Source organism: Nocardiopsis coralliicola (genome assembly GCF_054779695.1).
Genome location: NZ_BAAGXT010000006.1, coordinates 55606 through 111214 on the forward strand (window position 1 = coordinate 55606; position 55609 = coordinate 111214).

Consider the following 55609-nt stretch of genomic DNA (forward strand, 5'->3'; position numbering starts at 1 on the left):
ACGGGGGACCCGGACGGGCCGGGCGCGCCGCCGTCAGGGGGTCGGCGTCTTAGGTTTGCCTTATCACGGTAACCCCGGGTCCCACCCTCCTGTCCACCCCTGCGCCCGCCGGCCGGCTCCGCGCCGCCCCCCGCTGTGCGCTGTCGGTCCTGGTGAACTGTCCCGCGGGCCGGCCTCCAGGGGGGACGGCACCGCGGCCGCGACCGCGGGCCGGGCGCGGCGCGCGGGCCCCCGGTCGCACTGGCGATTACTCAAAGTCACAAGCCTCGGCCGCGTTGCGTGATGTGAACCACCGTTGCGCTGCCGGGTTTGGTGCCAATTGCACCGTCTGCGCTGGTCAGAATGCGAATATGTGACTATTTCGATCATGTCTCGGCGCGTTTAAGGCAGTTTGAAGCGAAAAACGCTGGGCACAAGGGAGCCGTGATGCAACCCTACGTAACACTCCCGAGCAAGCCGTACCTCTCCGCTCCGGGATCGGCCACCGCCGCCAGCCTCTTCACCGGCGGTGACTGGCGCCCCGCAGCCGCGGGGGGCACCCGCGACGTCCTCGACCCCGCGGACGCGTCCGTGCTGACCGTCGTCAGCGAGGGCACCGCCGCCGACGTCGACGCCGCCGTCACCGCAGCCCGCACCGCGTTCGACCGCGGCGACTGGGCGCGCACCCCGGCCGGCGACCGCGGGGCGATCCTCGGCCGCATCGCCGACCTCCTCCAGCGCGACCGCGACGAGATCGCCCTCATGGAGTCGCTGGACACCGGCAAGACCGTGGAGGAGGGCGGTATCGACGTCGACGACGTCACCGCCGTGTTCCGCTACTACGCCGGCCTTGCCGGCGCCGACGCCGGGCGCGTCATCTCCGCTCCGGAGGGCGTGCTCAGCCGCGTCGTCTACGAGCCGGTCGGCGTCTGCGCCATGATCACGCCGTGGAACTACCCGCTGCTCCAGCTCTCCTGGAAGATGGCGCCCGCCATCGCCGCGGGCAACACGATGGTGATCAAACCGAGCGAGATCACCCCGGTCACCACGCTCAAGCTGGTCGAGCTCAGCCTGGAGGCGGGGGTGCCGGCCGACGGCACCGTCAGCGTCGTGCCCGGCACCGGGGCCGAGGTCGGCGCCCGCATGGTCGAGCACCCCGGTGTCGACCTGGTCTCGTTCACCGGCGGCCTCGCCACCGGCAAGCGGATCATGGCCGGAGCCGCAGAGACCGTCAAGAAGATCGCACTCGAACTCGGCGGGAAGAACCCCAACATCGTCTTCGCCGACGCCGACTTCGAGGCCGCCGTCGACACCGCGCTGATGGCCGCCTTCTTCCACTCCGGCCAGGTCTGCTCCGCCGGTGCGCGGCTCATCGTGCACGAGGACATCCACGACGCCTTCACCGCCGAGCTCGCCCGGCGCGCCGACGCCATCGTGATCGGCCGCGGCCAGCAGGAGGGCGTCCGCTGCGGGCCGCTCGTCTCCGCCGAGCACCGCGCCAAGGTCGAGGCGGCCGTCGCCCGCGGAATCGAGGAGGGCGCCACGGTCATCGCCGGCGGCAAGCGCCCGGACGCCCCCGAGCTGGCCGGCGGCTACTTCTACCGGCCGACCGTGTTCACCGGCTGCACCCGGGAGATGGACATCGTCCAGACCGAGGTGTTCGGCCCGGTCGTCACCGTCGAGACGTTCCGCACCGAGGAGGAGGCGATCGAGCTTGGCAACGACACCGACTACGGGCTGAGCGGCGGCGTCTGGACCTCCGACGCCGGCCGCGGCGACCGCGTCGCCGCCGCCCTCCGGCACGGCACCGTGTGGATCAACGAGTACGGCCCCTACTTCCCCGGCGCCGAATGGGGCGGCTTCAAGCGCTCCGGCGTCGGCCGCGAACTCGGCCACGCCGGCCTCGACGAGTACCGCGAGGCCAAGCACATCTACCGCAACCTCGCCCCCGCCCGGCAGGGATGGTTCGACGGCGCCTGACTCCGCCCCCCCCCCCCCCCCACGCCCGGGCGCCGCGGCGCCCGGGCGCATCATCCTGCCCCACCCCTGCCCCACCACCGCGTCCAAGGAGCGCCTATGTCCGGGACTTCCGGATCCCACCGCGAAGAGCGGTACGACTACGTGATCGTCGGCGGCGGCACGGCCGGCTCGGTCATCGCGAACCGGCTCACCGAGGACCCCTCGGTGCGCGTCTGCGTCATCGAAGGCGGCCCGTCGGACCTCGGCGAAGACCGCGTCCTGCAGCTGCGCGAGTGGCTCGGCCTGCTCGAGAGCGACCTCGACTACGGCTACACCACCACCGAGCAGCCGCGCGGCAACTCGCATATCGTCCACTCGCGGGCCCGCGTGCTCGGCGGCTGCTCGTCGCACAACACCCTGATCAGCTTCCGGCCGTTCCCGCAGGACCTCAGCGACTGGGTGGCCCTCGGCGCCGAGGGCTGGGACAACGCCACCGTGCAGTCCTACGCCGACCGGCTGAAGAACAACATCGTCCCGATCGCCGAGAAGGACCGCAACGACCTGGTCAAGGACTGGGTGACCGCGTCCGCCGAGGCCACCGGCGTGCCGGTGATCGACGACTTCAACGCCGAGACCTCGCACCGGGGCGGGTTCAGCGACGGCGTCGGGTTCCTCTCCATCGCCTACGACCCGCACACCGGCCGCCGCTCCTCGGCGTCGGTCGCCTACCTGCACCCGATCATGGGCGAGCGCGCCAACCTCGAACTCAAGCTGGAGACCTGGGTCGACCGGATCGTGTTCGACGGCGGCCGCGCGACCGGCGTGCAGGCCGCCACGGCCGGCGGCGAGCGCATCACGGTCACCGCCGAGCAGGAGGTGGTGCTCTGCGCGGGCGCGGTCGACACCCCGCGCCTGCTGCTGCTGTCCGGCGTCGGCCCGGCGGCCGACCTGGAGTCGGTCGGCATCGGCGTGCGGCACGACCTGCCCGGAGTCGGCGAGAACCTGATGGACCACCCGGAGTCCATCATCATGTGGGAGACCACCCGCGACGTCCCGGACGAGACGGTCATGCACTCCGACGGCGGGCTGTTCATCCGCCGCGACGAGAGCGACCCGCGCCCGGACCTGATGTTCCACACGTACCAGATCCCCTTCGACGACAACACGAAGCGGCTCGGCTACGACTCGCCGGGACCGAAGCGGGCGATGTGCATGACGCCGAACATCCCGCGCTCGCGCTCCCGCGGCAAGCTCTGGCTGACCAGCGCCGACCCGCAGGACAAGCCGGCCCTGGACTTCCGCTACTTCACCGACCCCGACGGCTACGACGAGCAGACCATCGTCGACGGCCTCAAGATCGCCCGGAAGATCGCCGCGACCGAGCCGTTCGCATCCTGGATCGCCCGCGAGGTGGCGCCGGGACCGGACATCACCACCGACGAGCAGCTGTCCGAGTACGGGCGCAGGGCGGCGCACACCGTCTACCACCCGGCCGGCACCTGCAAGATGGGCGCGGCGGACGACACGACCGCCGTCGTCGACCCGCAGCTGAAGGTCCGCGGCCTGTCCGGGCTCCGGATCGCCGACGCGTCCGTCTTCCCCGCCATGCCGTCCCCCAACCCGATGGTCACCGTGCTGACCATCGGCGAACGCGCGGCCGACCTGATCCGGGCCGACCGCGCCGCCGGCTGACCCCCCATCCACGTCGGCGCGCGCCGACAGCTTCGCAGGCGGCCCCGCCCCGCCGCTGCGCAGCAGCCGCCCCGGCGGCGGCGCGCACCGAGCCCTCCGAGGACATCCCTCGGCGAGCCCCTCGAACAGGGCAGACCTGGTCGTCCGGGCAGCAGGGGGCCGAGCGCCCGCACCGGCGGCGCGGCTGAGCCGCGACCGCCGGCAGAGCGCCGGACAGCAGTCCCGTCCCCCCCTGCCGCCCCGGCGGCCGAACCGAAACGACGCCCCGCACCGCGTGTGCGGGGCGGCCACTGAGGTGACTTCAACTCCATGAACGCCCCGAACGCAGGACAACAGAACAGCGGAACCCCCTCCGCCGCCGCAGCCCCCGCTGCGGACGGCTCCGCGGCCCCCGCCGCGGGCGCCCCCGCCGAACCGAAGATCTCGGTCCGCGGCCTGTGGAAGGTCTTCGGCAAGAACGCGGAATCGATCATCGGCAGCGAACACGAGCGCCAGGACCGCGACGCGGTCCGCGAGGCGACGGGCTGCACCGTCGCCGTGCGCGACGTCTCGTTCGACGTCCGCCCCGGCGAGATCTTCGTCGTCATGGGCCTGTCCGGGTCCGGCAAGTCGACGCTGATCCGCTGCCTCACCCGGCTCATCGAGCCGACCGCCGGCGCCGTCGTCCTGGACGGCCGGGACATCCGCGAGTGCGGCCCGGACGCGCTGCTCGAGCTGCGCCGCCGCACCACCGCCATGGTGTTCCAGCACTTCGGCCTGCTGCCCAACCGCAAGGTGATCGACAACGTCGCCTACGGCCTGGAGGTGCGCGGCGAGAGCAAGGCCGCCCGGCACGCCCGCGCCCGCGAGATGATCGACATGGTCGGCCTGTCCGGCTACGAGGACTCCCGCCCGGGCCAGCTCTCCGGCGGTATGCAGCAGCGCGTCGGCCTGGCGCGCGCCCTCGCCGTCGACCCCGAGGTGCTGCTGTTCGACGAGCCGTTCAGCGCGCTGGACCCGCTGATCCGCCGCGACATGCAGCAGGAGGTCCTGCGGCTGCAGAGCGAACTGCGCAAGACCTCGGTGTTCATCACCCACGACCTGTCCGAAGCGCTCAAGCTGGGCGACCGCATCGCCATCATGCGCGACGGCGAACTCGTCCAGGTCGGCACGCCCGAGGAGCTGGTGGGCAGCCCGGCCGACGCCTACGTCCGCGACTTCACCGCCGACGTCGCCCGCACCGACGTGCTCACCGTCCGCTGGCTGATGCGCGACGCGCGCGGCGGCGAGGCACTCGACGGGCCCGAGGCCGCGCCCGGCACGGTCGTGCGCGACATCGTGCCGCTGCTCGCCGAAGGCTCCGCGCCCGTGCGCGTGGTGGAGGACGGGCGGCTGCTCGGCGTGGTCGGCCGCACCGACGTGCTGCGCATCATCGCCGAAGACCAGTCCGACGACGGCAAGCTCGGCTCCGGTGCCGAGGGCCGCGCGGACACCGCGGAGGCGTGATCATGTCCGCTCCCACCACCGCACCGGCGCCGCAGGCCCCGCAGCGCGGCCCGGCTGCCGCCGCCCCGGGCAGCGCGACCGGCCCGCTGTCCTGGCTCCGCCGCACCTGGGTGCAGGCCGGCCTCGTGCTCGCCGTGCTGCTCGCCGGCTTCGCGCTGCTCCGCGGCGCGATGCCGTTCCCCGGCGGGCTCGATCTCGGGCTGAGCGCGCTGCTCGACGACGTGTACGCCTGGATCGTCGTCAACCGCAACACCAGCCCGCTGTTCCTCTACGGCTTCAACTACGTCTCGGTGGGGCTCGGCTCGGCCGTCATCCTCATCAACCAGCTCCTCACCCTGCTCACGCCGTTCGGCGTCGCGGTGCTCGGCGTGTTCGCGGCCTGGCGCGCGGCGGGCCTGCGCACGGCGGCGTTCGTGCTCGCCACGTTTGCCCTGTTCGGCCTGCTCGGGCTGTGGGCGCCGGCGATGACGACGCTGGCCCTGATCATCACCTCGGTGCTGCTGGCGCTGGCAGTGGGCATCCCGGCCGGCATCGTGGCCGGCCGCCGGCCCGGCTTCGAGCGCGCCATCCGGCCGGTGCTCGACTTCATGCAGATCATGCCGGCGTTCGCCTACCTGATGCCGATGCTGCTGCTGTTCGGCATCGGCAACCCGGCGGCGGCGGTGGCCACCACCGTCTACGCCATCCCGCCGGCGGTGCGCATCACGGCGCTGGCCATCCAACGGGTCGACGCGGGCGCCGTCGAGGCGGCCCGCTCACTGGGCTCCACCCCCCGCCAGCTGCTCCGCAAGGTCCAGCTTCCGCTGGCCAAGCGCACCATCCTGCTCGGCGTGAACCAGACCATCATGCTCGCCGTGTCGATGGTCGTCATCGCCTCGGTGATCGGCGCCGGCGGCCTCGGTGACGCCATCTACCAGGCGCTGAACAAGGTCGACGTGGGCGGCGCCTTCGAGGCGGGCCTGGCCATCGTGCTGATGGCGATCGCGCTCGACCGGGTCACCGCGGCCAGCGGCGACGCGGCCCGCGGCCCGCGGATCGCGCCGAACCTGCAGCTGCCGGTGCTGGCCGGCGGGCTCGCCGCGACCGCGGCCGCCGCCGTCGCCGCCCGGCTCGCCGGCCTGGCGCTGTGGCCCAGCACGTGGACGCTCAGCATCTCCGGGCCGATCAACGCGGCCAACGAGAGCGTGCAGGGGGTCATCGGCGACGCCACCGCGTGGATCGGCGCCCGCACCCTCGCGGTCCTGCTCGACCCGCTGCGGCTGGTGCTCACCGAGTCGCCCTGGTGGCTCGTCGTGCTCGCCGCCGCGGCGCTCGGCTGGGTGCTCGGCGGCTGGCGCACCGCCGCGGTCGGCGGCCTCGCCATCCTCGCGACCGGCCTGCTCGGCGCCTGGGAGAACAGCATGGACACGCTGTCCCAGGTGCTCGTCGCCGCGCTGGCCACGGTCGTCGCCGGCTTCGCCGTCGGCGTGCTCGCCGCGCGCAGCGACCGGTTCGCCGCCGTGCTCCGGCCGGTGCTGGACGCGATGCAGACCCTGCCGCCGTTCGTCTACCTCATCCCCGCGGTCGCGCTGTTCGGCATCGGCCGCATCCCGGCGCTGGCGGCCGCCGTCATCTACGCGCTGCCGCCGGTGATCCGGCTGGTCAACGACGGCATCCGGGGCGTCTCCCCGCAGACGGTGGAGGCCGCCCGTTCGATGGGCACCGGCCGCCTGCAGATGCTCCTCAAGGTCCAGCTCCCGCTGGCCCGGCAGTCCCTGCTCCTGGCCGTCAACCAGGGGATCATGATGGTCCTCGCCATGGTGGTCATCGGCGCCCTCGTCGGCGCCGGGGCGCTCGGCTACGGCGTTGTCTTCGGCATGGCCCAGAACCAGTTGGGCCTCGGCCTGACCTCCGGCCTCGCCATCGTCGCGCTGGGACTGTTCCTCGACCGGCTCACCCAGAGCGCCGCGCGGGCCCGATAGGAGGCAACGACCATGACCGAAGCGAGAACCCGGAGCCCGCGTACGCCCGGCCGCCTGCTGCGCCGCCTGCGCGGCGGCGCCAAGGGCGGGTGGCTGAAGGCGGGCGCCCTGGCCGCGGCCGCCACGATGGCGACCTCGTGCGCCGTCCAGGCCAACGACGTGCTGCGCGACCCCAACACGGTGCGCATCGCACTCAACGGCTGGGTCGGCTACGAGGCCAGCGCCGCCGTCCTGGAGCACCTCCTCACCGAGGAGATGGGGTACCAGGTACAGCTGGTCCAGCTGGACGAGCAGCCCTCGTGGCAGGCGCTCGACCAGGGCGCGGTGGACGCCATCGTGGAGAACTGGGGCCATGACGACCTGATGGAGATCTACGGCCCCGACGGCAACGGCACCGTCGTCGACGGCGGCCCGACCGGCAACATCGGCCACATCGGCTGGTACATGCCGGCCTACCTGGAGGAGGAGTACCCGGGCATCACCACCCCCGAGGGGCTCGCCGAGCACGCCGAGATCTTCCAGACACCGGAGAGCGGCGACGCCGGCCAGTTCCTCGCCGGCGCCCCCGGTTTCGTGACCAGCGACCAGGGGCTGATCAACCACTACGGCCTGCCGTTCGAGATCGTCTACGCCGGGTCCGAGGCAGCGCAGCTCACCGAGGTGCGGCAGCGCTACGCCGAAGGCGAGCCGGTGCTGTTCTACGCCCAGGACCCCACCTGGGTGCAGAGCGAGCTCGACCTGGTCCGGGTGGACTTCCCCGAGTGGACCGAGGGGTGCGACGCCGACCCCGAGGACATCGCCTGCGACTACGAGCGGCTGGACCTGAACAAGATCTACCGCACCGGGTTCGCCGACGAGGGCGGCGAGGCGTTCGAGCTGATCGACAACTGGAACTGGACCAACGAGGACCAGAACGAGGTCAGCACCCTCATCGCCGGCGAGGGCATGGATCGGGAAGACGCGGCCGCGCAGTGGGTCGCTGACAACCCGGACGTCTGGCGCCCCTGGATCCCGTGATGCAGAGGCGCGGCCCCGCGGGCCGGGGCGCCGTGTCCGTTCCGCGCACGCCGTGCGGAACGGGACCCTGTATGGGGCGCGTCACGGACCGTGGCCGCATAGGATAGGCAGAACCACCGCGGCGGCGGGCGCAAGCGCCCGCCGCCGCGGCGCTGTCCTGCGGCTGCGGCCCGCTGCGGCGCCTCCGGCATCGGGGACTGCGCCCCGGAGAGCCGCTGCGCCTCGAACAGCGGGAGCAGGACGAACAGCGCCGATCGACCTGCGCCGCCGCCCGGCGGCCCCGCGACGTCCCGGGAGCGAGGAGTCCCCGTGCCCCTGTCCCTGCGCCTGGCCGGCTCCGCCTGCGCGGCGCTTGCCGCCCTGCTGCTCACCGCCGCCTGCGGCGGCCGGGCCGCGGAGCCCGCCGCGCCCGCCGGCGAGGTCCGCATCGCCGTCAACGGCTGGGTGGGCTCGCAGGCCAACGCGGCGGTCGCCGCCCGCCTCCTGGAGCGCGAACTCGGCTACACGGTCGACCTCGTCACCGTCGAGGAGCAGGACGCCTGGCACGACCTGGGCGCCGGCGGCATCGACGCGATCCTGGACAACTGGGGCCGGCCCGGGCTGATGAAGCAGTACAGCGCCCAGGACCCGCCGCTCGTCGTCGACGGCGGGCCGAACGGGACCCAGGGCCGGATCGGCTGGTACGTGCCGGCCTACCTCGCCGAGGAGTACCCGGAGATCACCGCGCCCGACGGGCTGGCCGAGCACACGGACCTGTTCCGCCCGGAGCCCGGCGAGCCCGGCCGCTTCCTCGCCGCCGACCCCGGTTTCATCACCCGCGACCAGGAGCTGATCGACCGCTACGGCCTGGACCTGGAGATCGACTACGCCGGCTCCGAGGAGGCGCAGGTCGAGGAGGTGCGCGCCGCCTACGACCGGCGCGACCCGGTGCTGTTCTACTTCTACGAGCCGCAGTGGCTTTTCGCCGAGCTGGACCTGGTGCGGGTCGATTTCCCGGATGGCGGGTGCGGCGAGACCGGGGACGCCGGCGACGCGGCGTGCACCTACGCGGAGCGGCCCGTCACCAAGGTGTTCTCCACCGAGTTCGCCGAGTCCGGCAGCGCCGCGCACGCCTTCCTCGACGCGTGGCAGTGGACCAACGCCGACCAGGACCGCGTCGCCCAGATGATCAGCGGCGAAGGGCGGGCGCCCGCAGCGGCCGCCGATGCGTGGATCTCCCGCAACGCCGACGCCTGGCGCGAGTGGATGCCCGCCGGGCACTAAGACCGATGCGGCCCGCCGCTCCCCAGGCGCCGCCAGCGCGTTCTGAGCTGATCGGTCGACCAGTACCGCGCTCGCGCGGCCCCGGGTGCGGATGCCGGGGCGGTGCCCCGGGCCCACGGCGAGTGTCGTGTGTTTTGTGGCGGATTCGCCACCGAATCGATAGCGCATTCCGTGCACCTGGCCGAAGCAGTTGCGTTTTTCGCATCTAGAATGGTGCTACACGTCGGATATTTACCGCGTTGCGCGGTCCGCTGCGCCTGGTAGGCGCCGCCCCGTTCGAGCGCTCCGCGGTTTCTGCCGCACTCTGGGTCGCTCTAGGTGAGGACGTATGCGCTCTTTCCCCCGATATCCCCTCCCAGCATCCCGCCCCGCCGGCCCGCGCCGCGGACTGCGGGCGGCGTCCGCCGCTGCCGCAGCGGCGCTCCTGGCAGCCGGCTGCAGCGCCGGTGAGGAACCGGTGGAGGACTCCAAGCAGGTCACCATCGCCGTCAACCCGTGGTCCGGCTACGAGGCCAACGTCGCGGTCCTGTCCTACCTGCTGGAGAACGAACTCGGCGTCACGGTGCAGCTCGAGGAGCTCGACGTCGAGCCGACCTGGCAGGGGCTGGCGGCCGGCAACGTCGACGTCAACCTGGAGAACTGGGGCCGCGACGACCTGATGGAGATCTACGGCGACCCCGACTCGCCGGCGGTCGTCGACGGCGGGGAGACCGGCCTCTACGGCATCCACGGCTGGTTCGTGCCCAGCTACGTCGCCGAGCAGCACCCCGAAGTGATGGACCTGGACGGGCTGAAGGCCAACACCGACGTGTTCGACACGTCGGAGACGTCCGGCGGCACCGGCCGCTTCATCTCCAGCGACCCCCTGTTCCAGAGCCAGGACCAGGGCATGATCAACCACTTCGAGCTGGACCTGGAGATCGACTACGCCGGCTCGGAGGAGGCGCAGATCGACGAGGTGCGCGCCGCCTACGAGCAGGAGCAGCCGGCGCTGTTCTACTTCTACGAGCCCCAGTGGGTCTTCGAGGACCTCGACCTCACCCAGGTCGAGCTGCCGGACTACGTCGACATGTGCGACCTCGACCCCGACGACATCGGCTGCGGGTACCCCTCCTACGAGCTCACCAAGGTCTACAGCACGGACTTCGCCGAGGAGAACGGTGTCGCCTACCAGTTCCTCGACCGCTGGCAGTGGAGCAACGACGACCAGAACGAGGTCGCCAAGATGATCGCCGACGAGGGGCTCTCCTACGACGAGGCCGCCGAGAAGTGGCTCGAGGCGAACGAGGACGTCTGGCAGGAGTGGCTCCCGGCGCAGCAGTGACCGGCCGTCGTCCAGACCGGAGCAGCCTGCGGTCGAGGCGGCTCAGGGCGGCTGGAACCCTCGCCGGGCGGGGGCCTGCCCTTGTCCCCTTCGCGCTACCCGGCGGCGGTCACGCGGCGGTACGGCCTGCCGCCGACGCCATCCCGAGCCACGTGTGCGGGTTGCCCTCCCAGCACCAGCCCAGCTTCGGCGCGCGCTCGCTGATCCACAGGGCCGGCACCCGCCGGTCGCGGCTGCGTGTGCCGCCCAGCGAGAAGCACTTGTTCTTTGCCAGTGCGCCGGGGACCAGTGCGGCCAGCGCGATGCCCTCTTCAATGGTGAGCGGGGTGCGCCCGCGTGCGCGGACTTCGTCCATCGCGGCGGACGGGACCGCGCCGCAGAACTCCTCGCCGCGCTCCACCCCGGTCACCAGGTGGGCGGGGGCGTCCGGAACGTCTGCCTCCGCGGTTGAGGTGAAGCGGTCGAGCGCCCCCTCTTCGTAGTTCCGGTCGATGCGGCCGGGCCGCGGCTCGGTGCGCGCCCGAGGGGCGCGCGGCAGGCGGAGCAGCTCCATGCGCACCGCGATCGGAACGGTGCTGCGCGCCGGCACCAGCAGGAACGGCGCAGCGCCGGGCTCCACCGCACCGGCGATCGCCGCAGTGCGCGGGCGCAGCGGGGCCAGCAGCGCCGCGAAGGCGTCGTCGCCGAGGCCGGACGCGGCACCGTAGCCGAGCTCCAGCAGCAGGGCGAGCTGGCGATCGAACTCTGCGGTCCCTTCGGTGCGGCGCGCGTCGGCGGCGCTCGGGGCGGCGCCGGCCCCGATGGGCGCGGGCGGGGCGGTGTCGGTACGGGTCATGCGGCCTCCCAGAGGGCGGTCGTTGCGGACCGGACGATGCGCCAACGCGGCGCCGCGGCCCGGAACTCCCCGCGGTGGGCAGATCCAGCGCACAGCCAGCCCGGCGCCGGTGCCTGGGCGCCTCCGGAGTACCCGTCGCTGATCGGCGCCGACCGGCCGAGTGATGTCCGCGGTCCTGCGCAGAGAAGGGGCAGGCGCCGCCAGTACGGGGCGCAGCGCCGGAGCCCAGCGCGATGGAGGCGCAGGCGTTCCTGCGACGGAGCACTACGGCGGTGCCGCTGCCGGTTCAGCGCTGCCGGGCCGGCGGCTCGCCCGCGGGCGCGGGACGCATGTATGCGCCGACCAGGCGCGCGATCACCGTGGTCAGGAACAGGGATGCGGCCACGGCCTCCAGCGCCGCCAGCGAGCGGGCCCACGAGCCGACCGGGAGAACGTCGCCGAAGCCCACGGTGGCCATCGTGACATAGGAGAAATAGGTGAGCTGCTGCCAAGTAGTTCCGCCGCCGCCCGCCGTTCCGTCGGTGAAGCTCCCGGGCGCGGCCGTGTCGAGTGCCGCGTAGCCCGCCGCGAACACGCCGCCGAGCAGCACATACACCGCCATGGCGGCGAGGATCAGATCGCCGCCGTGCGCCGCGCTGTGCCGGTAGACGAAGCCGAGCAGTGACAGCGCCAGCACCACCTGAATTAGGGCGCGTTCGCCGGGTGGCTGTCCTGCTGCGCGTCGCCCTGGCACGCCCCTCGCTGCGTTCTCCTCAATCGACAGGGAAAACCCGCCCTGACTCCTTCGTCGGCCTTGCGATGGGTGCACCAGGACACCGCTCGCGACGAACGCCACCCGCCGAAAGCGCCCTCTGCCATCGCGCCGAACAGGCCGATCCGCGCCGGATCGGAGCCGGGATCGGCGGCGGTCCAGGCGCCGAAACCGAGCAGTGTTCCCGCGGCGACCGCCAACCCGCCCACGCGCACCCGCGACTCGCGCACCAGCGCTGTCCCGATCGCGACGAGCGCCGCGTAGGCCAGCAGGTACAGCCCGAACCAGAACCGCCCGTACTCGGTCACCGGGTAGCCGAACTGCAGCAGCACGACCGCCGCCAGCAGCCCGCCCAGCAGCCGTGTCCGCCCCATTGGCACCCCCGCCCCGATGCTCGCGCGCCACCCTGCCCGGCGCGCCCCGACGCGCCGGGAAGTGCGCCGCCTGAAGGCGGTACCGCCGCGCAAGGCGGGGTTCGCCCGGTACGCCGGGATGGGGCTTGTGCAGCCGCCGGCAGTGCGTTCAGCGGCCCCGCGGAATCCGGCAGCGCCGGAGGGGGACGCGAGAGCTTCCCGCCCGCCGGACAGGGTCGCCGGCTGCCCGTGGGCCGCCGCGGAGCCGCAGCCTCGGGGGAATCGGCCGGTCAGTGCTCGTGGCGGTAGCGCTGGGCGACCCAGTAGATGTTCAGGCAGGTGGCGGCGAACGCGGCGGCGAATACGAAGGTGAGAACGGCGCTCTGCGCCCAGGTCCAGGCGAGGACGGTGGCGACCAGGAGGACGGCGGCGCCGAATACAGCGAGTACCAGGCGGAAGGCGAGAGCGCTCTTCGGCCGGTCGTGGCTGCCCAGGGGCGCGGTCAGGCGGCCGCGCCGCTTCGGTCCGTGTGCGCCGTGCGCGGCGCCCGCGCTGTCGGCCATGGCTCCGGTCCCGTCTGTCGCTGGGGTGGTCTTCGGAAACGCACCCGGGCGGCTCCCAAGAGCGCAGTTCGCAGCCCGAGGTGCCGTCTCCTTCCAGTTTAGGACCGTCCGGTGCGCGGCCACCAGTGGCCGCGGCGGACGCGCGCGCCCCACCCTCCCTCCGCGGGGGAACCGAGAGGATAGGCGCGCACGGGGAGGTTCCGGTGTGGTCGGGAACTTCAGCGCGGGGGAGCCAGCCGCGCTGCAGGGCCGGGCGGGCCGCGGCGCCCTGCGTGCTGAGCCAGTCGAGCCGCGCGGACCACGAGGAGAGGCGCCATGACCCCACCCCGCGTACCAGGGCGATCCGACGGCCCCGACGGTGGCGCGGGCGGCGTCGGCGGCGGATTCGCGGACGGCCCTGCCCGCCCTCCGGGGGACGGGCAGGGCGGTACCGGTGCGTTCGGAACCCAGGGCGGGCCCGGGGGAGCGAGTCCGGTGTGGAGCGGCCCGGCCCCTGAACCGCCGCTGCCGAGCGTCGCGTCGGCGCCGGCCGGCTCGCCCTACCACCTGCTCGCCCGCAACGCCTGGAACTCCTGGTGGCGGCCGATCGCCGGCACCGTCCTGATCGGTGTGCCGGCCGTAGTCCTGATCGTCGGGCTGGCCATGGCCGCGGCGATCGCCGGCGCGGTGCGCGGGGTCGACGTGAGTGACCCGGTGGCGCTGGCCACCGAAATGCCGCTCATCACGCTCGGCACCACCCTGCTCGGGCTCGCCTTGGTGCTGCCGCTGGTGCCGTTCGCAGCCCGCTTCGTGCAGCGGCGGCCGGCCGGCAGCACCAGCTCGGTCGCCGGGCGGTTCCGCTGGCGGTGGGCGCTCCGCTGCGCCGGAGCCGCGGCGGTCGCGATCGCCGCCTGCTACGCCGCCGACGCCGGCTTGGCGGCCGCGACCGGCGGAGCGATCGACGAGGCCGTGCTCGGCGCCGGCGCGCAGCCGGCCGCGCTGTCGGTCTTCCTGCCGGCGGCCCTGCTCATCCTGGCCCTGGTGCCGTTCCAGGCCGCGGCCGAGGAGTACGTCTTCCGCGGCTGGCTGCTGCAGGCGTTCGGCGCCTACTTCCGTACGCCGTGGCCGGCCATCGTGCTCGGCTCCGTCGTGTTCATGGCGCTGCACGGGTACACGGGCTGGGGCGCCGCCTGGATCTGCCTGTGGGCGGTGTCGCTGGGCTGGATCACCGTGCGGACCGGCGGCTTGGAAGCGGCCGTGGCGATGCACGTCCTGCACAACGTGGTGGGGATGCTGATCGCGGCTGCTCTGGGCGAGGCGGGAGCAGTGCTCGACCAGGGTGCGGTCCCCGGGGAGGCCGTGGTGGGGCTCGGCGTGCAGACGGTGGTGTTTCTCGTGCTGATCGAGGCCATGGTGCGCCGCGGCGCCGTCCAGACGGTCTCCGGCCGCGCGCCGCGCCCGCGCGCGGGCTGACGACCGGCTGCTCGGGCCGAATGTGTGCTGCGGTGCGGCCCCCGGACGGGTCGTCTGTCGCCACTCCGGCGTTCTCGGAGCGGGACGCCCCCTGACGCCGCAGGGCCCCGGTCGGGTGACCGGGGCCCTGCGGCGTGTGTGCGGCGCTGCGGCCCGCGTCCGGTCAGGCGTCCAGGACGGCCGGCAGGGTCGCGGTGTGGGCGGCGCGCAGGTCGTCGGCCTCGGCGGTGAAGGAGCCGGCCGCGGAGGTGACCTCCAGGGCGGTGCCGCCGACGGTGCCGATGCGGGTGGACGGCACGCCGTGCCGCGACACAAGCTCGGCGAAGGCGGCCTCGGCGTCCGGGCGGACCGCGACGACCGCGCGCGCCGTGGACTCGCTGAACAGAGCGATGAACGGGTCGGCGAGTGCGCCCTCGGCGCCGGTCAGGTCGATCCGGCAGCCCGCGCCGGCGCGCAGCACCGACTCGGCGAGCGCGACGCCCAGGCCGCCGTCGGACAGGTCGTGCGCCATCGCGGCAACGCCGTAGGACGCGGCGTCGGCCAGCAGCGCTCCGAGGCGGGCCTCCGCACCGAGGTCGACCGCCGGCGGCAGCCCGCCCCGGTGGCCGTGCACGGTGTCGGCCCAGGCTGAGCCGCCCAGCTCGGCGCGGGTCTCGCCGAGCAGGTAGAGCGCGGCGCCGTCGTGCTCGGGGCGGAACGCGCCGTCCAGGCGGTCGTGCACGTCGTCGATGACGCCGAGGACGCCGATCACCGGGGTCGGGTCGATCGCCTCCTCGCCGGTCTGGTTGTAGAAGCTCACGTTGCCGCCGGTGACCGGTGTGCCCAGGGCCTTGCAGCCCTCGGCGAGGCCGCGGGCCGCCTCGGCGAACTGCCACATGACCGCCGGGTCCTCGGGCGAGCCGAAGTTGAGGCAGTTGGTGACCGCCAGCGGCCGGGCACCCGTCGCGGCGACGTTGCGGTACGCCTCGGCCAGCGCCGCCTGCGTTCCGGTGAACGGGTCGAGCCGGGTGTAGCGGCCGTTGCCGTCGGTGGCCAGCGCAACGCCGCGGTCGGAGTCGTCGCTGATCCGGATCATGCCGCCGTCGTCGGGCGTGCGCAGCACCGTGTTGCCCAGGACGTAGCTGTCGTACTGCTGGGTGATCCAGCGCGGGTCGCAGATCCCCGGCGCGGCGAGCACCTGCAGCAGCTGGGCGCGGAGCGCGTCTGCGCCGTCCGGCCGGGCCAGAGCGTCCGGGGTGTCGGCCTGGAGCGCGTCCAGTGCGGCGGGGCGCGCGAACGGCCGCTGGTAGACCGGGCCCTCGTCGGCGGCGGTCCGCGGCGGCAGGTCCACGATGGTCTCGCCGTGCCAGGTCATCCTGAGCCGGCCGCCGCGCTCGGCCTCCTCCGGCGTGACGTCGGTGACCTCGCCGATCACCGCCGCCTCGACGTTCCACTTCGCGCAGACCGCGAGGAACGCCTCGAGCCGCTCCGGCGCCACGACCGCCATCATGCGCTCCTGCGACTCGCTCATCAGGATCTCTTCCGGAGTGAGCGTGGAGTCGCGCAGCGGCACGCGGTCGAGTTCGATGCGCATGCCGCCGGTACCGCCGGCGGCGAGCTCGGTGGTGGCGCAGGAGACGCCGGCCGCGCCGAGGTCCTGGATGCCGACGACGAGGTCGGCGGCGAACAGCTCCAGGCTGCACTCGATCAGCAGCTTCTCCAGGAACGGGTCGCCGACCTGGACGCTGGGCCGCTTCTGCTCGCTGGTGTCGTCGAAGGTGGCGCTGGCCAGCACTGACGCGCCGCCGATCCCGTCCGGTCCGGTGGTGGCGCCGAACAGCACCACCTTGTTGCCGGGGCCGGGCGCCTGCGCCAGCTTGATGTCGTCGTGGCCCATCACGCCCACGCACAGCGCGTTCACCAGCGGGTTGCCGGCGTAGCCCGCGCCGAAGCCCACCTCGCCGCCGATGTTGGGCAGGCCCAGGCAGTTGCCGTAGAAGGAGATGCCGGAGACGACGCCGGGCAGCACGCGGCGGGTGTCCGGCGCGTCCAGCGGACCGAACCGCAGCGCGTCCATCACCGCGACGGGCCGGGCGCCCATCGTGAGGATGTCGCGGACGATGCCGCCGACGCCGGTGGCCGCGCCCTGGTGCGGCTCGACATAGGAGGGATGGTTGTGCGACTCGATCTTGAAGGTGACGGCCTTGCCCTCGCCCACGTCGACGACGCCGGCGTTCTCCCCCATGCCGACGAGCAGCGCGTCGGACTCCGGCGCGAGCTCACCGAACTGCTTCAGGTGCACCTTGGAGCTCTTGTAGGAGCAGTGCTCGCTCCACATCACCGAGTAGATCGCCAGCTCCGCCGCCGTGGGGCGGCGCCCGAGGATCGCGCGGACGCGGGCGTACTCGTCCTCGGCCATACCCAGCTCGGCATAGGGCTGCGGGGTGTCCGGGGTGGCCTGGGCGGTCGCCACGGTGTCGGCGGCGCGGGTCTGCGTGGGCTGCGACATGCTCTCTCGTGTTCCGTTCGGTGCAGGGCGGGCGTGCGGAGAAGGCTGCGGAGGCGGGTGGCGCGTGCGGCTACCGGCCGCCAGGGCAGGGGCGACCGGCGGCCCCGGCGCCGCAGGGCCGGGTGCGGCGGGGCAGGGAGCTTCCGCAGGCGGCGCTCCGCGGCACGGAAGGGTCAGGTGACACTGAAGAGGACCAGGGACGCCGGAACCGCGTCGCCGTGCGGGACGCTGCTGGCCATCACGATGGACTCGCCGTCGGTGAGGCTGTACTCGTGCTCCGGGAGCTCCTCGTCTTCGGTGCCCTCCGGAACGACCTCCTGCCAGCCGGAGTCCTCGAGGTCGCCGCGCGCGGAGGAGAGCGCCTCCTCGGCGCTGAGCTCCTCACCGCCGGCGTCGAGGCCGACGGTGCGGAAGCAGTCCGCTGCCTGGCCCGGCTGCTGCTGGCACTCCTGCCCCAGGTCGACGTAGGTCAGCGGCGCCGAGGGATCGCCGAGGACCTGGAGCGACGGCGCCTCGGCCTGAGCGGACGGCTCCTGCTGCTCCTCCGGCGAGGGCGAGTTGAGCGAGCTGATCACGCCGACGGCGCCCGTCGCGACCATGCCCACGATGATCAGCCCGACCAGCACCAGCATCGTCTTGCGCGACCGCAGCAGCCCCATCATCGGGGTCATCGGGGCGCTGCCCCCGCGAGCCCGGCGTCCGGCGCCGTGCCGAGGGCCGCAGCCAGCACCGAGGTGAAGAAGCCCAGCCCGTCCTCGGACGGTCCGGTGAGCGCCTCCACGGCGTGCTCGGGGTGCGGCATGAGGCCGACGACGTTGCGGTGCTCGCTGGTGACGCCGGCGATGTCGCGGTCCGACCCGTTGGGCGCGCCGCCCACGTAGCGGACCACGACCCGGCCCGCGGCCTCGAGCTCGTCGAGGACCCCGGCGGGCGCCGTGTAGCGGCCTTCACCGCTCTTGAGCACCGTGGTCAGCTCCTGGCCGGCCGCGTAGTCGCGGGTCCAGGCGGTGTCTGCCGACTCCACCCGGAGGCGCTGCTCAGCGGTGATGAAGTGCAGGGAGGCGTTGCGGGTCAGGGCGCCCGGCAGCAGTCCGCTCTCGCAGAGGATCTGGAAGCCGTTGCAGATTCCCAGCACGGGCAGCGCGCCGGAGCGGGCGGCGGGCGCGATCTCGCCCATGATCGGCGCGAACCGGGCGATGGCGCCGCACCGCAGGTAGTCGCCGTAGGAGAAGCCGCCGGGCAGGATCACGGCGTCGACGCCGCGGAGATCGGCGTCGCCGTGCCAGAGGGGCACCGGCTCGCCTCCCGCGATGCGGACCGCGCGCGCCGCGTCCTTGTCGTCGAGGGAACCAGGGAAGGTGACGACGCCCACACGGGCTGTCATGGGCACTCTCCGAAGAATGTGTCGGTGCGAGCGGCCGGCTGCCTGGGCGCCGGGGGAGTCGCGGCAAGGGGCTCTCCCACGCACGACACTACCCGCACCGTGCGCCGGCCGGCGCCGGAGGGCAGCGGTTGGCGGCGAGGTCAGCGGGTGTGCGGGGCGGAGGCACTGGTCCCGCGGCGGCCCGGGCTGCGCGGTCCGGCGCCCTGGGGCGTGTTCGGTGGACAGCTGCCCTTGCGCGACGAACGCCACCCACCACACTCGCCCTAGCGGCCCGCCTCGGCCGGCTCCGCGGTGCTCGCGCCGGGGTCCGCACCGGTGGGAGCGGCGGTGCCGGCCGCGTTCGGCGGGGCCCGCCGGAGCGGCGGGGCGGCGACGGAGACCGGGTCGGCGCCGGGCCGGCCGCTGCCGCGGCGGGAGGCGGCGGCAGTGGCGCCGGGTGCGGATCCGCTCGCTCCCTCGGCGCTGTCCGGCCCGTCCGGATCGGCCGGCTGCTCCGGCTCAGCGGGCAGCGGTTCGCGCAGCAGAACGCGGATCGACCCGGTCCGGCCGGGCGGCGGACCGCTGAACTCCACGTGGTCGACGAGCGCGTGCATCATCGCGACCCCGCGGCCCGACTCGGCCGATCCGTCCGGCAGCGCGGACGGGGGCTCCGGGAACCCGGTGCCCTCCTGGACGACCTCGATCGAGCACGCGCCCGCGGCGACCCGCACCTCCACGGAGTAGAACGGCGCCGTGCCGTGCTCGACGACGTTGGTGCACGCCTCGGCGGCCGCGGTGAGGAATCGGAATGCCCGGTCGCCGCCGACGCCCTGCCGGTGCAGCGCCGCCTCGACGATGCGCCGCATGATCGGCACCGAGCCGGTGTGTGCCGGAAGCGCGATGCTCACTTCGCGGTCCATGTGCACCCCCGTCCTCACCGAAGCGATGCCCGGTGCGGAGCGGGAGAAAACGGGAGCAGCCGCCCGCGCGGGGTGAGATCGTGCACGTGGCGGGGGCTGCAGCGGGCCGGATCCGGCCCGCCGGGTGTCAGGCGACGCGCAGCGTGAAGTCTTCGATGACGGGGTTGGCGAGCAGCGTCTCGGCCATCCGCCGGACCTCGGCCAGCTTCGCCTCGTCGGCTTCGCCCTCCAACTCGACCTCGAACCGCTTGCCCTGGCGGACCTGGGCGACGCCCTCGAAACCGAGGCGCTCGCAGGCGCCCACAACCGCGGTGCCCTGCGGGTCCAGGATCTCCGGCTTGAGCATGACGTCGACGATGACGCGGGCCACGTGGTCCTCCACCTCGGATAAGCACTTTTGCGGGGGCGGAGATCAGCGTACGGTACGCCCGGCGTTCTCCCTGCTGCGCGGGGGGTTCGCGGAGGCGGCCGACCGGCCGCCGCGGGCGCCGGGCGGGCCCGCCCGGACCTGACCGGAACAGGCCGCCCCGCCCGGTCGGGTGTCCTCCGGTCGGTGTGCGGGAACCCACACCGAGAGGGCGCGCCGCGTGCAGCCCCCGCTTCCCAGGGGCTCCGGCGGCACCCGGAGGGGACCGCGGGGGCGGGTGACCGGCATCACCGAGAAAGGTGTCATCATTGGGCGCTACTGTTCGCGTCTAACAGTTCGGTACCGATCGGTATCGATCACCGGTCGTCCTAAGGGGGAATCTTGACGACCATCGAACTGGAACGCACCGGAACCGGCGGCGAGCCGGAGCAGCTCGACTTCGCCGCGGCGGTGACCCCGTACGCCGATCAGCTCTACCCGACCGCGCTGCGGATGACCCGCAACGCCGCCGACGCCGAGGACCTGGTCCAGGAGACGTTCGCCAAGGCGTTCGCCAACTTCCACCAGTTCCGGGCGGGGACCAACCTCCGCGCCTGGCTGTACCGCATCCTCACCAACACGTTCATCAACGGCTACCGCAAGAAGCAGCGCGAGCCCCGCCAGGACACCACCGACGAGATCAAGGACTGGCAGCTCGCCGCGGCCGAGGCGCACACGTCGACCGGGTTCCGCTCGGCCGAGGCCGAGGTCATGGACCGGATGCCGGACACGGCGATCCGGGCCGCGCTGGCGGACCTGCCGGAGGACTTCCGGATGGTCGTGTACCTCGTCGACGTCGAGGGCTACTCCTACAAGGAGGTCGCGGCGCAAATGGACACCCCGCTGGGGACCGTGATGTCGCGGCTGCACCGCGCCCGGCGCCAGCTCCGCGAGCAGCTCGCCGACCTGGGGCGCGAGCGGCGCATCGGCACCGCGGCCTGAGACGCGCCCCGGCGCCCTGCCGCGGGGCGCCCTGACCGCGCGGCCGCCGGCCCCGAGCGGCGCGGGCCGCCCGTTCCCGCAGCGGGGGCGGAGCGCAGGCCCGCCGTCCGCGGCCCCGAGTCCACTACTCTGCGTGGTCAATCGTTTCACCATTCGTGGCCGATCCGGCCGGTCCGGGTCGGCCTCCGCTGTCTCCGGGGGCGCACCCGGGATGGTCGGTCGTCCGATTTCTTTGTTCGGACGACCTTGTTTTTTCTAGGAAGTCCTGGTAGTTGCGGTTTTCGCGCCCTCGTGGATCATGGGGCACCAGGCGAAAAGGCGGCACTGGGGCTTGCGCCGGGCATGGTGAGGTCTGTCACGATATGTGGAGGGCTGCCCGCTCGGACCCGTTACCCCGGGTGAGCGGGCGGAGGATCGGCCGATCAGCGCCCACCCGCGCGCCGTCGGCCCCGACAGACCCGAGGAGCGACAGGTGTCCGACACCACCGCGCACGACGAACCGGAGCTCGTACAGCTCCTGACCCCCGACGGGGAGCTGCGGACCCATCCCGACCACCCGTTCGAGATCACCGGTGAGGAGGCGCGCGGGCTCTACCGGGACATGGTCCTCGTCCGCCGCTTCGACGGCGAGGCCGTCGCGCTGCAGCGCCAGGGCGAGCTGGGCCTGTGGGCCTCGCTGCTCGGCCAGGAGGCCGCCCAGATCGGGTCGGCCCGCGCACTGCGCGGCAGCGACATGGCCTTCCCGTCCTACCGCGAGCACGGCGTCGCCTGGTGCCGCGGCATCCAGCCCCGCGAGCTGCTCGGCATGTTCCGCGGCGTCACCAACGGCGGCTGGGACCCGCACGAGCACGGGCTGCACCTGTACACCATCGTCATCGGCGCCCAGGCGCTGCACGCCACCGGGTACGCGATGGGCGTCCAGCGCGACGGCGCCGTCGGCGAGGACGGCGAGGCCGTCATCGCCTACTTCGGCGACGGCGCCACCAGCCAGGGCGACACCAACGAGGCGTTCAACTACGCCGCGGTCAACAACGCCCCGGTGGTGTTCTTCTGCCAGAACAACCAGTGGGCGATCTCGGAGTCGCTGGAGCGCCAGTCGCGGGTGCCGATCTACCGCCGCGCAGCGGGCTTCGGCTTCCCCGGCGTCCGGGTGGACGGCAATGACGTCTTCGCCACCCTCGCGGTCGCCCGCTCGGCGCTGAACGCCGCCCGCGAGGGCCAGGGGCCGACGCTCATCGAGGCCTTCACCTACCGGATGGGCGCCCACACCACCAACGACGACCCGTCCCGCTACCGCTCCTCCGCCGAGCTGGAGGAGTGGAAGGCCAAGGACCCGATCGCCCGCCTCCGCGCCTACCTGGAGAAGAGCGGCCTGGGCGACGCGGAGTTCTTCGCCGCCGTCGACGCGGACGCCGACGCGCTCGGCGAGCGGGTGCGCACCGAGTGCCGTGCGCTGCCCGACCCCGAGCCGCTGACGCTGTTCGATGAGGTCTACGCCGAGGAGCACGCCGAGCTCGACCGCCAGCGGGCGGAGTTCGCCGACTACCTCGCGTCCTTCGAAACCGCCGGTGCCGAAGGAGGGCGCTGACCATGACCGACCTCACGATCGGCAAGGCGATCAACGCCGGCCTGCGGCGCGCCATGGAGACCGACCCCAAGGTGCTGGTGATGGGGGAGGACGTGGGCCGCCTCGGCGGCGTCTTCCGCGTCACCGACCAGCTGCACAAGGACTTCGGCGGCGACCGCGTCATCGACACCCCGCTCGCCGAGTCCGGCATCGTCGGCACCGCGATCGGCCTGGCCATGCGCGGCTACCGGCCGGTCTGCGAGATCCAGTTCGACGGCTTCTTCTTCCCGGCCACCAACCAGACCTTCACCCAGCTCGCCAAGATGCGCCGCCGCTCCATGGGCACCCTGTCCATGCCGGTCGTGCTGCGCATCCCCTACGGCGGCGGGATCGGCGCGGTGGAGCACCACAGCGAATCGCCGGAGGCCTACTTCGCGCACACGGCCGGCCTGCGCGTCGTCACCGTGGCCACCCCGTCCGACGCCTACTGGATGGTCCAGCAGGCCATCGCGTCGGACGACCCGGTCGTCTTCCTGGAGCCGAAGCGGCGGTACTACGAGAAGGGCGCCGTGGACACCGATGCGGCGCTGGCGGACGCGGTCCCGATGGGCGCGGCCCAGGTGGCCCGCCCCGGCACCGACGTCACCCTGCTCGCCTACGGCCCGATGGTGAAGACGGCCCTGCAGGCCGCCGAAGCCGACGACGAGCACTCCATCGAGGTCGTCGACCTGCGCTCGGTCGCTCCGGTCGACTACGCCGCCATCGCCGCGTCGGTACGCCGCACCGGCCGCTGCGTGATCGCCCACGAGGCGCCGACCGCGCACGGCGTGGGCGCGGAGATCGCCGCCCGCGTCACCGAGGAGTGCTTCTACCACCTGGAATCGCCCGTCATCCGGGTCGGCGCGTTCGACACCCCCTACCCGCAGTCCCGCCTGGAGGAGCACTACCTGCCCGATCTGGACAGGATCCTCGACGGCGTCGACCGCGCGTTCACCTACTGATCGGGAAGTCGGAGTCGAGATGGCGAACACCGCAGTGCAGAGCTTCCGGCTGCCCGACGTCGGCGAAGGGCTCGTCGACGCGGAGATCCTCCAGTGGTACGTCCAGCCGGGCGACCAGGTCGAGGTCAATCAGATGATCTGCGAGATCGAGACCGCGAAGGCGGCGGTCGAGCTGCCCAGCCCCTACGCGGGCACCGTCGTGTCCCTGCTCGCCAAGGAGGGTGCGACCGTCGAGGTCGGCGCGCCCATCATCACCATCGGCGACGGGGCCGCGGCCGCGGCCAGTGCCGCCGGCGCGGCGGACTCCGCGGAGGAGGAGCGCGAGCAGCCGCTGGTCGGCTACGGGGAGAAGGCCTCCTCCACCCGCCGCCGTGCCCGCCGGCGCCCGGCCCCCGCCGAGCAGGCGGCGCCGCAGCAGCCGCAGCCGCAGACTGGCGCGCCGGCCGCTGCGGAGCCCGCTGCCGAAGCTGCGCCCGCTCCGGCCGCGGCCGCAGTGAACGGGCACGGTGCGCCGTCCGCCGCTGAGCCGGGCGGACCGGTGCTGACCAAGCCGCCGGTGCGCAAGCTCGCCAAGGACCTCGGCGTCGACCTGCGTGCCGTGGTGCCCACCGGCGACGGCGGCGTCGTCACCCGCGACGACGTGCGGCGCAGCGCCGAAGGGGCGGCGGCGCCGGCCGCGCAGGAGGCGCCGCCGGCGGCCGCGTCCGCGGCCCGCCCGGACCGGTCGGCGCTGGAGGAGCGGATCCCGGTCAAGGGGGTGCGCAAGCGCACCGCCGCGGCGATGGTGGACAGCGCGTTCACCGCGCCGCACGTCACCGAGTTCCTGCAGGTCGACGTCACCCGCACGATGAAGGCGGTGCGCCGGCTGCGCGAGCGGCCGGAGTTCGCCGACGTGAAGGTGTCGCCGCTGCTGCTCGTGGCCCGGGCGCTGCTCACCGCGGTGCGCCGGCACCCGGGGGCCAACGCGTCCTGGGACGAGCAGGCGCAGGAGATCGTGGTGAAGCACTACGTCAACCTCGGCATCGCCGCGGCGACCGAGCGCGGCCTGATCGTTCCCAACATCAAGGACGCCCACGCGCTCCCGCTGCCGGAGCTCGCGGCGGCGCTGCAGGGCCTGACCGAGGCGGCCCGGGCGGGCTCGACCGCGCCGGCGGACATGACGGGCGGCACGATCACCATCACCAACGTGGGCGTGTTCGGCGTCGACGCGGGGACGCCCATCCTCAACCCCGGCGAGGCCGCGATCCTGGCGTTCGGCCAGATCCGCGACATGCCGTGGGCCCACAAGGGCGAGCTGGCCCTGCGCAAGGTCACGACGCTGTCGCTCTCCTTCGACCACCGCCTCATCGACGGCGAGCTCGGCTCCAAGGTCCTGCGCGACATCGGCGCCATCCTCGAAGACCCCGAGGGCCTCGCCTTGGCCTGGGGCTGACCTCCCGCGGCCGCCCCGCGCAGGGCGGGGCGGCCGCGGATCCGTCGGCGCGGGATATCAGGCGTCGAAGCCGCTGGGAGAGCGGCCGCGGACGGGGGCCGAGCCGGCCCGGGGAGGGACTACAGCGCGAGCGCGGCGCGGAGACCGGCGTTCACCGTGGTCATGGTGGCGAAGCTCAGAGCGCCGATGTCCTCGGCGAGCTCATCCGGGTACAGCAGGGTGATCTCATCGCGAAGAACGCGCCCGACGAGGGGGCGGTCTGCGGGGCCGAGGGGAACGACACCGGTCCGGGGCTCTTCAAGCGTTGTCCGGCGCACCTCGAGGAAGTTGCCGAGCGATCGGTTGCGCGAGTTGTCGGAGACAATCAAGAAGGGCTTCCGGCCGATGCCGTCGAGGCCGACCCAGTAGACCCGTCCGCGGACCGGAGCCGCTCGGCAGCCTCGGGAGACATGCGGCGGCGGGCGCGCAGAGCGGCGTGCACTGCACGGTCCTCCTCGTCCTGCTCGCCGGCGATCGCGGCATACTCGGCGTCGAGCAGTTCCTCGGCCACAGCGCGGCGGCCGAGTTCAACGAGTGAGCTGAGCGTCGCGGCTTCGGACAGTTCGCCTCCGGGTGGAGCGGCCTCAGCGCGGACGAGCGCGGCGCGCTCTGGAGAGCCGGTGCGCCGGGCGGCGCGGACGAACTCGCGGAGGTCCTCGGTGATCGGGACGGCGGCGCGGTGCGGCCGCCGCTTGTGCGGTGGCGTGCCGGTGTCATTCTGCATGAGAGCCATGCCTCCGATCACGTCGCACGCCTGGTCGCCATGTGGGCATTCTGGCTCCGGCGCCGGTTAACCGGGCAGTGCGGTGCCGGCCGGGGTGAGCGTGCGCTTCTCCGCGAAGGCGACGCGGCCGGAGAGGTCCACCGTTCCGTCCGGGCCCGGGCGAGTGGCGATGACCGACGAGCGGCCCTGGCGGATGGTCAGCGGCCGGTTCAGGCGGGAGGCCAGGACCAGGGCGGCAGCGCCGGTCGCCTCATCCTCGGCGACGCCGCCCGGACGGCGGGGGAAGCCGCGGGCGCGCACCTCGCCGGCCGACTCGTCGAGCCACGCCCAGGAATAGAGCCAACCCTCACCCGGCGGCGGTGACGGCAGGGCGTCGACGGCTTCCGGAGACCGGTACTGCTCGGTGCGGCGCCCTGCCGCCCACTCCGGCCGGGCGCGCAGCCGGAGCGGGCCGTCCGGGCCCTCGTCCTCCCAGGTGGGCACAGGGCCCGCCGGCGGGTGCAGCACGGCGGCGTCCTGCCCCGCGCGGCGCAGCAGCCAGGCGGCACCCAGCAGGGGGTGGCCGGCGAAGTCCAGCCGCGTGCCGGGGGTGTGGATGTCGACGCCGCGGCCGGCCGGCGCGTCCGCGGCGGCGCCTTCCGCCGGGAGCGGCGGGTCGATGTAGATCGTCTCGCTGAACCCGAGCCGGGCCGCCAGCGCTGCGCGGTGGGACTGGTCCGGGAGTGCGGCGCCATCGGGGACGACGCCGAGGAGGTTGCCCCCGCTGCCGTCGGGCGCGGTGAACACGCGGAGGATGTAGAGGTCGAGGCTGCGGGGGATGGTTGGCGAATCCACGTCTAGATTCAACCAGCTTCGCCCGAGAGCGGGGCCCATGCGCCCCGTGCGCGTGTCCGTTCCGCTACGGGTGGTTCCGCCCGGAGCCGGAGGGTGGTAAACGACCGTAGTGCACACTTCCGTGCACGCCGCGTGCCGGACGGCGCGACAGGCTCGGCCGCCCCCTCGGAAGGAGCCCGCACGGGTGACCATCATCGACTTCCTCACCGCACGGCTGGACGAGGACGCGCGTGCGGCGCACGCCGCATCGCCCGGCACTGGGGGGCCGCCGCGCGCCCGCGCCGACGTCGCCGCGAAGAAGCGCATCGTCGCCGAGTACGCGCGCGCCCGCCAGGAGGGCCTGGCCGTGGCGGCGAGTGCCGACGGGGGGTCGCTGGGCGCCCTCTACGCGTGGCGGCGCGCGGTCGAGCACCTCGCGGCGGTCTACGCCAGCCATCCCGACTACGACGACACCTGGCGCGTGTAGGGCGTGCCGGGTGGACAGCTGTCCTGCTGCGCATCGCGACGAACGCCATCCACCCAGCACGCCCCGGGCGTTCCGGGCGGCCACCTGTCCTGCTGCGCGGCGCCCTGGCACGCCCCTAGCGGCGTTCTCCGCAGCCGAGGAGCCGAGTAGGGAAGACGGGCCCGCCCGGACTCCCCACCGGCCGCGCGGCGGGGGCACCCGGCGGCACCGCTCGCGGCGACCGCCGCCCACCTGACACGCCCTGCCCCCCCCGATTGCAGCCCCAGGGATCGGTATGGGGTCGGTCAAAAAGTGCGGGTTGTCCTTCTCTGTCGGGAAAGAGTGCCTAGCGTGTACTGAGAGTGACCGGGATCTGCGTTCCGGTGTCCATTCTCAGGAGGCCCCATGGCGCTGTACAAGACCGACCGCGGTCGGGGTGAGCGCTTCGACGATGTCTTTGCGTCCCCGCTCAGTGAGGCACCGCTGCCGAAGTACCGGATCCCGGAGCACGAGTCGTCGCCGCGGGTCGCTCGCGAACTCGTGCACGACGAGCTGTCCCTGGACGGGGACTCGTCGCAGAACCTGGCCACCTTCTGCACCACGTGGGCGGATGACGAGGCACGCCGGCTGATGGCCGAGAGCCTCGACAAGAACATGATCGACAAGGACGAGTACCCGCAGACCGCGGAGATCGAGGCGCGCTGCGTCCACATCCTCGCCGACCTGTGGAACTCGCCCGAGGAGCAGAGCACCATGGGCTGCTCCACCACCGGCTCCAGTGAAGCCGCCATGCTCGGCGGGCTCGCCATGAAATGGCGGTGGCGGGAGCGCCGCCGGGCGGAGGGCGGCGACACCTCCCGGCCCAACCTGGTGTGCGGCCCGGTCCAGGTGTGCTGGGAGAAATTCGCGCGCTACTTCGACGTCGAGCTCCGCCAGGTGCCGCTGGAGGAGGGCGCCACCGGCCTGCGCCCGCACCAGCTGCGCGACCACGTCGACGAGAACACCATCGGCGTGGTGGCCATCCTCGGCGTGACCTTCACCTGCGACTACGAGCCGGTGGCCGATCTGGCCACCGAGCTCGACGCGATCCAGCGCGACACCGGCCTCGACATCCCCATCCACGTCGACGCCGCCAGCGGCGGGTTCATCGCCCCGTTCTGCCAGCCGCACCTGGAGTGGGACTTCCGGGTCGACCGCGTCGCCTCGATCAACGCCTCCGGGCACAAGTACGGTCTCGCGCCGCTCGGCGTGGGCTGGGTGGTCTGGCGCACGGCCGAACTTCTGCCGGAGGACCTGGTCTTCCGGGTCAACTACCTCGGCGGCGACATGCCGACCTTCGCGCTCAACTTCAGCCGGCCCGGCGGCCAGATCATCACCCAGTACTACAACTTCATGCGGCTCGGCCGCGAGGGCTACCGGAAGATCCAGCAGAGCTGCCTGGACACCGCTGCGCAGCTCGGCCGGGACCTGGCCGGGATGGGACCGTTCACCCTGCTCTACGCGGGCGAGGGCGCGCTGCCTGCGGTCTCCTGGACGCTGACCGACCCCAGCGCGCCGTTCACGCTCTACGACCTGAGCGACCGCCTGCGCGTGCGCGGCTGGCAGGTCCCGGCCTACCCGCTGCCGCCCGAGCGGCAGGAGACGGTGATCCAGCGCGTGCTCATCCGGCACGGTACCGGCGCGGACAAGGCCGCGCTCCTCGCCGACGACGTCCGGCGGTCGCTGCAGGACCTCACCGAGTCCGGCGCCAAGGGGCCGGGGACGCGGATCGGGTTCCACCACTGATGGCCGCCGAACCGCGGATCCACCCGGACGCGCGGAAGCCGACCGGGCGCGGCACCATCACCGTGTGGAGCATGGCGCTGCTGATGTCCGCCGCGGTCGTCACTAGCCTCCGCGGCCTGCCCAACATGGCCAAAGAAGAGCTCACGATGTTCTGGTACATCGGGTTCGCCGTGCTGCTCTTCCTCATCCCGGCGGCGCTCGTCTCCGCCGAGCTCGGCGGCGCCTTCGGCAGGCGCAAGGGCGGCGTCTACCTCTGGATCGGCGAGGCGTTCGGCAAGCGCTGGGGCTTTCTGGCGCTCTGGCTGCAGCGGGTGCGGAACGTCGTCTGGTACCCCACCGGCCTCGCCTTCGCCGCCGCGGCCGTGGCCTTCGTGTTCGGCGACGCCGCGCTGGCCGGCAACAACGTCTTCGTCGGCCTGTTCTGCATCGCGTCCTACTGGCTCGCGACGCGGATCGCGCTCAGCGGCACCGACCTGCTCGTCAAGGTGGCCAAGTACGGCTTCGTCCTGGGCACCATCGTGCCCGGCCTGGTGCTGCTCGGCCTGGCGGTGTACTGGATCGCGTCCGGGCAGCCGATCGGCTGGGAGGCGGCCCACTCGACCCAGGTGGAAGTGCACGGGCACCCGCGCTTCTTCCCCTACATCGACGGCCTCGCCACCCTGTCGTTCCTCGCCTCCATTCTCCTGCTGTTCGCCGGCGTGGAGTCGCAGGCGGTGCACGTCAACGAGATGGACAACCCGCGCAGCGGGTTCCCGACCGCGATGCTGCTCGCCGCACTCCTGTCGGCGGGCATCTTCACCATCGGTTCGCTGGCGCTCGCCGCGATCCTCACCTACGACGAGATCAACCTGCAATCCGGCGTCTTCACCGGCCTGGAGAAGTCGCTGACCCATCTCGGCACGCCGTGGCTGGTCCCGGTGCTCGCCGTGCTGATCGGCTACGGGGCGCTGGGCGGCGCGCTCGCCTGGATCTCCGGCCCGTCCAAGGGCCTGCTGGCGACCGCGAAGGACGGCATGCTGCCGCCGCTGCTGCAGCGCACCAACAAGAAGGGCATCCAGCGCAACATCCTCATCGTCCAGGGGGTGATCGTCACGCTGATCTCGTCCGTCTACCTGTTCATGAAGGACGTCAGCGCGGCGTTCTTCCTCATCTCGGCGATGACGGTGAGCCTCTACATCATCATGTACCTGATGCTGTACGCGGCGGCGATCTACCTCCGCTACACCCGCCCTGACCTGGACCGGAAGTTCAAGGTCCCGGGCGGCATCGCCGGTATGTGGACCGTCGCGGGCATCGGGTTCGCGGCGGTGGCGTTCGCGCTGGTGCTCTCCTTCGTCCCGCCCGCGCAACTGACCTTCGGCAGCCCTGCCGCCTACGTCGCCATCGTCGCCGCGGGCATCGTCGTCTTCGGCGGCATCCCACTGCTCATCACGCGCTTCCGCCGCGCGTCGTGGGCACGCGAGGTACCCCACGTGGAAAAGGACTGAGAGCTATGCAGCCCACCACCAAGCACGGACTCGCCGAGTCGGCCCGCGACGAGTACCGCAGGCTGGCCGAAGCGGTCGCCGGCATCCCGGTGAGCCTGCGGGCCGCGCAGGCCGAGGCCGGCATGCGCGACCGCAGCGTCCGCGACGTCCTCTGGCACCTGCACGAATGGCACATGCTGGCGCTGCGCTGGCACACCGACGGGACGGCCGGCGGCGCGTCCGCGCTGCCGGCGCCCGGGCACTCCGGGGACGCGGCCGACACCGTCAGCGGCGCCATCCACGAGCGCGCCCAGGACGTGCCCTTCCAGGAGGCCGCAGGCTCGCTGGACGCGTCGCACCGCGCCCTGCTCGCGCTCATCGACCGCTACTCCGACGAGGAGCTCTTCAACCCGGCGCGCCATCCGTGGACCGGCGGTACCCCGCTGGGCTCGCACCTGGCGGCCGCCACATCGGTGCACTACGACTGGGGCCGCGCAGCCGTGCGCGCCCTGGCCCGGGAGCTGCGCGCGCATCCGCCGGCCGCTGCGCACGGCGGGGTGCCCGCCGCGCGCGGCGGCGAGGGCCCGGAGACGGGCCGCCGCGGGAGTGCCGCGGCGGTGCCGCCCGTTCAGCGGGGCAGCCGCTCCAGCGCGCTGAGGTAGCCCTCGGTGAAGGTGGGGAACTGCGGGATCTGGTCGAGCAGGCGCTCCACCGGGATCGCCTCGCGGATCGCGAGCGCCGCGGTGTGGATCCATTCGCCGGCCATGGGCGCCACCGCCCAGGCGCCGACGAGCACGCCGCGGTCGGTGTCGGCCAGCAGTCCCAGCCGGCCGGACGGGTTCGGGCCCAGCGTCCACGGACGCGCCAGCTCCGCGGTCAGATCGACCTCCGCGGACGCGGTCCGCAGCCCCGCCCGCTCCGCCTGCGCCGCGGTCAGCCCGACCGCGGCCGCCTCGGGGTCGGTGAACAGCACCCGCGGGACCGCCGTGTAGTCGGCGCGGCGGTCCCGCCCCAGCAGGTTGTCGGCGACGACCCTGCCCTGGTACTTCGCGACGTGCGTGAGCGGCGAGATGCCGTTGACGTCGCCCACCGCCCACAGGCCGGGCGCGGCCCGGCACCGGTTGTCGACCGGGATGCCGGACGGCTCCACCGGGATCCCCAGGCCCGCCAGGCCGAGGCCGGCCGCGTTCGGGATGCGGCCGGCAGCGGCGACCAGCACTTCGCCGGCGGCCGTGCTGCCGTCCTCGAACTCGACGAGCACGTCCCCCTCGGGGCCGTCTGCGGCGCGGCGGACCCGGCGCACCTGCGCTCCGGTGCGCACGTCTGCGCCGTCGGCGCGCAGCGCGGCCGCGATCGCCGCGCCGACCGGCGGCTCCTCCCGGGCGATGATGCGCTCGGAGCGCTCCACCAGCGTCACCCGCGTGCCCATCCGCGCCAGGAACTGGCCCATCTCCGCGGCCACCGCGCCACCGCCCAGCACCACGGCCGCCGACGGGATCGACTCCAGGGCGGTGAGCTCGCGGTTGGTCCACACCGGCACGTCCCCGATCCCCTCGATGTCCGGGATGCGCGCCGTGGAGCCCGTTGCGACCACGATGTCGGGGGCCGTGAGCGTGCGGCCGCCCGCCGCCACCACCCACGGGTCGCGGGCGGTCAGCTGGGCCGTGCCCTTGACGACGGCCACGCCCTGGTCGGCGTAGCCGTCGACCTGCCGGGCGTCGTCGAAGTGGCGCACCATCGTGTCCCGGTAGGCGCGCAGGCCCGCCCAGTCCAGGTCCGGCACTGAGAGCCCGGCCGCCTCCGCGGCGGCCGCCCGCACCTCAAGCGGGTGCAGCAGGGTCTTGGAGGGGATGCAGGCGTAATAGCCGCACTCGCCGCCGATGAGCTCCTGCTCCACCAGCGCGACCCGGCGGCCCGCGGCGGCCAGTTTGTCGGCCACCACCTCACCGCCCGGCCCCGCGCCGATCACCACTGCGTCGAATTCCTCCATGACCGCCCCTTTGCGAGTCGAGCCTGCGCCGTCGGCGCCGCCCTGCTCCCCCTACCCGCACGCGCCCCGGTGATCACCGGCGGAGCGGTTCCGGGCCGGGCTATGCGCCGTCCGGCGGCCCGGCTGCGCGGCGTGCCCCCGCCCTGCTGCGGCGCGCCTTCAGTGCGGGAAGCAGGGGGAGGACGAGGACGATGGCGAGCGTGATCCACAGGGCGTAGGAGTCGACGAGCATCACGATGTCGACGCCGGTCTGGCCCGAGGCGTAGCCCGCCCCCGCGACCGCGGCCACCAGGACCGCTGCGCCGGCGGCGTCGAGCAGGAGGAACGTCGTCAGGCGCATGCCGGTCCACCCCGCGGCGCCGTGCACGAGGACGCCGGGCACCCCGGGAACGTAGCTGAGCAGCACGGCGGCGCGCATGATCCACGGCGGCAGCGACTCCGCCCGCGCCGCGAACCGTTCGCCCGCCGGGCCGCGGGCGAACAGCCGGGCGAACCCGCGGCCCCAGCGGTGGCCGACCCACCAGAACAGCCAGTCGAACTTCACCTTGCCGACGACGCCGGCGGCCAGCACCAGCCAGAGCGGCAGTTCGCCGATCGCAGCGAACGCCCCGCCCGCCGCGACCGACGGGGTGCCGCCCTGCACCAGGATCAGCAGCAGCGGCTGATGCGCGATCATGTGCGGCCGGAACGGCATCAGGACCATGTAGAAGGCGGGGATCGCGAAGATCACCGCGAGCAGCACCTTGTCGGCTCGCTGCGGCGCGCCCTCCCACGGCGTGACCGCCTTCAGCGCCTCGGCCGCCTCCTGCTTCCGGGCCGCCTTCTCCGCCGCGGCGTCCCGCGCGGCGCCGTCCGGTTCGCTGCCCGCAGCCGCGGCGCCGGACGGCGCAGCCGCGCCGAGCTCGCTGCCCTCGTGCTGTGGATTCGTCATGGTGCACAGTCTCCGCCGGACGCCGGGATGCGCACAGACGCCGGTGTCACCGGGGGCGGGTGCGGTAGCACAGGGCTCGGCCCGTGACTTCTGTCAGGCCGGCTGCCGGTCACCAGGCCGGGCGCGTCTGGCCGTCGCCGCCCTCGCGGGCCCGGCGCACCGCGGCTGTCCGCCAGCGGCCACTACATTCGGGGGCACGAGGGGCGACACCGGGAGCGCGGATGGCGGAGCGGACGCGGGTGCGGTCAGACGCGGCGGGCGAGCCGCCATGGTGGCGGCGCATGCACGACCGCGCCGCAGACGCGGGCGCCCTGGCCGCCGCCGTCCTCTGGGTGCCGCTGATGGCGGTGCTGGAGGAGGTCGACAGCACCGTCATCGCCGCACCCGCCTGGGCGCCGCTGCTCGACCTCTGGCTCTGGTGGGTCAGCTGCCTGCTGGTCCTGGTGCGCCGCCGGCGGCCGGTCGCGGTGGCCGTCGTCCTCGCGCTGCTGTCGGCGGTGTCGTCGTCGGCGGCCGGGGCGATGCTCGTCGGCCTGTTCGGGGTGGCCGTGCGGTGCCGCCCCCGGGCGGCGGCCGGCGTCGGGGCCCTCGTCGTCGCGGCCGGCGCGGTCAACGCGCTGATCTGGCAGGACACCGCCTTCACGCGGGCGGGCAATATCGCCTTCGGGGTGGTGTTCGTCCTCCTCCTCGTGGCGAGCACCGTCGGCTGGGGCCTGCTGATCGCGACGCGGCGGCGCACACTGGAGCGGTTGCGGGAGCGGGCCGGCCGGGCCGAGCGGGAGGCGCAGCTGTCCGCCGAGATGGCGCGCGCCGCCGAGGCGGAGGCGGCGCTGCGCGAGGAGCGCGCACGCGTCGCCGAGCGGGAGCGGATCACCCGCGAGATGCACGACGCCCTCGGCCACCGGCTGTCACTGCTGAGCGTGCACGCCGGCGCCCTCGCCTACCGGCGGGACGCCTCTCCCGGGGAGGTGGCCGCGGCCGCCGCCGTCATCCGGGACAGCGCGCACCGCGCCCTGGAGGACCTGCGGGAGGCCATCGGCGTGCTGCGCCGCACTTCCGGAGACGACGGGGCGAGCGGCGGAACCCGGCCGCAGCCCGGCCTGTCCGCCATCCGCGGCCTAGTGGCGGAGTCGGCGGATGCCGGCATGGACGTGCACCTCACCGAAGAGGGGAGCGCCGCGGGCGCGGAAGCCCCCGGCGCAGTGGCGCGGGCGGCCTACCGGATCGTCCAGGAGTCGCTGACCAACGCCCGCAAGCACGCGCCCGGCGCCGCGGTCTCCGTCGCGCTGTCCGGCAGCCCGGGGGCGGGCCTCGGTATCGCGGTCCTCTCCGGCCCGGCCCCGGCCACCTCGCCGTCCCCCGGCTCCGGGCACGGCCTCCTCGGCCTCACCGAACGCGCGGCCTCCGCCGGCGGCAGCCTCACCCACGCCGCCACCCCGGACGGCGGCTACGCGGTCCGGGCGCACCTGCCCTGGCCGGAGGAACAGGGGTAGAAGCCCACTGGCGCTCCTCTACGAGTCCCTGCGGGACACCCGGCCGGACGGGTTCGTCGTCCGCAGGGAGATCTCGGTGGTGCTCGACGACCGGCAGCGGCCCGAGCCCGACGTGACGGTGCTGCGCGGCACCGGGGCCGATTCGCGGAGCACCTGGTATCCCGCGGACACCGTCGAGCTTGCGGTGGAGGCCGTCTCCCCGGAGTCGCAGCGCCGCGACCGCGAGCGCAAGCCGCAGCTCTACGCCGGCGCCGGGATCCCGCCCTTCTGGCGGGTCGAGCTCCGCGACGGGAAGCCGGTCGTGCACACCTACGAGCGGGACGTGGCGACCGGGCAGTACGCGCTCACCGGGATCTGCCGCGACCGGCCCGTGCTCTCCGTGCCGTTCGCCACCGACATCGGCCTCACCCGGGCCGAGGAGTTCTGAGCCGGCTGCCCGCTAGGGTTGCCGCATGGCCGATGCCGAGACTGCCGCGACCATCCGGGTGCTGCTGGTCGACGACGATCCGCTGGTGCGCGCCGGGCTGGGGCTGATGCTCGGGGGAGCGGGCGACGTGGAGGTGGCCGGCGAGGCCGGCGACGGGGCCGAGGCGGTGGCGCTGGCGCGGAGGCTGCAGCCGGACGCCGTACTCATGGACATCCGGATGCCCGGCACCGACGGCCTGGAGGCCACCGCCGCCCTGCGCGCACTCCAGGACCCGCCCGAGGTCATCATCCTCACCACGTTCGACACCGACGAGCACGTGCTGCGCGCGCTGCGGGCCGGCGCCGCGGGGTTCCTGCTCAAGGACACCCGGCCGGAGGACATCGTCGGCGCGCTCCGCCGGCTCCGCGCCGGCGAGCCCGTCCTGTCGCCGGGGGTGACGCGGCGGCTCATCGCGCACGTGGTCGACGACGGCGGCGGCGACCGGCGCCGGCGGGCGGCAGAGCGGCTGGCCGCCCTCAGCGACCGGGAGCGCGCCGTGGCCGGCGCGATCGGCCGCGGCGAGGCCAACGCCGAGATCGCGGCGGCGCTGTACATGAGCGTGCCCACGGTGAAGACCCACGTCTCCCGAATCCTCGCCAAGCTCGGTGTCGGCAACCGCGTGCAGATCGCGCTCCTCGTCAACGACGCCGGTGAGGACGGCGAAGGGCCGTCCGAAGGGTAGGGCGTGGCTGGTGGACAACTGCCGCACTGAGCGCCGCCCGGCACGCCCCCGCGGCGTTCCTCCCGGTCGAGGAGGAAGACCGGCTCTGCCCCGGCGTCGGCCGTGCGACGGGTGCGCCCGGCTGCGGGATCCGACCCGTTCAACGAAGAGGACCGGGGCAGGGGGCGGTCGGTCCTGCTGCGCGGCGGACCCGCCGTCCACCTGCCCCCGATGCGCGCCCGGGACGGGCCGGCACCACGGGAGCCGCGCGCGCATGTGTCCGATCCGTACAAGCCCGGGGCCGGGGCACCGGATGAGACTGGTCCCATGAACGAGATCGCTGAGAGGTTCCGTACCCGCTCCGCCGAGTTCGCGCGCCGCGTCGACGCAGTGCCCGAGGACCGGTGGGACGCGCCGTCGCCCTGCACGGGGTGGACTGCGCGGGATGTACTGGACCACATGCTGGACAACGTCCGCACGATGCCCCGCTACGCCGGGGTGGCCGGCCCGGAGCTGCCGGTGACCGCGGCGGACGACCCGCGGCGGGCGTGGCAGGAGGCGTCGGCCGCGATGCAGGCGATCCTGGACGACCCCGAGCTGGCCGGCACCGCCTATGACGGCTACTTCGGCCGCACCACACTGGGCGACACCGTCGACCGGTTCCTCGGCTTCGACCTGGTGGTGCACGCCTGGGACATCGCCCGCGCCACCGGCGGCGACGAAAAGCTCCCGGACGATGAGGTTCGCGCCCTGTGGGCCCAGGCGCAGGACTGGGGCGACACCATCCGGATGGAGGGCATCTGCGGGCCGGAGGTGCCGGTGCCCGACGGCGCCCCGGTCCAGGACCGCCTGCTCGCCTTCGTCGGCCGGAACCCCTGAGCCGAGCGGGTGCCGGCGCGGCCCGGGGGCTCCCGCCCTCGGGCCGCGCCTCCCTGCCGCTGCCGCCTCTGGCCGGCGAGGCGGGCGGCGGATGCGGGGGGCGCCGCGGGCCGGGAATCACGCGCGCGGCGGGCGGTGTTGGTGCGCATGGGCTGCACCTCGGCCCTGTGGGCCGGGGCACCGCTGAACAACGCTGTCCGGAACAGGAAGGCACCCGCTTTGAGCACCACTGACGACCGCGCTGCCCAGCGCCCCGCCGACGCGTCGGGGACGTTCGCCATCGGCGGCGACCTGCCGGTTAACCGCCTCGGCTACGGCGCGATGCAGCTGACCGGCGAGGGTGTCTGGGGCGAACCGTCCGACCCCGGCGAGGCGGTACGCGTGCTCCGCCGCGCCGTCGAGCTCGGCGTCACCCTCATCGACACCGCCGACTCCTACGGCCCCTTCGTGAGCGAGGAGCTGATCCGGGCGGCCCTGCACCCCTACGCGGACGACCTCGTCATCGCCACCAAGGCCGGGCTGACCCGGCGCGGCCCGTCCGACTGGCGGCCGGTGGGGCGCCCGGAGTACCTGCGCCAGCAGCTGGAGCTGAGCCTGCGCCACCTCGGCCTGGACCGCATCGACCTCTACCAGCTGCACCGCATCGACCCGCAGGTCCCGCTGGCCGACCAGATCGGCGAGCTGGCCGCGATGCGCGATGAGGGCAAGGTCGGCCACATCGGCCTGTCCCAGGTGACCGTGGCCGAGATCGAGCAGGCGCGGGCCATCGCGCCGATCGCGTCGGTGCAGAACCGGTACAACCTGGTCGACCGGGCCGACGAGGACGTGCTCGACTACTGCACCGCGGAAGGCATCGCCTTCATCCCGTGGTTCCCGGTGGCGACCGGCGAGCTGGCCCGTCCCGGCGGCCCGCTCGAGGAGACGGCGAAGCAGCACGGCGCCTCGCCGTCGCAGCTCGCTCTGGCCTGGCTGCTGCGCCGTTCACCGGTGATGCTGCCGATCCCCGGTACATCGAAGACGGCGCATGTCGAGGAGAACACCGAGGCGGCGCGCATCGAGCTGAGCGACGCGGAGTTCGACGCGCTCTCCGCGCTCTCCGGCGCCTGATCGACCGCCGCCCCCGTCCTGCCGCCCCTGTCCGGGTGCGCGGCAGGACGGAGGCGGTTCCCGGGCAGCCGGGCGCCGGCCCGGGACCGTCAGAGCAGGATGGGAGGGTGCTGCCATGACGAACGACCGCCCCATGCCGCCCCTGACCGCTGACGACCGCACCAACCTGGAGTCCTGGCTCGACTTCTACCGGGCCACCCTCATCGGCAAGTGCGACGGTGTCGGCGAGGAGCAGATCCGCGCGGCGTCGGTGCCGCCCTCACCGCTCACTCTGCAGGGCCTCGTCCAGCACATGGCCGATGTCGAGCGCAACTGGTTCCGCCGCATCCTGGCCGCCGAGGACCTCCCGCCGATCTTCCCCTCCGAGGGGCCGCACACCGGCGGATTCACCGCCTCCGGCACCTTCGCCGAAGCCCGCGCCGCGTGGGAGTCCGAGGTCGCCGCCGCCCGCGACCGCGCCGCCGCCCGAGCGCTGGACGACACCGCCCCCTTCCCGCCCGGCGGCGACGTCGCCCTGCGCTGGATCTACACCCACATGATCAGCGAGTACGCCCGCCACTGCGGCCACGCCGACCTCATCCGCGAACGTATCGACGGCACCACCGGCGTCTGACGCCGCGGGCGCACACGGCAAGGACGGCTCCGCCGGCGCTCTTCCGCTCCGTTCCGCCGCTTCAGGGCCCGTGCGCGACCAGAGCCGCGCGGTGCGCTCCTGCGGGCGGACCCCAGCCGGCCGCCGGGGCGGATGTCCGGATCCGGTCCGGCGGTGAACGAGCTCCCCGTGCCGCGGCTCTCATCTGAGGCGTCGCAGGCGCATCGGGACGAGAGGCGGGCAGTGATGGCCGGGCAGAGCAGACTCCGCTACCTCAACTGTGCAGCGGCGGAAGCAGCGGCGGCAGCGCTGATTGCAGCGGCTACCGGGTGCGCTTCCGGGGCGGGCGGACTGCAGCACAGCGCGGAACTGGATGAGCTCCTGCCGCCGGCCAGCGCCTTCCCCGACGGCCTCGCGGTCGAGGCTGTCCCCCCGGACGAGTTCACTCCGCCCGCCAGCGGACTCACCGGGGCCGAGCCGGAGATCTGCGCCGGCTTGTTGGGGGAGGTCCAGGACCAAGCCGCCCCCGAAGGAGCGGAGGCAGCCATGCAGGTCGGCGCCGACGAAGGCGGGGACCGGGTCCTGATCTACATGCTGCTCCGGGGCGGCGGGGCCGGAGCCGAACTGGACGCGGCTACCGAGTCCATGGCGGACTGCCCGTCGTTCAGTGGGCGCGCCGACGGCGTCAAAGTGGACGTGGAACTGTACCCCCTGGCCGGCGGTCAGATTCCGCGCGTGTCCGACGGCGGGTACCTGGTGGTCAGCTCGACCGAGGACTACAGCGCCGTCGGCACCACGCTCTGGGGCGCGGTGGAGGGGGTGCGCTTCATCGCGGTGGAGATCCGGATGGAGGAGTCGCGCGGGGCTGTGCCGACGTTCGACCCCGACTGCGTGGAGGAGGCCGAACCGTACGGCGCCGCGGGGACCAGTACCGAGGGCACGGCGGTGGAAGAGTGCATGCCGGCCGCCGAAGACGAGGCACCGGAGGTCCACCGCGATTTCGTGGCCGACGTGGCCGCGCTGGTCGCGGGCACGGGTGAGGCGCAGTGAGCCGGGCAGTTCGTCCTCTGCCCGGCCCGGGTGCGCGGTGTCAGACTGGCTGACCGGCCGGAGGCGGGCAGAGGTGCCGGTGTCGTGGATTCGCACGGCGCTGCGCACGGACGGGCCGTGATGGGTTTCAGGGACAGCGGACCGCTCAGGTGCCGCCGAGGCCGGTAACGCGGTTGGCAGCGCCGGTGGCGGTGTCCATGCCGACGAGGATGCTCGGGGGGACGCCGGCCAGTGCGCGGGATTCGCGGGCCAGGTGGGGCTGGTCGGAGTAGCCGGCCATTGCGGCCAGTACGGCCAGGTCGACCGTTGCGCCGGGGTGCTGCGCCAGGTGGAGGAACCGCTGCAGCCGGAGGATGCGGCGCAGCGTCGCCGGGCCGTATCCGAAGGCCGCGATGCACCGGCGGTGCAGCTGGCGCTCGCTCAGGCCGGCGGCACGGGCGAGGGCACCGACCGGCATGCCCGGTTCCGCGGTGAGCGCATCGGCGACCAGATCGGCCGAGCGTGCGGAGGGGCCGGAGCTGCTCTGCGGCGAGGCCCGGCCGACCGCCGCGGCGACCGCGTTCTGCAGCACTCCGAGCCGGGCGGTGGGAGCGGCGGCGTCCAGCCGCTCCAGCGTCTGGCGCGCCAACCGGTCCCCGACCACATCGGCCAGGTCGACGCGGCGGTTGAGGGCGCCCGGGGTGTCCAGGCCCAGCACCGCTGCGGCCCGCCCCGGCCGCAGCCGCACCCCCACCGCCGATGTCCCCGCCGGCAGCGCAAACGACCAGCCGCTCGTCTCCGGACCGCAGACCACGGCACGCCCCGTGCTCATCCACAGCACATCGACGCACCCGTCCGGCACCAGCGTGTGCTCGCCGCCCGCGTCCGCCGTCCACGCCGTGACCGCCTCCCCGGCCAACCGGGGAGCCGCGGGAGCCGGCGTGTACCAGGCCATGGGGTTCGGCTCGGTCCTACCGCAGGCCCTGTGACTGCAGCAGCGCCGTCAGATCTCCCTCGATCGGGAAGGGCACGGCAACGTCGATCCGCTTCCGATGGATCCCGGCGGGTGCATAGCGGCCGCTGGTCGCGTCGAGTTCGTAGGCGTGCACCACCGGAAGGTCCGCCTCGCACTCCACCCGCCAGAAGTGCGGGATCCCCGCCGCCGCGTACTTCTCCGGCTTTACGGCGCGGCCGCGGTGCGCCGATTCCGGAGGGACCACTTCGACGGCCAGGAGGATTTCGGACGCGATGAAAGAGGTCCGCGCGGGATCGAAGGGCGTCTGTGCGACGACCACGTCCGGCTCGGGCCGGTTGTACCGGTCCAGCGTCACCGTCATCTCCTCTTCGACGGAGAATTCCGCCGGAGCAAGCCGCTCGAGGAGGTTGCCGAGAGAACGGATGGTCCGGGTATGCCAGGACCGCTGGGCGGACATCATGAAGACGAGGGCTCCGTCAATCAGTTCGGTATGCGCAGGAGCCTCGGTGAGAGCATCCAGGTCCTCGGCGATCCATCCCTCGTCACGGGGCGGGTGCATCCAGGCCGGCAGCGCGTCGGCGGCGTCGGGCACCTCGCTCCTGCACTCAGGCTGCGCGCTCATAGCACCAGGGTAGCCCTGCGCGCCGCGGAACTGCAGGTGCATGTCCCCGAAATGCCCGCAGGCGGGCGCATGCGCTAGCGGCGCGGTCCGGTGTCCGCGTCCGGGGCGCCAGCGCGGCGCCGGGAGCTCGGAGCCGCGGCGGGCCGGGCGTCCGGGTTGGCCATGAGGGCGATGCCGTAGGCGGCGAGGAGGGCGCAGAGCACGGCGATGCCGGTGCCGGTCCAGCCGGCCGCGTAGGTCTCGCCCATGAAGGCGACGCCGATGAGCGAGGCGGTGAGCGGGTTGGCGAGCGCGGTGGCGCCGAGCGGAGCGCCGATCTCCATGCCCTGGTAGGCCGCCTGGGCGAGAAGCACGCCGAGGAGCGCGAGGAGCACGGTGCCCAGGACCGCGGGGTGGGCCGCGGTCGACAGGACGCGGGCCAGCAGGCCCGGGGCCGCGCCGGCGGCACCGGCGGCGCCCGCGGCGGCGACGGCGGTCTTCGCCGCGGCCGACGCTGCGCCGAAGCAGATGCCCGCTCCGACCGCGATCAGGCAGCTGCGCGCGGTCCGGCCGCGCACCCGGCCCGCCACCCAGGCCGCGGTGCCGGCCGCGGCCGCGGCGCCCAGGATCACCAGCGCCGACTCGCCGCGCCCCATCGGGGTGCTGGAGCCGCCGGTCACCGCGACCCAGAGCAGCACCCCGAGCGCCGTCACGGTGACCACGGCACCGCACCACTCACGCGGCCGCACCCGGCGCCCGGCCAGCCGCGCCGAGGCGGGAAGCCCGAACACCAGCACCAGCACGCCGATCGGCTGCACCACGGTCAGCGGCGCCAGCGCCAGCGCACCCACCTGGAACACCGCGCGCCCGGCGTTCAGCAGCACCGACCACCACCACAGCGGGTGCAGCAGCAGAGCCCCCAGCTGCCGCCCGCGGGTCAGCGGCTGGGGGAGGGCCACCGCGAGCCGCCGCTGCGTGACCGCGGCGGCGCTGTAGCACACGGTGGACACCAGGCCCAGAAGCGCTCCGACCCAGATGCCCGCATCGATGGCGACGTCCATGGGGCCACTCTCCCTGACCCCGTGCGGCCCTGTCGTCGCTCGGAGAGCGGTACTCGTCCTACGTCGAGGGGAGTAGGCGGGCGGTACCCGCAGCGCAGTCGCACCGCCGTCCGGACGGCGGCGCGGCTCAGGAGGATTCCGCGGCCTCCTTCAGCATCGCCAGGCCGGCATTCCAGCCCTCGGCGTTCTCGGCGATCACGCGCTTGCGGTCGTCCGCGGTGCCGGTGAGGGCCTCGAAGCCGGTCTCGACGATGCGGACGCGGGTGCCGCTGTCCGCCGGCTCCACGTGGAACTCGACCAGGGTGGCGCCGCCCGGCGCAGGGTCGGTGTCCGGAGCCAGCGCGAAGAGCAGCGCCAGCAGGCGGCCGGGGACGGCCCGGTCGACGACGGCGCGGAACCTGCCGTGCTCCTTCCAGGTGAACTCCGCACGGCCCCCCTCCACCGGATCCATCCGGGCGCCGTCGAACGCCCACCACTGCTGCAGGCCCTCCGGTTCGGTCATCAGCTCCCACACCCGTTCCGCAGGCGCGGCCACGTCGGTCTCGCAGTGCAGCATGTTCTGGCTCATCGGGGCCTCCCAGTGCGTCGGAATGCTGTCCCGGTGCCGTGCACGATAGGGGCGCCGTCCGACACCTTCCTGTCCGGAAGGGATACCCGCAATGGCTGCCGCGCCCACCGGTTCTGCCGCCGTGACCAGGGCAGACCGTCCGCTGGCCGCCCCTCTGCCGTGGGCAGATCTCCCCCGGGCAGAAACCGTGGCCGCGGCCCCCGCCGGGCCCGCAGGGTGGAAGTGCCGGGGCGGGCCGCACGGGTCCGGCCGGCGGAAGGGGGATCCCATGCCAGCAACGCCCGCGAAATCCGCGACCGGCCCCCGCGCCGAAGCGGTGGCCGAGGCGCCGTCGCCCGGCCTGGAGGACCAGGTCGCCACCCGGCTGCTGCACGGCCGCACAGTCGTGCTCGGCGCCGAAGTCGACGACGCGATCGCCAACCGGATCTGCGGGCAGCTCCTGCTGCTCGCCGAGGAGGACCACAAGCGCGACATCACGCTGCTCATCAACAGCCCGGGCGGATCGATCAGCGCCGGGCTGGCTATCTACGACACGATGCGCTTCATCCCCAACGACGTCGCCACCCTCGTCATGGGCGCGGCCTACAGCATGGGCCAGTTCCTGCTGTGCACGGGGACGCCCGGCAAGCGCTACAGCCTGCCGCACGCGCGCATCATGATGCACCAGCCCTCCGGCGGGTTCGCCGGGACGGCCGCCGACATCGCCATCCAGGCGGAGAACCTCGCACACACGAAGCAGACCATGCAGCGGCTGATCGCCCAGCACACCGGCCAGAGCGTGGAGACCATCGCCGCGGACCAGAGCCGCGACCGGTGGTTCACCGCCGAGGAGGCGAAGGGGTACGGCTTCGTCGACGCCGTCGTCGAGAGCGTCGCCGAGGTCGGCGGCGACACCGCCCGCCGGTTCGGATTCCTCTCCGAGCGCGGCGCCGGCATGGGGCGCGCCGTCCCGAAGCCGGATGGAAAGGGCACCGCGAAGGGTTCCGCACAGCAGCAGGAGGAGGGCGCATGAGCTCCTACACGATCCCCACCGTCGTCGAGCGCCGCCCGGACGGCGAGCGCGCCTTCGACGTCTACTCCCGGCTGCTGTCGGAGCGGATCATCTTCGTCGGGACGGAGATCGACGCCGGAGTCGCCAACGTGGTCATGGCGCAGCTGCTCCACCTCGACTACGAGAACCCCGACCGCGACATCAGCCTGTACATCAACTCGCCGGGCGGCGAGAACACCGCGCTCACCGCGATCTACGACACCATGAACTTCGTGCGCTCCGACATCTCCACCGTCTGCATGGGCCAGGCGGCGTCCGCGGCCGCGGTGCTCCTCGCGGCGGGCGCCCCGGGCAAGCGGATGGCGCTGCCGCACTCCCGGGTGCTGCTCCACCAGCCGTCGGCGGAGGGCCGGGGCGAAGCCGCCGACCTGGAGATCCACGCCGCCGAGGTGCTGCGGATCCGCGCCCAGATCGAGGGGATCCTGGCCCGCCACACCGGCCAGAGCACGGAGCGGCTGCGCGCCGACACCGACCGGGACCTCATCCTCACCGCGGAGGAGGCGAAGGAGTACGGCATCGTCGACGGCCTGGTCGACGCCCGCAGCCTCACCCGCGCCGCCTGAACACCGCGCCGGCGCCGCCCCGCCGGGATCCGGCGGGGCGGCGCCCTGGCAGGGGCCGCCGTTCCCAGCCCGCAAGCACCGCGGCCGGCGGAGCGGGATTCCCGGCAGGCGCAGGGGCGGTCAGGCGGCCAGCAGGAGCGCGGTGGGCCCGCCGGGCAGCGATGCGGTGCGGCCCGGCGACGCGGGCAGCACCTCGGCCGCCGCGAGGTCCATGTGCACCCCGCCGACCAGGTCGATCATGCTCAGGCCGAGCGCGCGGCGGATCGCGGCCAGCACCTCCGAGGAGGGCTCCTTGCGGCCGCGCTCCACCTCCGACAGGTACGGCAGCGAGACCTGGGCGGCGTCCGCGACCTCTTTCAGCGTGCGGCCCTGTCCCTGCCGGGTGCGGCGCAGCAGCGCGCCGATCACGTCGCGCAGCAGCGGCCCGTCGTCCTGCGCCTCGCCGTCAGGCGCCCCGGCAGAGGCAGCGGGCGCGGTGCGCGCTGCCGGAGGGCCGGCGGGACCGTCCATGCCGAACCCGAACGCCGGCGCGGCGGGTTCCTCCCGCGCGGCCGGCGGCTCGGGAACGGCGTGCAGTCTGCTCTCCGCCATGGGTGCCTCCGCGGTCGGCTGCTCAGGTCCTCCTTCGGACGATAGCCGCGCCGCCCGGCCGCCGGCCATGCCCCGGGGCCCGTTCTGCGGCGGGCAGAACAGCAGCGGGTGCGGGCGTCCACAGCCTGTGGACGGACTTCCGGGAATTCCCGATCTGCGCCGATCCCGCCTGCGCCGGTCACCCGCGGCCGGCGAGCGGTACCCGGTAGAGGACGTGCCGGCGCAGCGGATGCCCCTCCGGCAGGCGCGGATGGTCGAAGCCGCCGCCGGAGTCGTGCACCATGCCGATGCGCTCCATGACGGCCCGAGAGCGGCGGTTGGCGGGAACCGTGAACGAGACGACCTCCTCCAGCCCGTACGGCGTGCCCGGCCCGAGGTGCGCGGCGGCGAAGCCGAGCACCGCCGACGCGGCCTCGGTGGCGTACCCGCGGCCCCAGGCGCTGCGCGCGAGCCGCCACAGGATCTCCACGCCCGGCGCGAAGTGCGCCTCGAACCGTAGCGGCGCAAGCCCGACGGCCCCGGCGAACACGCCGCCGGGCCCCTCCACGGCCCACACGCCCCACCCGCGCTCGTCCAGCCCCGCCTGCCACCGGTCGACCGCCGCGTCGCTCTGCTCCCGCGACAGCGCCGCCGGGAAGTGCCGCATCACCTCCGGGTCGGCACCCAGCTCCGCAAACGGCTCCCGGTCGCTCTCCTTCCAGCCCCGCAGGACCAGCCGCTCGGTCGGAAGCTCGTGCATGGGGACTCCTCTGCCGCGGATGGGGGAGCGGCCAGGTTATCGACGCACCGCCGCCCGAGGGGGCGGTGGCCTTCCACGCGGTCGACGCCGCAGGCCTGCACGCTCAGCTGAAGGCGCACTTCGGCGCGCCGGACCCCTCGCCAGCGGCCGAGCCGGCCACGACCGGCCCGCAGGTAGCCCCGTCCGCGGCACCGGCCCCGACACGATCGGGGCGGTCTGCGCCTCCTACGGGCGGATGGTGCCCGGCGCACCGCCGCCGGAAGGGCCGGCGCGGTGCTCGCGGAGGCGCCGGAGGAGCACCTCGCGCTGCTGTACGCGCCGCCGGGGCCGGATCGGGGCCGGTGACCGGCGGCAGCGCAAAGGGCCGCCTGCGGAGGAGTCCCTCCGCAGGCGGCCCTTCCTGTTCTCCGGCTGCTCCGGCCGGCGGTTCAGGCCGGGGCGCGGTCGCGGGCCGGGGCCACGGTGAGCCGGTCGGCGTCGCGGTCGACGTCGACGACCACGGTGTCGCCCCCCTGCAACCGGCCCGAGAGCAGTTCCTTGGCGAGCGGATCACCGATCGCGGACTGGACCAGGCGGCGGAGCGGGCGGGCGCCGTAGGCCGGGTCGTAGCCGGTCAGCGCCAGCCACTTGCGGGCGTCGGAGGTCACCTCCAGGGTGAGCCTGCGGTCGGCGAGGCGGGTGCCCAGATGGTCGACCTGCAGGTCGACGATCCCGGTCAGGTCCTCGCTGGACAGCGGGTCGAACATGATCAGGTCGTCCAGCCGGTTCAGGAACTCCGGCTTGAACGTGCTCTGCACGACCTGCATGACCTTCGTCCGGGCGTCCTCGGTCCCCGGCGCCTCGACGAGGAACTGCGATCCCAGGTTCGAGGTGAGGATCAGCAGCGTGTTCCGGAAGTCCACGTGCCGGCCCTGGCCGTCGGTGAGGCGCCCGTCGTCCAGCACCTGCAGCAGGATGTCGAACACCTCGGGGTGCGCCTTCTCCACCTCGTCCAGCAGGATCACGGTGTAGGGGCGCCGACGGACGGCCTCGGTGAGCTGGCCGCCCTCCTCGTAGCCGACGTATCCGGGCGGCGCGCCGACGAGCCGGGCCACCGAGTGCTTCTCGGAGTACTCGCTCATGTCGATCCGCACGATCGCCCGCTCGTCGTCGAAGAGCAGCTCCGCCAGCGCCTTCGCCAGCTCCGTCTTGCCGACACCGGTCGGGCCGAGGAAGAGGAACGAGCCGGTCGGCCGGTCCGGGTCGGCGATGCCCGCCCGGGCCCGCCGCACCGCGTCCGACACCGCCTGCACCGCCGGCTTCTGGCCGATGATGCGCTCGCCGAGCTCCTCCTCCATGCGCAGCAGCTTGGCGGTCTCGCCCTCCAGCAGCCGGCCCACCGGGATACCGGTCCACGACCCCACCACCTCGGCGACGTCGTCCGCGCCGACCTGGTCCTTGATCATCGCGTCCGGCTCCGGGCTCTCGGCGCCCGCGGCGCGCTCCTCCTCGGCCGCGGCGGCCTCCTCCAGCTCCGCCTCGACCTTGGGGATCTCGCCGTACATCAGCCGGGACGCCTCGGTGAAGTCGCCCTCGCGCTGGGCCCGCTCCGCCTGCGTGCGCAGGTCGTCCAGGTGGCCCTTGAGCTCGCCGACGGCGTTCAGGCCCGCCTTCTCCTCGTCCCAGCGGGCGACGAGTGCGTTCAGCTCCTCCTGCCGGTCGGCCAGCGTCCGGCTCAGCTCCTGCAGCCGCTCCTCGGCGCCGGCCGAGGTGTCCCGCTCCAGCGCCATCTTCTCCATGGTCAGCCGGTCCACGGTCCGCTTCAGCTCGTCGATCTCGACCGGGCTGGAGTCGATCTCCATCCGCAGCCGGGACGCCGCCTCGTCGACCAGGTCGATCGCCTTGTCCGGCAGGAACCGGGCGGTGATGTAGCGGTCGGACAGCGTCGCCGCCGCGACCAGGGCCGAGTCGGAGATCTGCACCTTGTGGTGCGCCTCGTAACGGCCCTTCAGGCCGCGCAGGATCGCCACCGTGTCCTCTGCCGACGGCTCGCCCACCAGCACCTGCTGGAAGCGCCGCTCCAGCGCGGCGTCCTTCTCGATCCGCTCCCGGTACTCGTCCAGCGTGGTGGCGCCGACCATCCGCAGCTCGCCGCGGGCGAGCATCGGCTTGAGCATGTTCCCGGCGTCCATCGAGCCCTCGGCCGCGCCGGCGCCCACCATCGTGTGCAGCTCGTCGATGAACGTGATGATCTGGCCGTCGGAGTCCCTGATCTCGGTGAGGACGGCCTTCAGCCGCTCCTCGAACTCGCCGCGGTACTTCGCACCGGCCACCATCGCGGACAGGTCGAGCGCGATCAGGCGCTTGCCGCGCAGCGACTCCGGCACGTCGTTGGCGACGATGCGCTGCGCCAGTCCCTCGACGACGGCGGTCTTGCCGACGCCGGGCTCGCCGATCAGCACCGGATTGTTCTTCGTGCGGCGGGACAGCACCTGCACCACGCGGCGGATCTCGGTGTCCCGGCCGATCACCGGGTCGAGCGCGCCCGACTCGGCCTGCGCCGTCAGGTCGATGCCGAACTTCTCCAGGGCCTTGAAGGTGTCCTCCGGGTTCTCCGAGGTGACCTTGGCCGAGCCGCGGACGCGGCCCACGGCCTCGGTGAGCGCGTCGGCGGTTGCGCCGGCGCCGGTCAGGATGCGCGCTGCTGCTCCGCCGTCCACCGCGAGGGCGATGAGCAGGTGCTCGCCGGAGATGAAGTCGTCGCCCATCTCCTGGGCGCGCTGCCCGGCGGTGCGCCGCGCGACGATCAGCTGGCGGGACGCGTTCGGTGTACTGACGGTGGAGCCGCTCGCCTTCGGCAGCGCGCCGATGGCCTGCTCGGTCTCGTCCGCCAGCGCGTCCGGGTCAGCGCCGATCTCGCGGAGCAGCGGCCGGATGATGCCCTCGCCCTGCTCCAGCAGTGCGGCGAGCAGATACACCGGCTCGACCTGCGGCGCGCCGTCCGCGGTGGCGCGGGTGACCGCTTCGTTGAACGCCTCTCGGCTCTTCGTGGTGAGTTGCTCGCTCATCTGTCTGCTGCCCCCTCCGTGCGTATCGCTCTGCTCCCTCCGGCCGCGCGGTAGCGCGCCGCGCCGGTCACGAGCCCTGCCGGCGTCCGCCCTCCTCGTCCTCCCGGCGGTCGGCCTGCCCCTGCGGACCCGGAGAACCCGGCCCGCTCGCAGGTCCGGGCTGCCCGGGCTGCGGCGGCTCGGCGACGTTGAAGACGGCGACCCGGGTGCGGCGCACCGGGATCAGCTCGCCGCCGGAGGGGCGCCGCACCGCCTCGCCGCGGCGGGCGACTGCGGCGCGCGCCGACTCCAGCTCGTTGTGCAGGTGGAACACCGCGTCGCGGAGCTCCTCCACTTCGTGCCGCAGCTCCAGGATCCGCTTGATCCCGGCGAGGTTGATGCCCTCCTCCTGGGAGAGCCGCTGCACCTCGCGGAGCAGCTGGATGTCGCGCATCGAGTACCGGCGGCCGCGGCCCGACGACCGGCCGGGGCTGACCAGCCCCAGCCGGTCGTACTGCCGCAGTGTCTGGGGGTGCAGGCCGGAGAGTTCGGCGGCCACGGAGATCACGTAGACCGGCACGTCGTCGCCGATTCCGCCCATACCGCGGTTCATCGCGCTCACACCCCCTTGGCCCGCGCCTCCAGGCCGCTGCGCGGGTCCTGGTCGGAGGTTGCGGCGCGGTACTTCTCCAGCGCCTCCCGGGCCTGATCGCTCAGGTGGCCCGGGACCTGCACCTCCACGGTGACAAGCAGGTCGGCGAGCGTGCCGTCGCGCCGCCGGGAGCCCTTCCCGCGCACCCGCAGGGTGCGCCCCGACGGTGTACCCGGCGGGATCTTCACCGTGACCGGCAGGCCTTCCACGGTCGGAACCCGGACGTCAGCGCCCAGGACGGCCTCGGGGAAGGTCACCGGCACGGTGATCGTCACGTTGTCGCCGTTCTTGCCGAAAACGGGGTGTCCTTGCACGTGCACCACCACATAGAGGTCGCCTGCCGGGCCCCCGTTCTCACCCGGCGCTCCCTTGCCGGCGATCCGGATCCGCTGCCCGTCCGTCACGCCGGCCGGGATGCGGGTCGAGATCTTCTTGCTGCTCTTCCCCCGGCCGCTGCCGTGGCAGGTGGGGCAGGGGTCGTCGGTGACGAGACCGCGGCCCTTGCACTCGCTGCACGGTTCGGAGAGGGAGAAGCCCCCCAGATTGGTGTTCTCGTGCCCGGTGCCGGAGCACTTCGGGCACACCCGCGGGGCGGTTCCGGGCTTGGCCCCGCTGCCCTTGCAGGTGGGACACGCCGTCTCGGTGCTCAGCGTGAACGACCGGGTCACTCCCTCGGCCGCCTCGCGGAACGACAGCGTGGTCTCGGTCTCGACGTCGGCGCCGCGCCGCGCGGTGGTGGCCGACCGGCCCCGGCCGCCGAAGAGGCCGCCGAACAGGTCGCTCAGCCGCTCACCGCCGCCGCTGCCTCCGCTGCCGCCGGTCCCGGCGCCGCCGGCCCCGCCGAACAGGTCGCCGAGGTCGAATCCGCCCGCGCCGGAGCCCCCGCCCGGCCGGTAGGAGGCGCCGAACATGGAGCGCGCGTCGTCGTACTCCTTGCGGCGCTGCTCGTCCGAGAGGACGCTGTAGGCCTCGGAGATCTCCTTGAAGCGCTCTTCGGCCTGCTCATCGCCCTTGTTGGCGTCGGGGTGGTTGGCGCGGGCCAGCTTGCGGTAGGCGGACTTGATCTCGTCCTGCGACGCCGACTTCTGGACCCCGAGGACCTTGTAGTAGTCCTTCTCGAGGTAGTCCTTAGTGCTCATCGACGTGTGCCTTCTCCCGCCTCGCGTGTGCCCTGCCGCGGCCGCCGCGGCCGCAGGTGTCCGTCCGCCCCGGGCGCGGTGTGCGCCCGGGGCGGACCGGTCCTACTCGTCCTTGCCACCGGCGGAGGGGGACGAACCCTCTGCGTCCGCACCGCCGCCGTCCGGGTCGGACTCCGAGCCCTCCGGGGCGGCTGCCGCGGGGGCGCCGTCCTCCTCGTCGGCGGGGCCGCCGACGACGACCCGTGCCGGGCGGAGCACCCGCTCACCGATGAGGTACCCCGGCTGGAACACCTCGATCACGGTGGCCGAGTCGGCTCCCGGCTGCGGCACGAAGGTCAGCGCCTCGTGCACGGTGGGGTCGAACTCGTCGCCCTGCGCGCCGTAGGAGCGCAGCCCGAGCCGGCCCACCAGGGCCTCGAGGCCCTCGCCGACGGACTTGAAACCGCCGGTGAGCTCCTCGTGGTCCCGGGCGCGGCCGATGTCGTCCAGGATCGGCAGGAGCTCGCCCAGCACCTGGGCGCGCGCCTGCTCCTTGACGGACTCCCGGTCGCGGTCGACCCGCTTGCGGTAGTTGGCGTACTCCGCCTGCAGCCGCTTCAGGTCGGCCGTGAGCTCGTTGACGCGGTCGTCGGACGCCAGTGCGGCCAGGACCTCGTCTCCGAAGGACGGCTCCTCGGCCCCTTCGGCCCCCTCGGCGGCCTCGGGGGCGCCGGCGTCCGCTGCGGGCGCCTCGGAGGCCCCCTCACCCTCGGGGGTGCGCAGCTCGCCTGTCTCCGGGTCGACCCGCCGCTTGTCGCGGATCACCGGGCCTTCGCCGTTGTCGTTCTCCGGCGGCGCCATCCGCCGCACCTCCTTCTCGCTGGGTAGGGACCGCGTCAGGCGCCGTCGCGCTTGCCGTTCTCCTCGTCGACGATCTCGGCGTCGACCACGTCGTCCTCCTGGGCCCCCGCGCCGGTGTCCGCACCGGCCTCGGCACCGGCGCCGCCTGCGGCGTCGCCCTGCTGGCCGTAGATGGCGGAGCCGATCTTCTGGCTGGCCAGAGCGACCTTCTCGCTCGCCGCGCGGATGGCCTCGATGTCGGAGCCCTCGAGCGCCTGCTTCAGCTCGCCCACGGCGCCCTCGGTCTCGGACTTGACGTCCGCCGGGATCTTGTCCTCGTTGTCCTTGATGACCTTCTCGGTCTGGTAGACGAGCGACTCGGCGTTGTTGCGGACCTCGGCCTCTTCGCGGCGCTTGCGGTCCTCCTCGGCGTACTCCTCGGCCTCGCGGACCATCTTGTCGATGTCGTCCTTGGACATCGCCGAGCCGCCGGAGATCGTGACCGACTGCTCCTTGCCGGTGCCGAGGTCCTTCGCGGTGACGTTCACGATGCCGTTGGCGTCGATGTCGAAGGCGACCTCGATCTGCGGCACGCCGCGCGGTGCGGGCGCGATGCCGGTCAGGTCGAAGACACCGAGCTTCTTGTTGTACTGCGCGATCTCCCGCTCGCCCTGGTAGACCTGGATCTGCACGGACGGCTGGTTGTCGTCGGCCGTCGTGAAGATCTCCGAGCGCTTGGTCGGGATCGTGGTGTTCTTCTCGATGAGCTTGGTGAACACGCCGCCCTTGGTCTCGATGCCGAGGGACAGCGGGGTGACGTCCAGCAGCAGGACGTCCTTCACCTCGCCCTTGAGGACACCGGCCTGCAGCGCGGCGCCGATGGCGACGACCTCGTCGGGGTTGACGCCCTTGTTCGGGTCCTTGCCGCCGGTCTGCTCCTTGACCAGCTCGACCACCGCGGGCATGCGGGTGGAGCCGCCGACCATGACCACGTGGTCGATCTTGTCGACGCCGATGCCGGCGTCCTTGATGACCTGGTTGAACGGCGCCTTGGTGCGCTCGAGCAGGTCGGCGGTGAGTCGCTGGAACTCGGCCCGGGTGAGCTTCTCGTCCAGGTGCAGCGGGCCCTCGGACGACGCCGTGATGTAGGGCAGGTTGATCTGCGACTCGCTGGAGCTGGAGAGCTCGATCTTGGCCTTCTCCGCGGCCTCGCGCAGCCGCTGCAGCGCCATCTTGTCCTTGGACAGGTCGACGCCCTGCGAGTTCTTGAACCGCTCGACCAGCCAGTCGACGACAGCCTGGTCCCAGTCGTCGCCGCCGAGGTGGTTGTCGCCGTTGGTGGCCTTGACCTCCACGACGCCGTCGCCGACCTCGAGCAGGGAGACGTCGAACGTGCCGCCGCCGAGGTCGTAGACGAGGATGGTGGCCTCGTCCTCCTTCTCGAGGTGGTACGCGAGCGCGGCCGAGGTGGGCTCGTTGATGATGCGGAGGACGTTGAGGCCCGCGATCGTGCCGGCCTCCTTGGTGGCCTGCCGCTGGGAGTCGCTGAAGTAGGCCGGGACGGTGATCACCGCGTCGGTGACGTCCTCGCCGAGGTAGGCCTCGGCGTCCCGCTTGAGCTTCTGCAGCACGAACGCGCTGATCTGCTGCGGGTTGAAGCTCTTGCCGTCGATCTCGGTGGACCAGTCGGTGCCGATGTGGCGCTTGACCGAGCGGATGGTCCGGTCGACGTTGGTGACGGCCTGGCGCTTGGCGACCTCGCCGACCAGGACCTCGCCGTTCTTGGCGAAGGCGACCACGGACGGGGTGGTCCGTGCGCCCTCGGCGTTGGTGATGACCGTGGGCTCGCCGCCCTCCAGCACCGAGACGACCGAGTTCGTCGTTCCCAGGTCGATACCGACCGCACGTGCCATGAGTTCGTCCTCCGTCAAGGTTGAGTGCTACGAGCGTAAGTTTGCTTCGCCGCTCGATCTCTGTCAAATCAGTTGAGTCTCATCGACTCAAGTTAGCTTCCATGGGGTGTCAACGCTGCACTGTGGAGTGTTGTTCCCGCAGGCCGGGGCGTTTCGAGGATCATGGGCGAACCCGGGCGAACGTTTGACTCGCGGGGTTCGAGATGATGCCGGGGGCGGAGTTTCCCGCGGTGCCCGGTGCGGCGCCCGCGCGGTGCCCGCGCCGCGCTCCGCGGGCGCGCCGGAGCGCGCTCCGGGCGGGGGGAAGCCCACGCGGTATTACTCGCTAGTAACATTCAAGGGGTCCGGTGTGTGGCGCGCCGGACGCCGACGCAGGATGGGAGGCCACGGACGATGCTGTACCTGATTCTGGGCATCATCACCTCGGTCTTCGCCGTGGTCGCGCTTGCCGCGTTCGTGCTGGGCATCGTCCAGATCACGCGGACCGTGGGTGTGGGCCGAGCGGTGGAACCGGAGCGCAAGGGGCCGTTCGGACAACGGCTCACCATGACGCTCATCGAGGTGCTCGGGCACACGCGGATGCTCAAGTGGCGCTGGGTCGGCGTCGCCCACTGGTTCGTGATGGTGTCGTTCCCGCTGCTGGTCTTCACCGTGATCGAAGCCCAGGGCGAAGTCTTCAACCCGCACTTCACACTGCCGCTCATCCACGACTGGACGGTCTACGGGCTCGCCATCGAGTTCATCGCCGGCACCAGCCTGGTCGGCATCGTCGGCCTGACGGTCTACCGCCTGCTCAACGGCCCGCACCGGAAGGGCCGCGACTCGCGGTTCACCAACTCCAAGACCTGGACCGCGTACTACGTCGAGTCCTACCTGTGGGGCCTGCTCATCGCGATCTTCGTGATCCGCGGCCTGAAGTCCGCCATGGGCGACTTCCCCTTCCCCGCCTGGGCCACCCCGATCTCCACCGCGCTCGGCCAGGTGCTGCCCGGCGATGCCGCCACCGCCGAGCCGGCCATCGCGCTCGTCGCCGCGTTCAAGCTGATCATCAGCTACCTGTTCTTCGTGGTGATCGCCTGGAAGCTCACCATGGGCATCGGCTGGCACCGCTTCCTCGCTCCGGTGAACATCTACTTCAAGCGCAACGCCGACGGCTCCCCGTCGCTCGGCGCCGCCAAGCCGATGATGGACGCCTCCGGCACCAAGCCCCTCGACTTCGAGGAGGCCGACCCCGACGAGGACCCGTTCGGCGCCGGCAAGATCACCGACTTCACCTGGAAGGGCCTGCTCGACTTCAGCACCTGCACCGAGTGCGGCCGGTGCCAGTCGCAGTGCCCCGCGTGGAACACCGGCAAGCCGCTCTCGCCGAAGAAGGTCGTGCTCGACCTCCAGAAGCACACCTACGAGACCGCCCCCTACCTCCTCCAGGGCATCACCGAGGAGACCCTCGCCGAGAAGCAGGACGAGTCGCACTCCGGCACCGACGTCCTCGCGCTCCTGGGCAAGCCGCTGGTCGGCACCGAGGAGGAGGGCGGGATCATCCACCCCGACGAGCTGTGGGCCTGCACCAACTGCGGCGCCTGCGTCGAGCAGTGCCCGGTCGACATCGAGCACATCGACCACATCCTCGACATGCGCCGCTACCAGGTCATGGTCGAGTCCAACTTCCCGTCCGAGGCCAACACGCTCCTGAAGAACCTGGAGAACAAGGGCAACCCCTGGGGCATGGCCGAGGACCGCCGGATGGACTGGATCTCCGAGGTCGGTTTCGAGGTTCCGGTCGTCGAGGACAAGCTCCCCGAAGGCACCGAGTACCTCTTCTGGGTCGGCTGCGCCGGCGCCCTGGAGGACCGCGCCAAGAAGACCACCAAGGCCATCGCCGAGCTGCTGCACACGGCGGGCGTGAAGTTCGCCGTGCTCGGCGGCATGGAGGCCTGCACCGGCGACCCCGCGCGCCGGCTCGGCATGGAGTACGTCTTCCAGATGCTCGCGCAGCAGAACGTGGAGACGCTCAACGAGGTCGGCGCCACCAAGATCGTGGCGAGCTGCCCGCACTGCTTCAACACGCTCGGCAACGAGTACCCGCAGCTCGGCGGCGAGTACGAGGTGGTCCACCACAGCCAGCTGCTCGCCAAGCTGGTCGACGACGGCCGCCTCACGCCGGTCACGCCGATCGACGAGAAGATCACCTACCACGACCCGTGCTTCCTCGGCCGGCACAACAAGGTCTACACGCCGCCGCGCGACATCATGGCGCAGGTGCCCGGCGTGCAGACCCAGGAGATGCACCGGCACAAGGAGCGCGGCTTCTGCTGCGGCGCCGGCGGTGCCCGGATGTGGATGGAAGAGCGGATCGGCAAGCGCATCAACACCGAGCGGGTGGACGAGGCGCTGACCACCGACCCCGACACCGTGTCGACCGCGTGCCCGTTCTGCCAGGTCATGCTCGGTGACGCGATCAACGAGAAGAAGTCGGCCGGCGAGGCCAAGGAGAGCCTCGAGGTCGTGGACGTCTCCCAGCTGCTCCTGCGTTCGATCAAGGGCGACGGAGCGGAGCCGGCCGGCGAGCCGGAGAAGGAGAACGCCTGATCCGACCCGCGCCGCCGCCGCGAACCGGCGGCGCGCGGCGGGCAGGGGCGCTGCCGCCCGTATCCGGGGCGCGCTCCCCGCACAGCGGATCATGAGGGCCCCGGCGCATGCGCCGGGGCCCTCGGCG

At 73.2% G+C, this 55609-nt stretch carries 51 protein-coding genes; 26 read left to right on the forward strand and 25 right to left on the reverse strand.

Features of this window, described 5'->3' with window-relative positions; translation table 11 throughout:
- The first annotated feature begins 426 nt into the window (after positions 1-426).
- From ACYVGT_RS06935 to ACYVGT_RS06965, 7 genes are all read left to right on the forward strand, one after another.
- Positions 427-1959 carry an aldehyde dehydrogenase family protein gene (locus tag ACYVGT_RS06935; protein WP_460855595.1) on the forward strand — a complete coding sequence of 511 codons (1533 nt, stop codon included), beginning with the start codon at positions 427-429 and terminating at the stop codon, positions 1957-1959.
- Between the two features lie 96 nt (positions 1960-2055).
- Positions 2056-3630: a GMC family oxidoreductase gene (locus tag ACYVGT_RS06940; RefSeq protein WP_460855596.1), complete on the forward strand. Its 1575-nt coding sequence runs from the start codon at positions 2056-2058 to the stop codon at positions 3628-3630.
- A 309-nt stretch (positions 3631-3939) separates the two neighbouring features.
- The gene (locus tag ACYVGT_RS06945; RefSeq protein ID WP_460855597.1) at positions 3940-5115 is read left to right on the forward strand and encodes a quaternary amine ABC transporter ATP-binding protein; all 1176 of its coding nucleotides are present in this window, start codon (positions 3940-3942) and stop codon (positions 5113-5115) included.
- 2 nt (positions 5116-5117) lie between these two features.
- Positions 5118-7076 (forward strand): ABC transporter permease, encoded by a 1959-nt coding sequence (locus ACYVGT_RS06950; protein ID WP_460855598.1) that lies wholly within the window; start codon positions 5118-5120, stop codon positions 7074-7076.
- Positions 7077-7202: 126 nt separating this feature from the next.
- Complete coding sequence (locus ACYVGT_RS06955) at positions 7203-8093, forward strand: ABC transporter substrate-binding protein (protein WP_460855712.1); 891 nt, start codon at positions 7203-7205, stop codon at positions 8091-8093.
- A 309-nt stretch (positions 8094-8402) separates the two neighbouring features.
- Positions 8403-9356 carry a glycine betaine ABC transporter substrate-binding protein gene (locus tag ACYVGT_RS06960; RefSeq protein WP_460855599.1) on the forward strand — a complete coding sequence of 318 codons (954 nt, stop codon included), beginning with the start codon at positions 8403-8405 and terminating at the stop codon, positions 9354-9356.
- Positions 9357-9813: 457 nt separating this feature from the next.
- Positions 9814-10680 carry a glycine betaine ABC transporter substrate-binding protein gene (locus tag ACYVGT_RS06965; protein ID WP_460855600.1) on the forward strand — a complete coding sequence of 289 codons (867 nt, stop codon included), beginning with the start codon at positions 9814-9816 and terminating at the stop codon, positions 10678-10680.
- 109 nt (positions 10681-10789) lie between these two features.
- Here the strand turns inward: ACYVGT_RS06965 and ACYVGT_RS06970 are convergent, their stop codons facing one another.
- The 4 genes from ACYVGT_RS06970 to ACYVGT_RS06985 all read right to left on the reverse strand — a co-directional run bounded on the left by ACYVGT_RS06970 (position 10790) and on the right by ACYVGT_RS06985 (position 13182).
- Positions 10790-11515, reverse strand: coding sequence for a DUF5701 family protein (locus tag ACYVGT_RS06970; protein WP_460855601.1), 726 nt, complete (start codon positions 11513-11515; stop codon positions 10790-10792).
- Positions 11516-11801: 286 nt separating this feature from the next.
- Positions 11802-12191: an ion channel gene (locus ACYVGT_RS06975; protein ID WP_460855602.1), complete on the reverse strand. Its 390-nt coding sequence runs from the start codon at positions 12189-12191 to the stop codon at positions 11802-11804.
- A gap of 8 nt (positions 12192-12199) precedes the next feature.
- Positions 12200-12640 (reverse strand): hypothetical protein, encoded by a 441-nt coding sequence (locus ACYVGT_RS06980; protein WP_460855603.1) that lies wholly within the window; start codon positions 12638-12640, stop codon positions 12200-12202.
- Positions 12641-12909: 269 nt separating this feature from the next.
- On the reverse strand, positions 12910-13182 hold the full coding sequence (locus tag ACYVGT_RS06985; RefSeq protein WP_460855604.1) for a hypothetical protein: 273 nt from the start codon (positions 13180-13182) through the stop codon (positions 12910-12912).
- A 315-nt stretch (positions 13183-13497) separates the two neighbouring features.
- Here ACYVGT_RS06985 and ACYVGT_RS06990 point away from each other — a divergent pair, with 315 nt between their 5' ends.
- Positions 13498-14634, forward strand: a complete 1137-nt coding sequence (locus ACYVGT_RS06990) for a lysostaphin resistance A-like protein (protein ID WP_460855605.1) — start codon at positions 13498-13500, stop codon at positions 14632-14634.
- 163 nt (positions 14635-14797) lie between these two features.
- Here the strand turns inward: ACYVGT_RS06990 and purL are convergent, their stop codons facing one another.
- The 5 genes from purL to purS form a co-directional block, all read right to left on the reverse strand.
- Positions 14798-17122, reverse strand: coding sequence for a phosphoribosylformylglycinamidine synthase subunit PurL (purL, locus tag ACYVGT_RS06995; protein ID WP_460855606.1), 2325 nt, complete (start codon positions 17120-17122; stop codon positions 14798-14800).
- A 173-nt stretch (positions 17123-17295) separates the two neighbouring features.
- Positions 17296-17793, reverse strand: coding sequence for a hypothetical protein (locus tag ACYVGT_RS07000; RefSeq protein ID WP_460855607.1), 498 nt, complete (start codon positions 17791-17793; stop codon positions 17296-17298).
- Positions 17790-18506 carry a phosphoribosylformylglycinamidine synthase subunit PurQ gene (gene purQ / locus ACYVGT_RS07005; protein ID WP_460855608.1) on the reverse strand — a complete coding sequence of 239 codons (717 nt, stop codon included), beginning with the start codon at positions 18504-18506 and terminating at the stop codon, positions 17790-17792. Before purQ ends, ACYVGT_RS07000 begins: the two co-directional genes overlap by 4 nt.
- A gap of 263 nt (positions 18507-18769) precedes the next feature.
- Positions 18770-19405, reverse strand: coding sequence for an ATP-binding protein (locus ACYVGT_RS07010; protein ID WP_460855609.1), 636 nt, complete (start codon positions 19403-19405; stop codon positions 18770-18772).
- Positions 19406-19532: 127 nt separating this feature from the next.
- The gene (purS, locus tag ACYVGT_RS07015; protein ID WP_460855713.1) at positions 19533-19775 is read right to left on the reverse strand and encodes a phosphoribosylformylglycinamidine synthase subunit PurS; all 243 of its coding nucleotides are present in this window, start codon (positions 19773-19775) and stop codon (positions 19533-19535) included.
- Between the two features lie 378 nt (positions 19776-20153).
- On the opposite strand from purS, the gene ACYVGT_RS07020 reads away from it, so the two are divergent.
- The 4 genes from ACYVGT_RS07020 (at position 20154) to ACYVGT_RS07035 (ending at position 24753) form a co-directional block, all read left to right on the forward strand.
- The gene (locus ACYVGT_RS07020) at positions 20154-20753 is read left to right on the forward strand and encodes a sigma-70 family RNA polymerase sigma factor (RefSeq protein ID WP_460855610.1); all 600 of its coding nucleotides are present in this window, start codon (positions 20154-20156) and stop codon (positions 20751-20753) included.
- Positions 20754-21225: 472 nt separating this feature from the next.
- Positions 21226-22341, forward strand: a complete 1116-nt coding sequence (gene pdhA / locus ACYVGT_RS07025) for a pyruvate dehydrogenase (acetyl-transferring) E1 component subunit alpha (protein WP_460855611.1) — start codon at positions 21226-21228, stop codon at positions 22339-22341.
- Between the two features lie 2 nt (positions 22342-22343).
- Positions 22344-23321 carry an alpha-ketoacid dehydrogenase subunit beta gene (locus ACYVGT_RS07030; protein WP_460855612.1) on the forward strand — a complete coding sequence of 326 codons (978 nt, stop codon included), beginning with the start codon at positions 22344-22346 and terminating at the stop codon, positions 23319-23321.
- A 19-nt stretch (positions 23322-23340) separates the two neighbouring features.
- Positions 23341-24753, forward strand: coding sequence for a dihydrolipoamide acetyltransferase family protein (locus tag ACYVGT_RS07035; protein ID WP_460855613.1), 1413 nt, complete (start codon positions 23341-23343; stop codon positions 24751-24753).
- Positions 24754-24872: 119 nt separating this feature from the next.
- Here ACYVGT_RS07035 and ACYVGT_RS07040 read toward each other — a convergent pair whose 3' ends face one another.
- The 3 genes from ACYVGT_RS07040 to ACYVGT_RS07050 all read right to left on the reverse strand — a co-directional run bounded on the left by ACYVGT_RS07040 (position 24873) and on the right by ACYVGT_RS07050 (position 26350).
- The gene (locus tag ACYVGT_RS07040; RefSeq protein ID WP_460855614.1) at positions 24873-25121 is read right to left on the reverse strand and encodes a type II toxin-antitoxin system PemK/MazF family toxin; all 249 of its coding nucleotides are present in this window, start codon (positions 25119-25121) and stop codon (positions 24873-24875) included.
- On the reverse strand, positions 25118-25516 hold the full coding sequence (locus tag ACYVGT_RS07045; protein ID WP_460855615.1) for a hypothetical protein: 399 nt from the start codon (positions 25514-25516) through the stop codon (positions 25118-25120). Before ACYVGT_RS07045 ends, ACYVGT_RS07040 begins: the two co-directional genes overlap by 4 nt.
- A gap of 66 nt (positions 25517-25582) precedes the next feature.
- Positions 25583-26350, reverse strand: coding sequence for a PhzF family phenazine biosynthesis protein (locus ACYVGT_RS07050; protein ID WP_460855616.1), 768 nt, complete (start codon positions 26348-26350; stop codon positions 25583-25585).
- Positions 26351-26534: 184 nt separating this feature from the next.
- On the opposite strand from ACYVGT_RS07050, the gene ACYVGT_RS07055 reads away from it, so the two are divergent.
- From ACYVGT_RS07055 to ACYVGT_RS07070, 4 genes are all read left to right on the forward strand, one after another.
- Positions 26535-26816, forward strand: coding sequence for a DUF6221 family protein (locus tag ACYVGT_RS07055; protein WP_460855617.1), 282 nt, complete (start codon positions 26535-26537; stop codon positions 26814-26816).
- Between the two features lie 384 nt (positions 26817-27200).
- A complete protein-coding gene (locus tag ACYVGT_RS07060) occupies positions 27201-28580 on the forward strand; it encodes a glutamate decarboxylase (protein WP_460855618.1) in 1380 nt (459 codons plus the stop codon).
- Entirely contained in the window at positions 28580-30067 is a 1488-nt protein-coding gene (locus ACYVGT_RS07065) for an amino acid permease (protein ID WP_460855619.1), read from the forward strand. The genes ACYVGT_RS07060 and ACYVGT_RS07065 overlap by 1 nt, the downstream gene beginning before the upstream one ends.
- Positions 30068-30072: 5 nt before the next feature.
- The gene (locus tag ACYVGT_RS07070) at positions 30073-30708 is read left to right on the forward strand and encodes a ClbS/DfsB family four-helix bundle protein (RefSeq protein WP_460855620.1); all 636 of its coding nucleotides are present in this window, start codon (positions 30073-30075) and stop codon (positions 30706-30708) included.
- Here the strand turns inward: ACYVGT_RS07070 and ACYVGT_RS07075 are convergent.
- Together ACYVGT_RS07075 and ACYVGT_RS07080 are read right to left on the reverse strand one after the other, a co-directional pair.
- The gene (locus ACYVGT_RS07075) at positions 30675-32036 is read right to left on the reverse strand and encodes a dihydrolipoyl dehydrogenase family protein (protein ID WP_460855621.1); all 1362 of its coding nucleotides are present in this window, start codon (positions 32034-32036) and stop codon (positions 30675-30677) included. The genes ACYVGT_RS07070 and ACYVGT_RS07075 overlap by 34 nt on opposite strands.
- A gap of 100 nt (positions 32037-32136) precedes the next feature.
- Positions 32137-32967, reverse strand: a complete 831-nt coding sequence (locus ACYVGT_RS07080; RefSeq protein WP_460855622.1) for a DedA family protein — start codon at positions 32965-32967, stop codon at positions 32137-32139.
- A 281-nt stretch (positions 32968-33248) separates the two neighbouring features.
- Here ACYVGT_RS07080 and ACYVGT_RS07085 point away from each other — a divergent pair, with 281 nt between their 5' ends.
- The 7 genes from ACYVGT_RS07085 to ACYVGT_RS07115 all read left to right on the forward strand — a co-directional run bounded on the left by ACYVGT_RS07085 (position 33249) and on the right by ACYVGT_RS07115 (position 39215).
- Positions 33249-34460 carry a sensor histidine kinase gene (locus tag ACYVGT_RS07085; RefSeq protein WP_460855623.1) on the forward strand — a complete coding sequence of 404 codons (1212 nt, stop codon included), beginning with the start codon at positions 33249-33251 and terminating at the stop codon, positions 34458-34460.
- A 7-nt stretch (positions 34461-34467) separates the two neighbouring features.
- Positions 34468-34887, forward strand: coding sequence for a Uma2 family endonuclease (locus ACYVGT_RS07090; protein ID WP_460855714.1), 420 nt, complete (start codon positions 34468-34470; stop codon positions 34885-34887).
- A gap of 25 nt (positions 34888-34912) precedes the next feature.
- Entirely contained in the window at positions 34913-35608 is a 696-nt protein-coding gene (locus ACYVGT_RS07095; protein WP_460855624.1) for a response regulator, read from the forward strand.
- Between the two features lie 306 nt (positions 35609-35914).
- A complete protein-coding gene (locus tag ACYVGT_RS07100; RefSeq protein WP_460855625.1) occupies positions 35915-36466 on the forward strand; it encodes a TIGR03086 family metal-binding protein in 552 nt (183 codons plus the stop codon).
- A gap of 219 nt (positions 36467-36685) precedes the next feature.
- On the forward strand, positions 36686-37573 hold the full coding sequence (locus ACYVGT_RS07105) for an aldo/keto reductase (protein WP_460855626.1): 888 nt from the start codon (positions 36686-36688) through the stop codon (positions 37571-37573).
- Between the two features lie 115 nt (positions 37574-37688).
- Positions 37689-38186, forward strand: a complete 498-nt coding sequence (locus ACYVGT_RS07110) for a DinB family protein (protein WP_460855627.1) — start codon at positions 37689-37691, stop codon at positions 38184-38186.
- Positions 38187-38411: 225 nt separating this feature from the next.
- Entirely contained in the window at positions 38412-39215 is an 804-nt protein-coding gene (locus tag ACYVGT_RS07115; RefSeq protein ID WP_460855628.1) for a hypothetical protein, read from the forward strand.
- Between the two features lie 145 nt (positions 39216-39360).
- Here the strand turns inward: ACYVGT_RS07115 and ACYVGT_RS07120 are convergent, their stop codons facing one another.
- The 4 genes from ACYVGT_RS07120 to ACYVGT_RS07135 all read right to left on the reverse strand — a co-directional run bounded on the left by ACYVGT_RS07120 (position 39361) and on the right by ACYVGT_RS07135 (position 42400).
- Positions 39361-40149 (reverse strand): helix-turn-helix domain-containing protein, encoded by a 789-nt coding sequence (locus tag ACYVGT_RS07120; protein ID WP_460855629.1) that lies wholly within the window; start codon positions 40147-40149, stop codon positions 39361-39363.
- Positions 40150-40165: 16 nt separating this feature from the next.
- On the reverse strand, positions 40166-40792 hold the full coding sequence (locus ACYVGT_RS07125; protein WP_460855630.1) for a Uma2 family endonuclease: 627 nt from the start codon (positions 40790-40792) through the stop codon (positions 40166-40168).
- Between the two features lie 74 nt (positions 40793-40866).
- Complete coding sequence (locus ACYVGT_RS07130) at positions 40867-41832, reverse strand: DMT family transporter (RefSeq protein WP_460855631.1); 966 nt, start codon at positions 41830-41832, stop codon at positions 40867-40869.
- A 127-nt stretch (positions 41833-41959) separates the two neighbouring features.
- The gene (locus ACYVGT_RS07135) at positions 41960-42400 is read right to left on the reverse strand and encodes an SRPBCC domain-containing protein (RefSeq protein WP_460855632.1); all 441 of its coding nucleotides are present in this window, start codon (positions 42398-42400) and stop codon (positions 41960-41962) included.
- A 268-nt stretch (positions 42401-42668) separates the two neighbouring features.
- Here ACYVGT_RS07135 and ACYVGT_RS07140 point away from each other — a divergent pair, with 268 nt between their 5' ends.
- Complete coding sequence (locus ACYVGT_RS07140) at positions 42669-43412, forward strand: ClpP family protease (RefSeq protein WP_460855633.1); 744 nt, start codon at positions 42669-42671, stop codon at positions 43410-43412.
- Positions 43409-44014 carry an ATP-dependent Clp protease proteolytic subunit gene (locus tag ACYVGT_RS07145; RefSeq protein WP_460855634.1) on the forward strand — a complete coding sequence of 202 codons (606 nt, stop codon included), beginning with the start codon at positions 43409-43411 and terminating at the stop codon, positions 44012-44014. Before ACYVGT_RS07140 ends, ACYVGT_RS07145 begins: the two co-directional genes overlap by 4 nt.
- A gap of 120 nt (positions 44015-44134) precedes the next feature.
- Here ACYVGT_RS07145 and ACYVGT_RS07150 read toward each other — a convergent pair whose 3' ends face one another.
- The 7 genes from ACYVGT_RS07150 to dnaK all read right to left on the reverse strand — a co-directional run bounded on the left by ACYVGT_RS07150 (position 44135) and on the right by dnaK (position 52893).
- Complete coding sequence (locus ACYVGT_RS07150) at positions 44135-44605, reverse strand: helix-turn-helix domain-containing protein (RefSeq protein ID WP_460855635.1); 471 nt, start codon at positions 44603-44605, stop codon at positions 44135-44137.
- A gap of 178 nt (positions 44606-44783) precedes the next feature.
- Positions 44784-45344 carry a GNAT family N-acetyltransferase gene (locus ACYVGT_RS07155; protein WP_460855636.1) on the reverse strand — a complete coding sequence of 187 codons (561 nt, stop codon included), beginning with the start codon at positions 45342-45344 and terminating at the stop codon, positions 44784-44786.
- A gap of 428 nt (positions 45345-45772) precedes the next feature.
- Positions 45773-48391, reverse strand: a complete 2619-nt coding sequence (gene clpB / locus ACYVGT_RS07160; RefSeq protein WP_460855637.1) for an ATP-dependent chaperone ClpB — start codon at positions 48389-48391, stop codon at positions 45773-45775.
- A gap of 67 nt (positions 48392-48458) precedes the next feature.
- Complete coding sequence (locus tag ACYVGT_RS07165; protein WP_460855715.1) at positions 48459-48983, reverse strand: heat shock protein transcriptional repressor HspR; 525 nt, start codon at positions 48981-48983, stop codon at positions 48459-48461.
- 5 nt (positions 48984-48988) lie between these two features.
- The gene (gene dnaJ, locus ACYVGT_RS07170; protein WP_460855638.1) at positions 48989-50161 is read right to left on the reverse strand and encodes a molecular chaperone DnaJ; all 1173 of its coding nucleotides are present in this window, start codon (positions 50159-50161) and stop codon (positions 48989-48991) included.
- Between the two features lie 102 nt (positions 50162-50263).
- Positions 50264-51001, reverse strand: a complete 738-nt coding sequence (grpE, locus tag ACYVGT_RS07175; protein WP_460855639.1) for a nucleotide exchange factor GrpE — start codon at positions 50999-51001, stop codon at positions 50264-50266.
- A gap of 35 nt (positions 51002-51036) precedes the next feature.
- Positions 51037-52893: a molecular chaperone DnaK gene (gene dnaK / locus ACYVGT_RS07180; RefSeq protein ID WP_460855716.1), complete on the reverse strand. Its 1857-nt coding sequence runs from the start codon at positions 52891-52893 to the stop codon at positions 51037-51039.
- A gap of 393 nt (positions 52894-53286) precedes the next feature.
- Between dnaK and ACYVGT_RS07185 the strand changes: the two genes are divergently transcribed.
- Positions 53287-55482, forward strand: coding sequence for a (Fe-S)-binding protein (locus ACYVGT_RS07185; RefSeq protein ID WP_460855640.1), 2196 nt, complete (start codon positions 53287-53289; stop codon positions 55480-55482).
- Positions 55483-55609 lie beyond the last annotated feature (127 nt).

What these genes read in the sequence shown, in the direction of transcription:
- ACYVGT_RS06935 (WP_460855595.1), top strand. Translation starts at nt 427, where the DNA reads ATGCAACCCTACGTAACACTCCCGAGCAAGCCGTACCTCTCCGCTCCG.
- grpE (WP_460855639.1), bottom strand. Translation starts at nt 51,001, where the DNA reads ATGGCGCCGCCGGAGAACGACAACGGCGAAGGCCCGGTGATCCGCGAC.
- ACYVGT_RS06985 (WP_460855604.1), bottom strand. Translation starts at nt 13,182, where the DNA reads ATGGCCGACAGCGCGGGCGCCGCGCACGGCGCACACGGACCGAAGCGG.
- ACYVGT_RS07100 (WP_460855625.1), top strand. Translation starts at nt 35,915, where the DNA reads ATGAACGAGATCGCTGAGAGGTTCCGTACCCGCTCCGCCGAGTTCGCG.
- ACYVGT_RS07035 (WP_460855613.1), top strand. Translation starts at nt 23,341, where the DNA reads ATGGCGAACACCGCAGTGCAGAGCTTCCGGCTGCCCGACGTCGGCGAA.
- ACYVGT_RS07120 (WP_460855629.1), bottom strand. Translation starts at nt 40,149, where the DNA reads ATGGCCTGGTACACGCCGGCTCCCGCGGCTCCCCGGTTGGCCGGGGAG.
- ACYVGT_RS07165 (WP_460855715.1), bottom strand. Translation starts at nt 48,983, where the DNA reads ATGAACCGCGGTATGGGCGGAATCGGCGACGACGTGCCGGTCTACGTG.
- ACYVGT_RS07130 (WP_460855631.1), bottom strand. Translation starts at nt 41,832, where the DNA reads ATGGACGTCGCCATCGATGCGGGCATCTGGGTCGGAGCGCTTCTGGGC.
- ACYVGT_RS06945 (WP_460855597.1), top strand. Translation starts at nt 3,940, where the DNA reads ATGAACGCCCCGAACGCAGGACAACAGAACAGCGGAACCCCCTCCGCC.
- ACYVGT_RS07125 (WP_460855630.1), bottom strand. Translation starts at nt 40,792, where the DNA reads ATGAGCGCGCAGCCTGAGTGCAGGAGCGAGGTGCCCGACGCCGCCGAC.
- ACYVGT_RS07155 (WP_460855636.1), bottom strand. Translation starts at nt 45,344, where the DNA reads ATGCACGAGCTTCCGACCGAGCGGCTGGTCCTGCGGGGCTGGAAGGAG.
- ACYVGT_RS06955 (WP_460855712.1), top strand. Translation starts at nt 7,203, where the DNA reads ATGGCGACCTCGTGCGCCGTCCAGGCCAACGACGTGCTGCGCGACCCC.
- purQ (WP_460855608.1), bottom strand. Translation starts at nt 18,506, where the DNA reads ATGACAGCCCGTGTGGGCGTCGTCACCTTCCCTGGTTCCCTCGACGAC.
- ACYVGT_RS07010 (WP_460855609.1), bottom strand. Translation starts at nt 19,405, where the DNA reads ATGGACCGCGAAGTGAGCATCGCGCTTCCGGCACACACCGGCTCGGTG.
- ACYVGT_RS06950 (WP_460855598.1), top strand. Translation starts at nt 5,118, where the DNA reads ATGTCCGCTCCCACCACCGCACCGGCGCCGCAGGCCCCGCAGCGCGGC.
- ACYVGT_RS07140 (WP_460855633.1), top strand. Translation starts at nt 42,669, where the DNA reads ATGCCAGCAACGCCCGCGAAATCCGCGACCGGCCCCCGCGCCGAAGCG.
- ACYVGT_RS07030 (WP_460855612.1), top strand. Translation starts at nt 22,344, where the DNA reads ATGACCGACCTCACGATCGGCAAGGCGATCAACGCCGGCCTGCGGCGC.
- ACYVGT_RS06970 (WP_460855601.1), bottom strand. Translation starts at nt 11,515, where the DNA reads ATGACCCGTACCGACACCGCCCCGCCCGCGCCCATCGGGGCCGGCGCC.
- ACYVGT_RS07085 (WP_460855623.1), top strand. Translation starts at nt 33,249, where the DNA reads ATGCACGACCGCGCCGCAGACGCGGGCGCCCTGGCCGCCGCCGTCCTC.
- ACYVGT_RS07145 (WP_460855634.1), top strand. Translation starts at nt 43,409, where the DNA reads ATGAGCTCCTACACGATCCCCACCGTCGTCGAGCGCCGCCCGGACGGC.
- purL (WP_460855606.1), bottom strand. Translation starts at nt 17,122, where the DNA reads ATGTCGCAGCCCACGCAGACCCGCGCCGCCGACACCGTGGCGACCGCC.
- ACYVGT_RS06980 (WP_460855603.1), bottom strand. Translation starts at nt 12,640, where the DNA reads ATGGGGCGGACACGGCTGCTGGGCGGGCTGCTGGCGGCGGTCGTGCTG.
- ACYVGT_RS07150 (WP_460855635.1), bottom strand. Translation starts at nt 44,605, where the DNA reads ATGGCGGAGAGCAGACTGCACGCCGTTCCCGAGCCGCCGGCCGCGCGG.
- ACYVGT_RS07110 (WP_460855627.1), top strand. Translation starts at nt 37,689, where the DNA reads ATGACGAACGACCGCCCCATGCCGCCCCTGACCGCTGACGACCGCACC.
- dnaK (WP_460855716.1), bottom strand. Translation starts at nt 52,893, where the DNA reads ATGGCACGTGCGGTCGGTATCGACCTGGGAACGACGAACTCGGTCGTC.
- ACYVGT_RS06990 (WP_460855605.1), top strand. Translation starts at nt 13,498, where the DNA reads ATGACCCCACCCCGCGTACCAGGGCGATCCGACGGCCCCGACGGTGGC.
- ACYVGT_RS07000 (WP_460855607.1), bottom strand. Translation starts at nt 17,793, where the DNA reads ATGACCCCGATGATGGGGCTGCTGCGGTCGCGCAAGACGATGCTGGTG.
- ACYVGT_RS07115 (WP_460855628.1), top strand. Translation starts at nt 38,412, where the DNA reads ATGGCCGGGCAGAGCAGACTCCGCTACCTCAACTGTGCAGCGGCGGAA.
- ACYVGT_RS07065 (WP_460855619.1), top strand. Translation starts at nt 28,580, where the DNA reads ATGGCCGCCGAACCGCGGATCCACCCGGACGCGCGGAAGCCGACCGGG.
- ACYVGT_RS07070 (WP_460855620.1), top strand. Translation starts at nt 30,073, where the DNA reads ATGCAGCCCACCACCAAGCACGGACTCGCCGAGTCGGCCCGCGACGAG.
- ACYVGT_RS07095 (WP_460855624.1), top strand. Translation starts at nt 34,913, where the DNA reads ATGGCCGATGCCGAGACTGCCGCGACCATCCGGGTGCTGCTGGTCGAC.
- ACYVGT_RS06940 (WP_460855596.1), top strand. Translation starts at nt 2,056, where the DNA reads ATGTCCGGGACTTCCGGATCCCACCGCGAAGAGCGGTACGACTACGTG.
- ACYVGT_RS07060 (WP_460855618.1), top strand. Translation starts at nt 27,201, where the DNA reads ATGGCGCTGTACAAGACCGACCGCGGTCGGGGTGAGCGCTTCGACGAT.
- ACYVGT_RS07045 (WP_460855615.1), bottom strand. Translation starts at nt 25,516, where the DNA reads ATGCAGAATGACACCGGCACGCCACCGCACAAGCGGCGGCCGCACCGC.
- clpB (WP_460855637.1), bottom strand. Translation starts at nt 48,391, where the DNA reads ATGAGCGAGCAACTCACCACGAAGAGCCGAGAGGCGTTCAACGAAGCG.
- ACYVGT_RS07135 (WP_460855632.1), bottom strand. Translation starts at nt 42,400, where the DNA reads ATGAGCCAGAACATGCTGCACTGCGAGACCGACGTGGCCGCGCCTGCG.
- dnaJ (WP_460855638.1), bottom strand. Translation starts at nt 50,161, where the DNA reads ATGAGCACTAAGGACTACCTCGAGAAGGACTACTACAAGGTCCTCGGG.
- ACYVGT_RS07075 (WP_460855621.1), bottom strand. Translation starts at nt 32,036, where the DNA reads ATGGAGGAATTCGACGCAGTGGTGATCGGCGCGGGGCCGGGCGGTGAG.
- ACYVGT_RS07185 (WP_460855640.1), top strand. Translation starts at nt 53,287, where the DNA reads ATGCTGTACCTGATTCTGGGCATCATCACCTCGGTCTTCGCCGTGGTC.
- ACYVGT_RS07080 (WP_460855622.1), bottom strand. Translation starts at nt 32,967, where the DNA reads ATGACGAATCCACAGCACGAGGGCAGCGAGCTCGGCGCGGCTGCGCCG.